The 57,671-nt window shown below is 43.1% G+C and carries 46 protein-coding genes (1 of these 46 running past the window's edge); 22 read left to right on the plus strand and 24 right to left on the minus strand.

Features of this window, described 5'->3' with window-relative positions; all coding sequences use genetic code 11:
* Positions 1–769 precede the first annotated feature (769 nt).
* Both DSL64_RS19845 and DSL64_RS19850 read left to right on the plus strand, forming a co-directional pair.
* Positions 770–2,977 carry a peptidase domain-containing ABC transporter gene (locus DSL64_RS19845; protein WP_115832680.1) on the plus strand — a complete coding sequence of 736 codons (2,208 nt, stop codon included), beginning with the start codon at positions 770–772 and terminating at the stop codon, positions 2,975–2,977.
* 16 nt (positions 2,978–2,993) lie between these two features.
* Positions 2,994–4,166, plus strand: a complete 1,173-nt coding sequence (locus DSL64_RS19850) for an HlyD family secretion protein (RefSeq protein WP_115832681.1) — start codon at positions 2,994–2,996, stop codon at positions 4,164–4,166.
* Positions 4,167–4,188: 22 nt separating this feature from the next.
* On the opposite strand, the gene DSL64_RS19855 is transcribed toward DSL64_RS19850, so the two are convergent.
* Positions 4,189–4,857 carry a M10 family metallopeptidase domain-containing protein gene (locus DSL64_RS19855; protein WP_115832682.1) on the minus strand — a complete coding sequence of 223 codons (669 nt, stop codon included), beginning with the start codon at positions 4,855–4,857 and terminating at the stop codon, positions 4,189–4,191.
* A gap of 263 nt (positions 4,858–5,120) precedes the next feature.
* On the opposite strand from DSL64_RS19855, the gene DSL64_RS19860 reads away from it, so the two are divergent.
* The gene (locus DSL64_RS19860) at positions 5,121–5,561 is read left to right on the plus strand and encodes an RrF2 family transcriptional regulator (protein WP_115832683.1); all 441 of its coding nucleotides are present in this window, start codon (positions 5,121–5,123) and stop codon (positions 5,559–5,561) included.
* Here the strand turns inward: DSL64_RS19860 and DSL64_RS19865 are convergent.
* The 6 genes from DSL64_RS19865 to DSL64_RS19890 form a co-directional block, all read right to left on the minus strand.
* A complete protein-coding gene (locus DSL64_RS19865; RefSeq protein WP_115832684.1) occupies positions 5,556–7,166 on the minus strand; it encodes a hypothetical protein in 1,611 nt (536 codons plus the stop codon). The two genes, DSL64_RS19860 and DSL64_RS19865, sit on opposite strands and share 6 nt — an antisense overlap.
* Before the next feature lie 4 nt (positions 7,167–7,170).
* A complete protein-coding gene (locus tag DSL64_RS19870) occupies positions 7,171–8,118 on the minus strand; it encodes a glycosyltransferase (protein ID WP_115832685.1) in 948 nt (315 codons plus the stop codon).
* A gap of 56 nt (positions 8,119–8,174) precedes the next feature.
* On the minus strand, positions 8,175–9,251 hold the full coding sequence (locus DSL64_RS19875) for an NAD-dependent epimerase/dehydratase family protein (RefSeq protein ID WP_115832686.1): 1,077 nt from the start codon (positions 9,249–9,251) through the stop codon (positions 8,175–8,177).
* 219 nt (positions 9,252–9,470) lie between these two features.
* Positions 9,471–9,722 (minus strand): hypothetical protein, encoded by a 252-nt coding sequence (locus tag DSL64_RS19880; protein WP_115832687.1) that lies wholly within the window; start codon positions 9,720–9,722, stop codon positions 9,471–9,473.
* 76 nt (positions 9,723–9,798) lie between these two features.
* The gene (locus tag DSL64_RS19885) at positions 9,799–11,529 is read right to left on the minus strand and encodes a M3 family oligoendopeptidase (protein ID WP_115832688.1); all 1,731 of its coding nucleotides are present in this window, start codon (positions 11,527–11,529) and stop codon (positions 9,799–9,801) included.
* Positions 11,530–11,619: 90 nt separating this feature from the next.
* Entirely contained in the window at positions 11,620–12,882 is a 1,263-nt protein-coding gene (locus DSL64_RS19890; RefSeq protein WP_115832689.1) for a cation:dicarboxylate symporter family transporter, read from the minus strand.
* A gap of 234 nt (positions 12,883–13,116) precedes the next feature.
* On the opposite strand from DSL64_RS19890, the gene DSL64_RS19895 reads away from it, so the two are divergent.
* The 13 genes from DSL64_RS19895 to DSL64_RS19960 all read left to right on the plus strand — a co-directional run bounded on the left by DSL64_RS19895 (position 13,117) and on the right by DSL64_RS19960 (position 25,577).
* Positions 13,117–13,464 carry a DUF6686 family protein gene (locus DSL64_RS19895; RefSeq protein WP_115832690.1) on the plus strand — a complete coding sequence of 116 codons (348 nt, stop codon included), beginning with the start codon at positions 13,117–13,119 and terminating at the stop codon, positions 13,462–13,464.
* Between the two features lie 21 nt (positions 13,465–13,485).
* A complete protein-coding gene (locus DSL64_RS19900; RefSeq protein WP_115832691.1) occupies positions 13,486–14,328 on the plus strand; it encodes a heme/hemin ABC transporter substrate-binding protein in 843 nt (280 codons plus the stop codon).
* 1 nt (position 14,329) lies between these two features.
* Positions 14,330–15,436 (plus strand): FecCD family ABC transporter permease, encoded by a 1,107-nt coding sequence (locus DSL64_RS19905; protein WP_115832692.1) that lies wholly within the window; start codon positions 14,330–14,332, stop codon positions 15,434–15,436.
* The gene (locus DSL64_RS19910) at positions 15,433–16,278 is read left to right on the plus strand and encodes a heme ABC transporter ATP-binding protein (RefSeq protein WP_115832693.1); all 846 of its coding nucleotides are present in this window, start codon (positions 15,433–15,435) and stop codon (positions 16,276–16,278) included. Before DSL64_RS19905 ends, DSL64_RS19910 begins: the two co-directional genes overlap by 4 nt.
* The gene (locus DSL64_RS19915) at positions 16,275–17,321 is read left to right on the plus strand and encodes a hemin-degrading factor (protein ID WP_115832694.1); all 1,047 of its coding nucleotides are present in this window, start codon (positions 16,275–16,277) and stop codon (positions 17,319–17,321) included. The genes DSL64_RS19910 and DSL64_RS19915 overlap by 4 nt, the downstream gene beginning before the upstream one ends.
* A gap of 175 nt (positions 17,322–17,496) precedes the next feature.
* Positions 17,497–19,383, plus strand: coding sequence for an alginate lyase family protein (locus DSL64_RS19920; RefSeq protein ID WP_115832695.1), 1,887 nt, complete (start codon positions 17,497–17,499; stop codon positions 19,381–19,383).
* Positions 19,384–19,395: 12 nt separating this feature from the next.
* Complete coding sequence (locus DSL64_RS19925; RefSeq protein ID WP_115832696.1) at positions 19,396–20,625, plus strand: glycosyltransferase family 4 protein; 1,230 nt, start codon at positions 19,396–19,398, stop codon at positions 20,623–20,625.
* Between the two features lie 37 nt (positions 20,626–20,662).
* Entirely contained in the window at positions 20,663–21,115 is a 453-nt protein-coding gene (locus DSL64_RS19930; RefSeq protein ID WP_115832697.1) for a methylglyoxal synthase, read from the plus strand.
* A gap of 44 nt (positions 21,116–21,159) precedes the next feature.
* Positions 21,160–21,780, plus strand: a complete 621-nt coding sequence (locus DSL64_RS19935; protein ID WP_115832698.1) for a thioredoxin family protein — start codon at positions 21,160–21,162, stop codon at positions 21,778–21,780.
* 40 nt (positions 21,781–21,820) lie between these two features.
* Complete coding sequence (locus DSL64_RS29315; protein WP_229217158.1) at positions 21,821–24,247, plus strand: 4Fe-4S dicluster domain-containing protein; 2,427 nt, start codon at positions 21,821–21,823, stop codon at positions 24,245–24,247.
* A gap of 14 nt (positions 24,248–24,261) precedes the next feature.
* Positions 24,262–24,780 (plus strand): NADH-quinone oxidoreductase subunit J family protein, encoded by a 519-nt coding sequence (locus DSL64_RS19950; protein ID WP_115832700.1) that lies wholly within the window; start codon positions 24,262–24,264, stop codon positions 24,778–24,780.
* A complete protein-coding gene (gene nuoK, locus DSL64_RS19955) occupies positions 24,780–25,091 on the plus strand; it encodes an NADH-quinone oxidoreductase subunit NuoK (protein WP_115832701.1) in 312 nt (103 codons plus the stop codon). The genes DSL64_RS19950 and nuoK overlap by 1 nt, the downstream gene beginning before the upstream one ends.
* 39 nt (positions 25,092–25,130) lie before the next feature.
* Entirely contained in the window at positions 25,131–25,577 is a 447-nt protein-coding gene (locus tag DSL64_RS19960; RefSeq protein WP_115832702.1) for a DMT family transporter, read from the plus strand.
* Here the strand turns inward: DSL64_RS19960 and DSL64_RS19965 are convergent, their stop codons facing one another.
* The 8 genes from DSL64_RS19965 to DSL64_RS20000 form a co-directional block, all read right to left on the minus strand.
* Positions 25,578–26,780 carry a hypothetical protein gene (locus tag DSL64_RS19965; RefSeq protein ID WP_147300388.1) on the minus strand — a complete coding sequence of 401 codons (1,203 nt, stop codon included), beginning with the start codon at positions 26,778–26,780 and terminating at the stop codon, positions 25,578–25,580.
* 11 nt (positions 26,781–26,791) lie between these two features.
* Entirely contained in the window at positions 26,792–27,160 is a 369-nt protein-coding gene (locus DSL64_RS19970) for a hypothetical protein (protein ID WP_115832704.1), read from the minus strand.
* Positions 27,161–27,203: 43 nt separating this feature from the next.
* Positions 27,204–28,439: a DUF3575 domain-containing protein gene (locus tag DSL64_RS19975; protein ID WP_147300389.1), complete on the minus strand. Its 1,236-nt coding sequence runs from the start codon at positions 28,437–28,439 to the stop codon at positions 27,204–27,206.
* Between the two features lie 25 nt (positions 28,440–28,464).
* Positions 28,465–29,361: a DUF4097 family beta strand repeat-containing protein gene (locus DSL64_RS19980; protein WP_115832706.1), complete on the minus strand. Its 897-nt coding sequence runs from the start codon at positions 29,359–29,361 to the stop codon at positions 28,465–28,467.
* A 10-nt stretch (positions 29,362–29,371) separates the two neighbouring features.
* On the minus strand, positions 29,372–29,947 hold the full coding sequence (locus tag DSL64_RS19985; protein WP_115832707.1) for a hypothetical protein: 576 nt from the start codon (positions 29,945–29,947) through the stop codon (positions 29,372–29,374).
* Between the two features lie 4 nt (positions 29,948–29,951).
* Positions 29,952–30,464 carry an RNA polymerase sigma factor gene (locus DSL64_RS19990; protein ID WP_115832779.1) on the minus strand — a complete coding sequence of 171 codons (513 nt, stop codon included), beginning with the start codon at positions 30,462–30,464 and terminating at the stop codon, positions 29,952–29,954.
* Positions 30,465–30,589: 125 nt separating this feature from the next.
* Complete coding sequence (locus DSL64_RS19995) at positions 30,590–36,046, minus strand: alpha-2-macroglobulin family protein (protein ID WP_115832708.1); 5,457 nt, start codon at positions 36,044–36,046, stop codon at positions 30,590–30,592.
* 108 nt (positions 36,047–36,154) lie between these two features.
* A complete protein-coding gene (locus DSL64_RS20000; RefSeq protein ID WP_115832709.1) occupies positions 36,155–37,378 on the minus strand; it encodes a 4-hydroxy-3-methylbut-2-enyl diphosphate reductase in 1,224 nt (407 codons plus the stop codon).
* A gap of 227 nt (positions 37,379–37,605) precedes the next feature.
* Here DSL64_RS20000 and DSL64_RS20005 point away from each other — a divergent pair, with 227 nt between their 5' ends.
* From DSL64_RS20005 to DSL64_RS20015, 3 genes are all read left to right on the plus strand, one after another.
* On the plus strand, positions 37,606–38,172 hold the full coding sequence (locus DSL64_RS20005) for an RNA polymerase sigma factor (protein WP_115832710.1): 567 nt from the start codon (positions 37,606–37,608) through the stop codon (positions 38,170–38,172).
* 109 nt (positions 38,173–38,281) lie between these two features.
* The gene (locus DSL64_RS20010) at positions 38,282–38,896 is read left to right on the plus strand and encodes a hypothetical protein (RefSeq protein WP_115832711.1); all 615 of its coding nucleotides are present in this window, start codon (positions 38,282–38,284) and stop codon (positions 38,894–38,896) included.
* Positions 38,856–39,908, plus strand: coding sequence for a DUF4097 family beta strand repeat-containing protein (locus tag DSL64_RS20015; RefSeq protein ID WP_229217159.1), 1,053 nt, complete (start codon positions 38,856–38,858; stop codon positions 39,906–39,908). The genes DSL64_RS20010 and DSL64_RS20015 overlap by 41 nt, the downstream gene beginning before the upstream one ends.
* Before the next feature lie 2 nt (positions 39,909–39,910).
* Here DSL64_RS20015 and bshC read toward each other — a convergent pair whose 3' ends face one another.
* The 7 genes from bshC to DSL64_RS20050 form a co-directional block, all read right to left on the minus strand.
* Positions 39,911–41,476, minus strand: coding sequence for a bacillithiol biosynthesis cysteine-adding enzyme BshC (gene bshC, locus DSL64_RS20020; protein WP_115832780.1), 1,566 nt, complete (start codon positions 41,474–41,476; stop codon positions 39,911–39,913).
* 220 nt (positions 41,477–41,696) lie between these two features.
* The gene (locus DSL64_RS20025; protein ID WP_115832713.1) at positions 41,697–43,511 is read right to left on the minus strand and encodes an acyl-CoA dehydrogenase FadE; all 1,815 of its coding nucleotides are present in this window, start codon (positions 43,509–43,511) and stop codon (positions 41,697–41,699) included.
* A 135-nt stretch (positions 43,512–43,646) separates the two neighbouring features.
* The gene (locus tag DSL64_RS20030; RefSeq protein ID WP_115832714.1) at positions 43,647–46,535 is read right to left on the minus strand and encodes a putative Ig domain-containing protein; all 2,889 of its coding nucleotides are present in this window, start codon (positions 46,533–46,535) and stop codon (positions 43,647–43,649) included.
* Between the two features lie 5 nt (positions 46,536–46,540).
* Positions 46,541–47,653 carry a glycosyltransferase gene (locus tag DSL64_RS20035; protein ID WP_115832715.1) on the minus strand — a complete coding sequence of 371 codons (1,113 nt, stop codon included), beginning with the start codon at positions 47,651–47,653 and terminating at the stop codon, positions 46,541–46,543.
* Between the two features lie 10 nt (positions 47,654–47,663).
* Positions 47,664–48,671 carry a glycosyltransferase family 2 protein gene (locus DSL64_RS20040; protein WP_115832716.1) on the minus strand — a complete coding sequence of 336 codons (1,008 nt, stop codon included), beginning with the start codon at positions 48,669–48,671 and terminating at the stop codon, positions 47,664–47,666.
* Between the two features lie 106 nt (positions 48,672–48,777).
* Positions 48,778–49,956, minus strand: a complete 1,179-nt coding sequence (locus DSL64_RS20045; RefSeq protein ID WP_115832717.1) for an acetyl-CoA C-acyltransferase — start codon at positions 49,954–49,956, stop codon at positions 48,778–48,780.
* 237 nt (positions 49,957–50,193) lie between these two features.
* The gene (locus tag DSL64_RS20050) at positions 50,194–50,427 is read right to left on the minus strand and encodes a PspC domain-containing protein (RefSeq protein ID WP_115832781.1); all 234 of its coding nucleotides are present in this window, start codon (positions 50,425–50,427) and stop codon (positions 50,194–50,196) included.
* Positions 50,428–50,834: 407 nt separating this feature from the next.
* Between DSL64_RS20050 and secA the strand changes: the two genes are divergently transcribed.
* Together secA and DSL64_RS20060 are read left to right on the plus strand one after the other, a co-directional pair.
* Entirely contained in the window at positions 50,835–54,170 is a 3,336-nt protein-coding gene (gene secA, locus DSL64_RS20055; protein WP_115832718.1) for a preprotein translocase subunit SecA, read from the plus strand.
* A 141-nt stretch (positions 54,171–54,311) separates the two neighbouring features.
* Positions 54,312–54,971: a phosphatidylserine decarboxylase family protein gene (locus DSL64_RS20060; protein WP_115832719.1), complete on the plus strand. Its 660-nt coding sequence runs from the start codon at positions 54,312–54,314 to the stop codon at positions 54,969–54,971.
* Between the two features lie 76 nt (positions 54,972–55,047).
* On the opposite strand, the gene DSL64_RS20065 is transcribed toward DSL64_RS20060, so the two are convergent.
* A complete protein-coding gene (locus DSL64_RS20065) occupies positions 55,048–55,668 on the minus strand; it encodes a rhomboid family intramembrane serine protease (RefSeq protein WP_115832720.1) in 621 nt (206 codons plus the stop codon).
* Positions 55,669–55,702: 34 nt separating this feature from the next.
* Positions 55,703–56,677 (minus strand): polyprenyl synthetase family protein, encoded by a 975-nt coding sequence (locus tag DSL64_RS20070; RefSeq protein ID WP_115832721.1) that lies wholly within the window; start codon positions 56,675–56,677, stop codon positions 55,703–55,705.
* A 215-nt stretch (positions 56,678–56,892) separates the two neighbouring features.
* Here DSL64_RS20070 and DSL64_RS20075 point away from each other — a divergent pair, with 215 nt between their 5' ends.
* Positions 56,893–57,671, plus strand: partial view of an aminotransferase class IV gene (locus DSL64_RS20075; RefSeq protein WP_115832722.1) — the 5' portion only. Its footprint extends 55 nt past the window's final position; only the first 779 of its 834 coding nucleotides appear in the window; its start codon is at positions 56,893–56,895; its stop codon lies off the right edge, out of view.

Consider the following 57,671-nt stretch of genomic DNA (forward strand, 5'->3'; position numbering starts at 1 on the left):
GAGTTATAAAGGAAAGTAATCGATGGGGATGTGTCACACAGATATTAAAGCAGGCTGCGTAGTTTTGAAATGCACCCTCTTTAAAAGAGAAAGTAACAATCTTAAAAAGAAGTTACCTATTTTGCCTTGGCGCAGGGGTCTTAATTGGTCTTGTGATCATGGCTGTAGAGAGTTTTTTGCAGTCAAAGTATGGTATTTCTGTCTACGAAAATCTAAGACGAAATGGCAATGAGTTTAGAACGAACCGCTCCCGAGCAGGTACATTTTTTTTAACTTGTCTGATTGCCCCCTTTATTGAAGAATGTACTTTTCGTTTGCCTCTTTTAACAAAGTCTCATCTTTTAAAATGGATTATATTTGTTGTCTTTATTCAATATTTCGTTTATGACATCTTTCAAATTGATGCATATTTGTGGTGGTATCGTGCCGTCTTAATAATTCTTTTTGGGGGTATAATTATTTTTAACAGCAATAGTACCAAGCCAATTTTGATACGGAGAAAATATAACCATTTATGCTGGATGTTGACTATCTCGTTTGCGTTGCTGCATGTAGTTAACTTTTATCCTTTAAACGGTGCCATTTTTTATTTGTATCCTCTTTATGTTCTTCCGCAATTTGTTCATGGCGCGGTGCAAAGCTATTTGGCAATTAAATATAATTCCATACTGTGGCCGCTTTTATTACATGTTGGCATTAACTCAACGGCTGAACTAAGCAGGTTGATAACAGATTCCATTAAATCGATCGGATAATACGAACAGTTATTTTGACCACACACACACTTATCAAACAACATGACATCACAGACTGCGGCGCAGCCTGTCTTACTTCTATTGCGGCCCACTATAAACTCCGCCTTCCGATAGCCCGTATTCGCCAGTATGCAGGCACGGACCAGAAGGGAACCAATATGCTGGGTCTTATTGAGGCTGCGCAAAAGCTTGGTTTTCAGGCTAAGGGGGTGAAAGGCATGATAGAAAATCTGTCAAAAATTCCGTTGCCTGCCATTGCCCATATCGTTGTAAAAAAGAGCACCGAGTCTTCTGATGGAAGCCCTGGTGCCGGTCTTCACCATTACGTTGTTCTTTATCAAATAACTGATAAGAAAATAACCTACATGGATCCGGGAGATGGCAAGCTTCATTCAAAAACCAAAGATGAGTTTAAACAACTGTGGACCGGCGTATTGATGATCCTGCTTCCAACCGAGGAATTTAAAGCAGGTGATCAGCGGATATCCGCTATGCGCCGTTTTTGGGCTTTGGTCAATCCGCATAAAAGCGTCATGATCCAGGCATTATTCGGGGCAGCCATTGCTACATTACTTGGTCTGTCTACGTCCATTTACATTCAAAAAATAACGGATCATGTACTGCCCTCTGGGAACCTGAATCTGCTGCGTTTGCTAAGCATCGGTATGTTGTTTATTCTGCTACTGCAAACCGTTGTCGGTACGATTAAGACCGTGTTTGTTTTCAGGACTGGTCAGCAGATAGATGCGCAATTAATTCTGGGATATTACAAACATCTGCTCACACTTCCCCAGCAGTTTTTCGATACGATGCGGGTCGGGGAAATCATTTCCAGGGTCAATGATGCCGTCAAGATCCGGTCCTTTATCAATGAAACAGTTCTGGATTTGGTCGTGAATGTGTTTATTGTAGTGTTCTCTTTCCTGATTATGTTTACCTATTACTGGAAAATGGCTCTGATCATGCTGGCTATTATTCCGTTTTATGTGTTTTTCTATTGGTTGTCAAACAGGATAAATAAACGTTTGCAAAGGGAATTGATGGAAAACTCGGCCGAACTGGAAGCCCAGCTGGTAGAATCGTTAAATGCGGCAGCAACTATCAAGCGCTTCGGTATGGAAAGTTATGCCAACTATAAAACAGAAACCCGGTTTATCAGGTTGATTCGGACAGTTTCGGGCTCTTTTATGGCTTCCTTGTCTGTAGGCACAGCAAGCGGCGTGGTATCGCAGCTTTTTACGATTATCTTACTTTGGGTTGGTACTTCCTTTGTGGTCAGCAATGAGCTTACTGCCGGAGAACTTTTCTCTTTTTATGCTCTGATGGGCTATTTTACGGGGCCGGCGGGAAGACTCATCAGTGCAAACAGGACAATACAAGATGCACTCATTGCTGCGGACAGGCTCTTTGAGATTATGGATCTTGAACGGGAAAAAACAGAAAACAAGATTATGCTTACGCCCGACATGATCGGCGATATTCATCTGGAAGATGTAACATTCAGGTATGGAAGCCGGGCAGTTATTTTTGAAAACTTAAACCTTGCTATTAAGAGGGGCAAGATCACGGCGATTGTGGGAGAGAGTGGGTCGGGAAAGTCGACGCTTATTTCCTTGCTGCAGAATCTGTATCCGCTTAAAAACGGACGGGTACGGATTGGAGATTATGATATTCAGCATCTGAGCAATGAGAGTTTACGAAGATTGGTCAGCGTAGTTCCACAGCAGATACACTTATTTGCTGCAACTGTGTTGGAGAATGTTGCGCTTGGTGAATTTGAACCGGATGTAAAAAAAATACTTCATTATGCCAGAAAGCTGGGTATTCATGAATTCATTGAGGAACTGCCCAATGGATATGCTACCGAGCTGACTGAAAACGGGAATAATCTTTCGGGCGGCCAGAGACAGAGACTTGCTATATTAAGAGCTTTATATCGTGAACCCGAAATAATTATTTTTGATGAAGCCACTTCCTCCTTGGATACTATTTCTGAACAGTATGTCCAGGAGACAATAAGATCTTTGTGTGCTATGGGGAGAACTGTTGTACTCATTGCTCATCGTTTATCCACCATCAAGGATGCGGACGAAATCGTTGTTGTGCATAAAGGGAAGGTTATTGAAAAAGGAACACATGAAGAATTGCTCGCGCAAAACGGGCAGTATAAGACTTTATGGAAGCAGCAAGGGATAATCATGCCGGAACCTTCAGTTATTTAATTTGACTTTTTGATTCATGCAGCAGCAACTTTTCCCCGCCGATGTTTTGGAAAATAGTGTAGAAGGATATTTGCCACGCGTGGCAGTCAGGAGCCAGTGGATTTATGCAGTCACTACCCTGGCAGTGATATTAGCCTTGCTGTCTCTACCATTTCTTTATATTGATATTTCCATTCCCGGCAACGGTATTTTACGCACAAAAAATGAAAAAACTGAGCTTCGCTCTCTTGTCAACGGTGTTATCCAAAATGTAGCGGTAAGTGAAAATCAGTCTGTGAAAAAAGGTGAGGTATTGTATGAAATAAATTCACAGGAGCTATCTGCCAAATTTCAATTGAATAAAGACCAGCAAGGGGCAAGGACTTCTTTCATGAATGATCTTGGAAAGCTTGTCAGTCTGAATAAACAGAGCTTGTATGATCACCACACTTTTAGTACATCACTCTACGCCCAGCAATTTTTTTCATTTCAGTCTAAAATGCAGGAAAACCTGTTTCATCAGCAAAAGATAAAAAAAGAACTGGAGGCAGATCGAAAGCTTTTTACTGAGAAGGTAATTGCCATGCGTGAATTTGACGCAAAGGAATTTGAGTACACACAATTGGCTGCACAATACGAATCTACTTTCAGACAGCAACTGGGTCAATGGCAATCTGACTTAACCAGCCAACATACAGCATTGCAGCAGTTGTTGGCGGAAGGTAAACAATTGGAGGAGCAAAGAAAAAGTTACATCATTAAAGCTCCGGTTACGGGAACAATTCAACAGATTTCAGGCAAATATATCGGAAGCTTTATTCAGGTAGGAGAGACACTTGGTACAATTTCTCCCGATGATTCATTACTTATAGCCGAATGTTATCTTTCCCCGAGAGATATCGGATTAATTAAAAGAAAGCAATCCGTTCTGTTTAGAATGGATGCATTTAACTATATTGAGTGGGGAATGATAAAGGGTACTGTTATTGATATATCAAGAGATTTTACTATTGTAAATGATATGCCGGTATTTAAAGTGAAATGTGCTTTAAGTTATAACGGACTGAAGTTGAAAAATGGCTATTCCGTCACTCTTACAAAAGGCTTGACATTGCAAGCAGAATTTATCGTCGCAAGACGCAGTCTTTATCAGCTGATTTATGACAAAGCAGATGATTGGTTAAACCCCAAAATTCAAAGAGGCCATTAGTTTAAAGGAAAGGTACTTACCTTCAAACCACGCTCCCTCCCCGATCAAACAGATTATTAGATAAATAGCCAACATAATAAGTGGCGTTCTGCTCAAAATTGAGCCCGTCCAGTAGGAGTTCAATTTCTTCTTTGGTTACTTTTCTGTATTTGGGGTTCATTGTTCCGCCGTATTCTCCTGCTTTGGCGAGTGGGTTCCATTGGTATTGGGGATCGACCAGGCTACCTCTTGCCGCCATGATCGGCGGAGGAGAGGATGAACCGCGAAAATCCGCATTGGCCGGATGATCGAGTCCCAGGCAATGGCCAAATTCATGTGCGGCTGTGGTGGAAGTGCCGAGCTGGTCGGAAGTAAGCCATTGGCCGGAATTGTCGCCAAGCCCGAAACCCATGAAGGACCTTGTAATATGGTTTTCTGATTCGATCCTGATAAAATTATAGCGATAATCGTCATTCATTGAGGCTATACGAGCTGCTTCGGAAGTGCTGATTAACTTATAACTTATATCAAAAACTACCTGCATTTCCTGGTTAAGGATTGTTGTCTTCGCTGCCGGGGCATTGTACATGCTGTTGATTTCCTCAATAATCTGCGCTCCTATATCATGGTTGGCCTCTGACCCGTATAGAAGCAGGCATGCTGAGATTTGTATCTGTCTGTCAGGAATTAACAGCTCTATGATTGCAGCCATAAGGTAAAGAATTTGAGATGAAGAAACTTGTAGTCAGTTTGTTATGTATTATAAGAGTAGTAACTCAAAATAACAGGGCAACGGAAGAATAGCAAACCGATAGTATTGAATCTTCTCAATTGCTTTTAATTTGAGGGATTCAGTGAATTATTTCTTAAAATTAATACATTTTTGTAGCTTACTTATCTGATCCGTATACAGTAACAGATACTGACAGATGGGTTTCTATAGTAAAGGCGAAAATAAAGTACATTGAATCAACAATGATATCAAAAAAAGCAAAATACGCACTGAAGGCGCTGAAGGTATTGGCGGAGCAATATGGTAAAGGTCCCGTGCTGATTTCTTATATAGCTGAGAAAGAGAAAATTCCGAAGAAATTTTTGGAGGCAATTCTATTAGATCTTCGTAATAATGGAGTATTACAAAGCCAGAAGGGCAAGGGTGGAGGTTATATGCTACGCGTACCACCTGCCGAGGTAAGTTTCTCGAAAGTATTGAGGATTATTGACGGACCGATAGCTCCTGCATTGTGCGTTTCCATGTTCTTTTACGGTAAGTGTGATGACTGTAAAAGCGAAGAAACATGCAGTCTGCGTACTGTGCTCGAAAAATGGCGTGATGCCAACCTTGCGGTTTTGGATGGAACTACGCTTAGCGATCTGCTTCAGGCAGAGGGAGTACCAGCCATAGAAGACCTATAGTTTGTCATTCCGGACATACAGACGGGTATCGTCAAATGTTCCTTTGTAGGTATAATTGGCATGTATGAAATCAGCGAGGGAAGGAAAATTCTCGAATCCCTGAGTCTTTCTGTCCTGAACCCAAAAGCTGTTTTTACCTACTGCATCCACAAATATAGCCGGTGTTGTTCTTTGAATATCAGAGAGATACCGGCTTCTGTATTTCTCCTGGAGATCGTGTACAAAGATTGAGCGTTCAGAATGATTTTCTGAAGTGGCCTCTGCAAGTTGTGCCTCCACGTAATAGCGGCATTGCCAACCCCAAACTGCCATGAAATCTCGATTGTTGGTGTATTTTTTCAGTTCTGTCACTACCGGACTTTGCGCAAGTTCTGTGGCATTATCGGAAACGAATGCATTCAGTACATGGCTTCTTTTATAACTAAGCGCATCACTAGAAAGGAAGTACAAAAGAAGAATAGCAGGCAGTATAACTCCCTTTGTTCCGAACTTGTGTATACCTGCTGCTGTAACCAGAGTCCAGGAAGCAATACAAAAATTGAGGTAATGGATAAAGTCATTTCCTGATTTCGTAACGGCATAAACGCTGGACAAAGCGAGTACAGCGGTCAATCCATGTATAATAGATTTTGGATTGCTTTTTTCCGTTTTTTGGAAAAATGTATACCATATTACTCCAATTAACGACAGCATAGTGATGCAGGTAAAAGCAAGGAAATCTTCCGACAGACCCGCAATTTTGAAGAATTGTCCGATCATCGAAGGAGTGGTGTTTCCGCCCGCATAAATGACGTTACCCAGAATATAGAAGTCGATTAAGTCATCAAGAACATCAAAGCTGACCGTGAGTCCCAACACGAGTAGTGGAAATGAGAGGCCACCAATGATGAGAATAATGAAAGGATGGAGGCTTCTGTTTTTTTTGTAATACCGGATATTTGAAAGGAATGCAAAGAGTACAATGACAATAGCAAGTGGAACTGCCTGAAGTTTTGCAAAAGGAACCATGCCTGCCAGCAGCCCCAGGAGAAGATTATTTCTAAGTGTGAGCCCTTTATTCAGAATCAGTTGAGAAAGCAGCCATAAAGATGCGGAAAGGAGAAAAACAGGCACCTGCTCGCTGGAGTAATGAACGAAGTCCACTTCCTGTGTAAAAGCTAATAACAGAACCGGCGCAAGAATAGTAATACGTGCGGTCTTTTCGCTATAAAAGTTTGCCAGTGCACGGAACAGGAAGTAAACCGATAAACCAGTACAAAGCAATCCCATTACTCTGGCGGCAGTGTAGTCGAGCTGAAATCCGAATAATTTAGGAATAACAAGAAGGTAAATATCAAGAGGGCCGATGGTGGTTCCGTCTGCAGAACGCCAGTATACAGGATCCTGCCATAAAGTAATTGCGTGGCTGAGCATCTGGCTTTCGTCCGGATTAAGTTCCCGGTTCAATACCACAGCTGGCAACCTCATGAAAATCAGGAGTGCTATACAGCCGAGGATGTATAGCGTTGCCGGAATTTTTTTCCCGGTGCTACTCAGTATAACAAGTCCGGCAAGCAGATATCCGAGAAGCCAGTAAACCGTAGGCGTGTTGTCAAAGTGGATCATCTTTCTAGCTGAATGTATCTACTTTTTCAACAAAGTCGCGATAATGTACCGCAGGAATAAAATGCTGTTGTGAGCGATACTGCAATACCATAAAGACAAGAAACAACGAAATCAGGAACGATTGCAACATCAGGATCATCAGCGTACTTCCTAACGTAGAGGCCCAGCCAGGAGTAGCGTTACCAATAATTTTCAGGAAAATGATGAACACTATAAATCCGATAGCTACGCCAGACATGCAAATAGAAAATATCAGAATACGTACCGCCGTGGTATCAACCATGACCGATATGGCGCTCAAACCGTGAAGTACCAGCGAAACAAAGTTCATTTTACTTTCTCCGGCCAGTCGTGTTGCCCTGTCGGTCAGCACAGAATCGTACGGAATTCTTGATTTAATAATTCCACCCGGGTAATTATTCCAGATTTCTGAAACACGTACGAGATTCTGCAGACGCTCTTTGGGAACAAGACTAAAATTTCCGAATGTGATAATTTTGCCCGTCAAAAGCTTAAAAACCATTTTATAAATCACATAAAAGAAACGAAATACGAAGTTTTCCCGACGCTTGTTTCTTTCTGCAAAAATGATTTTTCCGGGAGTTTGTAAAGATTTTGCTGCCAGCTTGTTGATATCTGCAGGGTCGTCTTCTCCGTCAGCATCCATCACGATTACTTTATCAGCCGTCAGATTTTCTGCAGCATATGAAAGACCGATAGCAATTGCTTTCTGATGACCCAGATTGCGGTAAAGACGAAGTACCTTGATTTCCTTGCCGCCGAAAGCAGAAAAAGGTTGTGTACGTTCTTTGAATGAGCAATCGTCAATGATCAGCAGTGTAGTATTTTGTAAAATTGAGGGCTCTAAATCCGTGTCTATTTTGGATATGAGCAAATTAAGAGCTTCCCAGTCGTTGAACTGAGGGATGATTATTACAAAACTTTCTGGCATATGTATAGAAACGAAATTGCTTCGGAACGTATATGCTCCGAAGCAATTTCAATTTTTTAAACCGTTTTGATACCCAATCTGGAAGAGATACCGTCGTGAATCTGAGTCAGAGTCTCCACAAGGCCGTATTCCCAATTCCAGTCAGGATAGTGCGCTTTAAATTTAGAAAGGTCACTTACGTACCAGATATGGTCACCGATGCGGTTGGTTTCTGAGTAAGAGTAAGAAAGTTTGTTTCCTGTGATAGTTTCGCAAAGTGCGATAGCTTCCAGCATAGAGCAGTTTGCAAAACGGCCACCTCCGGCGTTGTATACTTCTCCCGGACGAGGATTCTGGTAATAATGCCAGAACATATTCACCAGGTCATGGCTGTGAATGTTGTCACGCACCTGCTTTCCTTTGTATCCGAAAATGGTGTAATGATTGCCTGTGATGGCGCATTTCATCAGGTAAGCAAGGAATCCGTGAAGCTGGGCACCAGAGTGGTTTGGTCCTGTGAGGCAACCTCCACGGAAAACAGCAGTTTTCATTCCGAAATATTTACCATACTCCTGAACCATGATATCCGCTGCTACTTTCGAAGCTCCGAAAATAGAGTGTTTTGTATGGTCTATGCTATGGCTTTCGTCAATTCCATTTTCAAAGTAAGGGTGATTTTCATCGATTTCCCAACGGTTTTCTAATTCTACCAATGGCAGGTAATTAGGATTGTCGCCATATACTTTGTTAGTTGAAGTGAAGATGAAAACAGCTTCAGGAGCATGTAGTCTCGTCATTTCGAGCATGTTTAATGTTCCTACTGCGTTCACTCCAAAATCCGTAAACGGTTCACGTGCAGCCCAGTCGTGACTTGGCTGTGCAGCTGCATGGATAATCAGTTTAATGTCCGTTCCGTATTCTTTGAATATAGGTTCAAGCTGACTTACCTCGCGAATATCCGCTGAGTAATGCTTGTAGTTGTTATATGCGTCTTCTATTCTGTTACGGTTCCATTCGGTATTACCATCTGCACCAAAAAAATATTGGCGGAGGTTATTATCAACTCCAATGATCAGGTCAAATTTGTCAGCAAGGAATGCTACTGACTCGCTTCCTATCAGGCCGGCAGAACCGGTCACCAGTGCTATATTCATGTTGTGTAATAATGCGGTTTTAAAGTTGATATTAAAATAATGCTATGTTTTGCTCGTGTGTGCAATAGAGATGTAAAGTAAATTAAAAACGTACAATTATCCCAACCGATTGCTCATGTGTCGGGAAAACTGCTTTGAGACTGTCTGTATCAAAATTTAACATAAAAAAAGGATACCCTGCATGAGGATATCCCTTGTTATATTTTTATCTGAGTAAGATTATTGTTTTGCAACAGCACTGGTTGCTCCGCTATATAGCTTCTCACGAATTGCATTTACACGAGTTTCAAGTTCGGGCTTTGCAGTATATTGTTGCTTCATTTGCGCTGGCAAAGAGTCGCGGCTCACACCGTACACATATGTGCTTGTTTCATTCACATCTTTCTGACCGATGTGGTTATATTTCTGATACTCACATGAAGTCAAAAGTGCAACAGAGGCAACAAATGCGATTACTTTACTAATTTTCATCTTGTTACTGGTTCATAGTAATATGCGCAAAAATAGGTGCCTTTTCACTAAACACCAAATCGAACGCGCCTATTTGTTAAATTTTTAATCGTTCCAGTTCTTCTTTTACAAAGCTGATCAGATTGGTGATATGGTTTTCCGAAAAGTTGAAAGGAATGTTGGCGGCTTCGTAAATCTCTGTGATTGGTGCCGTATAGCCCAGTCTCAGCGCATCCATGTATCCTTTCAGACCAGCTTCCGGATTTTCGCGATAGTTTTTCCAGACTCCGATTGCACCTAACTGAGCAATACCATACTCAATGTAATAGAATGGCACTTCATAGATATGTAACTGCCGCTGCCACAAGGAAGCCCGGAATTGCTCATAGCCCGACCAATCCATCACTGTATCGGTGAATTCAGTATAAATATTTACCCAGGCATTGGCTCGCTGTTCGGCTGTATGGTCGGGGTTTTCGTACATCCAATGCTGGAACTTATCCACGGTCGCTACCCAGGGCAATGTTTCTATAATCGATTCGAGGTGTTGTATCTTCGCACGTTTCAGATCAGACTCATTCTCAAAAAACTCATCCCAGAAATCCATCGTAATCAGCTCCATAGACATGGACGCCAGTTCGGCAACTTCTGAAGGGGTATGTTTGAAAGAATTCAAAGCAAGATCGCGGGTTACAAGGGAGTGAACCGCATGGCCTCCCTCGTGCAAAAGCGTAACCATATCGCGCAGATTGGAAGTCGCGTTCATAAAGATAAACGGCACTCCGATCTCATCAAGCGGATAGTTGTATCCTCCTGGTGCTTTGCCTTTCCGCGATTCAAGATCCAGATGTTTCATGGTTTTCATCGTACGCAGACAGTCTCCCAGGAACGGATCAAGCCGGCTGAAACATCTGATGGTTTTTTCCAGCAATTCTTCACCCGTACTGAATGGTTTCAAAGGAGGAAGATTTTGCGGGTCTACCTTGGTATCCCACGGACGAAGGCTGTCTACAGAAAGTGCGTTTTTGCGTTCAGCAGCCATTTCGCTCAGCAGAGGTACGATCGCTTCTTTCACCGAATGATGGAAATTAAAGCAGTCTTCCGGTGTATAATCGAAACGTCCCATGGCCGCAAACATATAGTCGCGGTAATTTTCAAAGCCGGCATTTTGCCCTACTTTATGGCGCAGGCTGATCAGGGAATTCAGCAATTCATCAAGTTGCTCATGATCCTGATAGCGGCGGTTTGCAATAGCTTCCCATGCCTCCTGTCTCATTGCACGGTCTGTGGATTGCAGGCGGTCGGCCGCTTTTTGCAGGGTCATTTCTTCGCCGTCGAGTGTTACAGTCATGGCACCCGCAATGGCTCCATACTTGCGCTCTTCGGTCTGCATTTCTGTAATCACCGGAATGTTCTCTTCCCTGAATAACGCAATCGCCTGTTTCATACTGCGAAGCGTGATGTCGAAACCTTTATCGGTAAGGTCGTTCAGAAAAGGGTTGCTGATTATCTTTTTATCCAGTTCGTTTCCGTATTCAGAAAGCTTAGGCTGGATTTCTGTGATAAAAAACTGAAGTGCATTGATCAATCCGGTATTTGCTGTATCACACGTCTGACGGATATAGCGCCATGCAAAGTTTTCTGACAAATACGATTCCAGTTCGCTACGGTTCAGAAACCATTGTTTTAATTCACCGGCAGAATTGATTTCCCGTGCTTTAAGATCCTCATAAAAAGGGAGAAGGTCGTCCCAGCTTTTTAAATCAAAGTCTTCACCAATGAATGTTCTTGGTGCGCGGGTAGGTATGGTAATATCTTGTTTAGTCATTTTTAATTCAAAAATTTGATCTTCAAATGTAAGGTGAACAAAGGAATGTCACAAAATTGTCGTTTTGAGCGTAGTCCTGAGATTAATAGTTTATTTGTTCTCCTGGGTTACATCAGTCAGGTTATCAGTGATAATATTTTCTGTTTGATGCACATTGGCAAATGCAAACTCCATTTTGCTACGGTCAAACTCCTTTTCATTATTCGCAAGCCAAATGGTAGCCACGCCGTTTCCGATAATATTGGTGATAGCGCGTGCTTCTGACATAAACCGATCAACACCCAGCAAGAGCGCCAGGCCTTCAAGAGGAATAACCTTGATGGCGGTAAGGGTGGATGCCAATACTACGAATCCGCTGCCGGTGACGCCTGCAGCACCTTTTGAGGTTACCATGAGGATGCCAATGACGGATAAAATTTGTCCCAATGTAAGATGTACATCAAAAACCTGAGCCAGGAAAATAGTAGCCATAGAAAGGTAAATTGTTGTACCATCAAGATTAAACGAATAGCCTGCCGGTACAACCAATCCTACTACAGGCTTAGAGCAACCCATGCGTTCCAGTTTTTCCATGATTGAAGGTAGGGCCGCTTCCGATGACGAAGTACCTAATACAATAAGCAGCTCTTCACGAATGTATTTGAGGAAATCCCATATTTTGATTTTATAGGTTTTCAGAATCAGGCCCAATATGACAAATATAAAGATCGCCATCGTAGCGTAGACGGTAATCATCAGTTTGCCAAGTGGAAGCAGCGTAGCAATTCCGTATTTGCCAATCGTGAACGCCATTCCGCCGAACGCTCCGACAGGTGCAAAGAGCATCACCCAGTGCAGCGCTTTGAAGACATATTTAGAAGCAAAGCTCAGCCATCCGATGATTTTATCCTTACCAGAGTACTTGCTTAATACAGTTCCCAGGATCAGCGATACAAGCAGTACCTGCAGCGTTACATTGTCCAGAAAAAACTGCCACCAGCTGAAATCCTGGACTTTATTGGCATACACAGCAATATCTCCTTTTTGTAAATTCCCTTTCACCACGCCTGCTCCGGGACGAATGATATTGGCTACAATGATGCCTACAATCAGGGCCAGTGTAGTAACTACCTCAAAGTAAATCAGTGCTTTGGCGCCCACTTTCCCCACTTTTTTGAGGTCGCCCATGCCGATAATTCCAAGGGTGATCGTCAGGAATATAATCGGGTTGATAAACAGCTTTACGATCTGGATAAAACCTTTGCCCAGAAAATCCATCTGAACAGCCTGTTCAGGGTAGTAATGTCCCAGCAATGCACCACCGGTAATGGCAGTAAGTACCCAGAAAGTGAGGTTGGTAAATAACTTTTTCAAGTTCTTTTTAAGTTTAGGAATATGTTAAATGCAACTGATGCTACGGAGGCGGAGCCGGTTTTGAATATACAACAATTACCGGCGCCTGATGGCAAAAGATGAAACAAAAGTATTTTTCATATCTGTTTATACTTGGTCTAAATAAATAACTTATATTTGCGAATACAGAAGTAGTGGCGAAATAAAATTCCGGTTATTGAAATTGTCTTAATGTTATCTTATTGAAAGATTATTATGCAGGATTCTTCGCATTCATATAGCAAATTACGTATTCTAAGCCAGTCTCCTAATGGTTACATTGGCCAGTGCAACTGCTGTGATCACTACAACTTCGTGTTTGGAAACTTTCTCTTCATCTTCACCGAGGATGGGTTGAATGGCTTCCATGCTGTACTCTACGACCAGCAACATATCCATGCACTGGATGCTCCTTTGCCTAACGGAAAGAGCATTTTGTTCCCTTCACCCATTCCTAATTTCATGTTGTCATTCAGTGAGGATGAGCTGGAAGAGGTGAGAGGTTTATTTCAGGAAACGTTATTGGTCATGGAGGTCGACAAAATTTTTGCTCATAATAAGTAAGCAGTAAATATTTCGTACCCTATGTTTCAGAAGAATTCGTTTAAAGTATTAGCTGTCCTTTTTGCATTCTTTTTGTGTCTGTCAGAAAGCGTTGTTGCCGGGAAGACGCTGAGAATTGTATCGGCGAACGGCACACTGAGTGAGATCATTGCGGGGCTTGGGCTCGAAAAACAGCTCGTTGGTGTGGATGTAACAAGTACCTATCCCGAATCGCTTTCAAAAATTCCTAAAATCGGGCACAACCGTACAATTGCTGCTGAAGGTATTATTGCGCTGAATCCTGATGTGATTATTTATACGGATCAGAGTATGCTTTCTCCTTCGTTGTTAAAACAGTTAAACAGCAGCGGGAAAAAAGTGGTGGAATTCAAACATGAATATTCCAGAGAAGGCGCAATCAAGCTGATTCGCGAAGTGGGTGCTTATTTCAACGCCAAATCTCAGGCTGAGAAAATGGTGAAATCACTGGAGGCGGATTTGAATAAAATAGCCAAACCTGCTGCGCCTAAAAAGCTGCTGTTTATATATGCCAGGGGTACAGGTACATTGATGGTTTCCGGGACCGGAACCTCGCTTGATAAAATGTTTGCTCTGACAGGAAATAAAAATGCTGTTCAGGGTTTTTCTGATTTCAAACCGTTGACTGCTGAATCTCTTTTGGCTGCCAATCCCGATGTATTGGTTTTATTTTCGAGTGGTCTGGAAAGTCTGGAAGGTACAGATGGACTTCTTAAGGTACCGGGTATCGCCAATACCAATGCGGGCAGGAACAGAAAGATTGTGACGATGGACGGGCAGTTTCTAACAGGCTTCGGACCCAGACTTGGGAGGGCAGCGATAGAATTGGCACAAAAAATTAAGTGACATGCAGGCGCAGGTTGTAAATAAGCCGGACACGGCATGTGTTATTCCATCGGCTCCGGTCAAAAGGAAAACAAAGATATTCTGGGTAACACTTATTTTGGGGGGCACACTTTTGGTTAGTGCGGTGTTTTCTGCTTCTGTGGGTGCCCTGAGCATTACTCCCGGAGAGCTTGGTGAGATTATTGCTTTCAAATTGGGGCTTATCGATACGCCAACTTATGACGAACAAAAATCACTCGTATTCTGGATAATCAGACTGCCACGGGTGTGCCTGGCTATATTAGTAGGCGCAGGCCTCGGTATTGCGGGCGCTTCTCTGCAGGGTCTTTTCCGAAATCCCATCGCAGATTCAGCTTTGATTGGTGTTACTTCGGGAGCATCGCTGTTTGCTGTTTTTGTAATTATGCTCAATGTAAAATTCCTTGGTATTATCAGTGAAGTGGGAGGGGCTTATACACTTTCCATTGCTTCATTCGTAGGAGCAGCACTTACCACTTTGCTTGTTTATCAATTGTCGAGATTGACCGGAGAAGGCGGGATGACTACCATGTTATTGTGCGGAATTGCCATCAATGCTTTTGTGGGTGCACTAACAGGCCTGATGACCTACATGGCCACCGACCAACAGTTAAGATCGATCACATTCTGGAGTTTGGGAAGCCTTGGAGGTGCCAACTGGACATCCGTAATGGCAGTTGCTCCTTTCGTTTTTTGCTCGGTAGTGTTTATGCCTTATTTGTCAAAAGCGTTGAATTTACTCGTGCTGGGTGAAAGTCAGGCGGCGGCACTGGGAGTGAATATGACTGTTTTGAAAAGAAAAGTAGTGGTGCTGGCGACTTTGGGTGTAGGTGCATCAGTAGCAGTTGCCGGTACTATTGGTTTTGTAGGACTGGTTGTTCCCCATATCATCCGCAGCGCTTTCGGGCCTGATCATAAAACATTACTGATCGGATCGGCATTGGGAGGTGCGATTGTATTGACATTGGCTGATACCATTTCGCGCACAATTGTAGCGCCATCCGAACTACCGATCGGAATACTCACAGCTCTTCTCGGAACGCCGTTCTTCTTATATATTCTCTGGGATCAAAAACGACGGAAGGTATGATAGAGGTAAACAATGTCAATTTCGGCGTAAAAGGAAGGCAGTTGATCCATAACGTAAGCTTTCGTGCGAATGCAGGAGAGTTTTGGGCAATTGTTGGAGCGAACGGAGCGGGGAAATCAACCATGATGAAACTGCTTTCCAGGGAACATAAGCCTACTTCTGGTTCTATCGAATTGCACGGAAAAAATCTTGACAGATATAAACTTTCTGAGTTAGCGCGTAAGCGGGCAGTACTGGCTCAGCAGAATTCCATTACGCTGGCTTTTTCAGTAGAAGAGATCGTGCTGATGGGGCGTTATCCATTTTACGATTCGCAACCAACCGACCGCGATCTGGCTATTGTAGACCACTGTCTTCAGAAAGTAGGTATAGCACATTTCAAAAACAGATCGTTTCCTACGCTTTCCGGAGGAGAACAGCAGCGGGTGCAATTGGCCCGTACGCTTGCACAAATCTGGGAAATTGATGGCGGTCTGATACTTCTTGATGAACCTACTACCGGTATGGATCTTCTGCACCAGTATGAAACCTTCAGGCTGGCCAGAGAAATGACGGCAAAAGGATATGGCGTGATCGCTGTTGTTCACGACCTTAATCTGGCGTTGCAGTATGCAGACCAGGTTCTGATTATGAAAGATGGAAAAGCTTTCGCCTCGGGGATTCCAGAAGAAGTATTAATTCCTGAAAACATAAAAGACAGTTTCGGGCTGTCGGTGAAGCTGATCCAGCCGGATCATACCCATTTCCCGATCATTGTTCCTGATATCGGTAACTCCGATTTACCGGGATATAACCATCACAAAAAAGAACACATAACATCAGAAAACAACAATTCACTATGAAAACAATCCTCGAAACAGATCAGGGCGGACTGAAACAAATTTGGGCAAACTTTAAGGAACAAAACCCGAAAACGAGAATCAGGGACGCTGCCCGCGAATTAAGTACAACTGAAGCAGAATTGGTTGCTACCGGACTGGGAGAAAATGTGGTCTTGTTGCACGGCGATTTCAGGGAATTGTTAAAAGAAGTGGGAACTCTCGGCCACGTAATGGCGCTTACGCGTAATGATCATGTTGTTCATGAGCGCAAGGGTGTTTATGAAAATGTATCTTTCAATAACCACGTTGGTTTGGCATTGGGACCAGATATAGATCTCCGATTGTTCGTTGGAGACTGGAAATTTGGTTTTGCAGTGAATGAAAATGAGCGTCAGAGCCTGCAGTTTTTTAACAGTGCCGGTGAAGCCGCCCATAAAATTTACCTTACTGAAAAAAGTGATAAGGCTGCGTATGAAGCTTTGGTAGAAAAATACAAATCTGAAGATCAGGGCGTTTCATTGGTTATTACTCCGAAAGCAGAGAAAGCTCCTGAGCCTGAGACGGCACCTGACATTGATGTAGCAGCATTCCAGAAAGAATGGCTTGAACTGAAGGATACCCACGATTTTTTCACATTGTTGAGAAAATACAAACTGACTCGCAAGCAGGCTTTGAGAAATGCGCCGGAAGGGCATGCATACCGGATTTCCCCTGAAAGTATGAAAGCGGTGTTCGACAATGCTTCGGAAACACAGGTACCTATTATGGTTTTTGTTTCTAATCCTAACTGTATTCAGATTCACACCGGACCGATCAATAAGATATTTGTAATGGGACCATGGTTAAATATCATGGATCCGGAGTTCAATCTGCACCTGCGCCAGGATGCGATTGATGAGGCATGGGTAGTGAAAAAACCAAGTGAAGCAGGATTGGTAACAGGTATTGAGCTGATCGACAAAGACGGAGTGATGTTTAATCAGTTCTTTGGAAAACGTAAGCCAGGTATTCCTGAACTGCCGGAATGGACTAAGCTGGTTGATGATTCGGTAACCAGGCTTTAATAGAAAAGATATAATCGGAATTCCGGTATGCTTTGAAAGCCGGAAACATAAAAAATAATTTCGCCATAGTAATTAGAAAGGGCCTGTCCGACGTGGATGGGTCCTTTTTCATTTTCTCATAATGTTACATTGTTGTTGACTGTGAGTCGAATAGCCATATCAATGTTTTCGACATATGAAACTGCGGCTATTTCAGATGATCCGGAATATGGGTTTGCGTTACGTGCTGTTCCAAATAGGATATGCGTTGCAACGCTATTCAGGGTGGTTGATTCTGAAGTTCCCGCGTCATCAAAATGAGAGAAACTATATATCTCTGGATGACTGGAGGAAGTTGCCGGTTCAGTATGTTTTCAATAATGAATTAGAAAAGAGAGCATATGCATATTGCCCCGATAATCTGAAAGCACGTGTTGAATATATCAAAGGTGGTCAAATGCGCTATTTTTCCGCCGAATGGATTCCTTTCTCAGACTGGCATACGAATCCCAAAACAGGGTATCGATATAGCGCAACAGATCATTGGAGCAGGATCAAAACAATGGATCCGAAGTCGGGAGACATCAAATATGTATGGGAAATTTCGCGCTTTACCTTCGTGTATGATTTGATCCGATATGATTTTTACTCCGGTATGGATCAGTCGGAATGGGTTTTTGATAAAATAGGAAACTGGATTGACTACAATCCGGTTAACTGCGGTCCGAACTGGGTATGCAGTCAGGAAATCAGTTTGAGAGTCATGAACTGGACTTTTGCACTTCAGTATTACAAACATTCCGATCAGCTGACGGAATCCCGTTTTGATAAAATCATGCATAGTATCCGGCAACAAATACAACACGTGGCTGATAATATCAGTTTTTCTGCCATTACTGTCCGGAATAATCACATACTAACGGAGAGTCTGGGACTTTATCTTACCGGATTATTATATCCATTTTTCCCTGAGCGTGACGAATGGAAGAAAAAAGGAAGAGCAGTTTTCGAAAGGGAAATAGCGCATCAGATTGATAAAAACGGAGCCTATATTCAGTTTTCGTTCAACTACCATCGCGTGGCAGTACAATTACTGACACTTGCAATACGATTGGCACAGCTGAATCAGGAGTCTTGGTCCGATACAGTATATCAAAAGGCAAAAACCTCGGTATTGTTTCTAAAGGCGTTTCAAGATCAGAATACCGGTTGGCTTTCCAATTTCGGAAACAACGACGGAGCATTATTTTTCCCATTAACAGAATGCCACTTCCGTGACTATCGCCCTCAACTTGAAGCTTTGGCAGGTTTACTGGAAATAGAATCGGGATACGGAGTCGGTGCATGGAATGAAGAAAGCTTCTGGATTGGTAATCCGGATCTGCCAAAAGTCAGATCAATTCCGGTTGCTGCAACCGGGCCACTTTCGCTGAGTGGATATCACATTTTAAGAGATGCCACTACTCGCACATTTATCCGTTCAGCTACTTACAGGCACAGGCCGTTTCAATGCGACAATTTGCATCTGGATATTTGGGTCGACGGAGAAAATATCCTGCGTGATGCCGGTACGTATTCCTACAATTCAAATGACACGGACAATCAATTTTTTGCAGGAACAAAATCTCACAACACTGTAATGCCAGGAAATTATGATCAAATGCTGAAAGGTCCCGGATTTATCTGGTACAACTGGATTGGTAAAGGTGAGGGAAGATGGAAAGAAGGACATGAGGATTTTGAATTTGAAGGCTGGTTTGAAGGATTTTGGAAGTTGGGAAAACACATCAGACATCAAAGAAGGGTGCTAAAGAAGAAAGGTGAATTTTGTTGGCTGGTTGAGGATAGAATGGAAAATGTTCCCGGCGAATTATATATGAACCAGATATGGAATCCGTCGCAGGCATTTTTCGAGAAATTCAAAATTACCGCCTGTGATGCTGATCAGGTATCCCTTATGCCAGAAATAGTGTCGGGCTGGTATGCGGAGAGTTATGGGAAAAAGGAAGAGACAAAACAGATTATTTTCCGTACAAAGGGCAGGCTCATCAGAACAATCATTGAGCCCAAATTATCAACATAAGCCAGAGTAGTTATGCGGATTTTACTTATTCATCAGTTTTTTCTGGAAGACGATAGGGGTGGAGGTGCCCGCTGGAATGAAATGAGCCGGATGTGGGTAGCTTCAGGTCACGAAGTCACTGTTCTGGCTGGGATGGCGCATTATATGGGCGGGCAGAGTAGAGTGCGAAAAGATAGATGGTTTTACAGGGAAACGAATAAAGATGGAGTCGAAGTTATCCGGTGTTTCGATGTTAGTAACGCGAAGAGAGGGTTTTTGTATAAGCTTGCCGGTTTTATTTCATTTACTATATCGTCCATTTTAGCAGGCGTTTTTCTGGCAAAAAAGCATTATGAAGTCATTGTTGTGACATCGCCGCCTTTGTTTGTAGGTATATCAGGTTTGATGTTGTCGTGGTGGAAGGGCATTCCGTTTGTGTTTGAAGTGCGGGACTTATGGCCTGAGTCGGCGATTGAAACAGGGGTTTTGAAAAACACACTGGCTATTCGTTTGGCCTATTGGCTTGAAAACCTGCTTTACAAAAAAGCCAGGTTGATTAATGTGCTGACACCCGCATTTCGCACACATCTGACTGAGAAGAAAAAGGTGCATTCTTCTAAAATTATTTACATTCCAAATGGTGCCGACTTTCAACTGGCAAACGGCATCAGTCGGGAAATGAATATACCTGAATTCAGAAACAAGTATGGCATGGATGACATGTTCACCATTGTGTATGTCGGGGCGCACGGAATCGCCAATGATCTCACCCAGATTTTGGACGCAGCCGAAAGATTAGCAGATCAGTCCATACAATTTCTTCTGATAGGTGATGGTGAAAAAAAAGAGGACCTCATGGCTGATGCGGCAAATAGAAAATTGAGAAATATCCACTTTATAGATGAAATTCCGAGAAGTGAAGCCTTTCGGTATATATTGTCCGCTGATATGGGAATTTCAGTTCTGCAAAAAAATGAGGTTTTCAAAACCATTTATTCCAATAAGACCTTTGATTATTTGTCTTGCAGAAAACCTGTACTGATGGTGATCGACGGCATATCAAGAAAATTGATCGAAGAGGCCGATGCGGGAGCTTTTGTAAACCCGGGAAATCCTGCTGAACTAGTAGATAAAATTCTCTATTACAGCGAGAATCGGAATCAGCTCAGGATTCAGGGAGAAAATGGATTTTCATTTGTGAAAGAACATTTTGATCGTACCGGACTGGCCAAAGAATATTTGAATTATCTTGTCGGAATCTGAAAGCGGGTTTTCGCTTTTTATATCAATTATAGACTTTATGATAAACTTCAGAAATATACATCCCAGAAAACGGGTTGCCCTTGTTGCTCATGATAATCGCAAAGCGGAGCTTATGGAATGGGCCTATGCAAATCGCGAGATGCTGGCGAAAAATGAGCTGTATGGAACAGGCACCACAGGGAAATTACTCGAAGAAACGCTAGATCAGCCGGTGATCAGGTTGCTGAGCGGCCCACTCGGGGGCGACCAGCAGGTAGGTTCTATGATCGCAGAGGAGAAAATTGATCTGTTGATTTTTTTCTGGGACCCGATGTCAGCGCAACCGCATGATCCTGATGTGAAAGCATTGCTGAGACTATGTGTGGTTTGGAATATCCCTGTAGCTTCTAACCGCGCCACTGCCGACTTCATGTTCACTTCACCTTTGATGGACGAAGAATATGTTGCCAGTCAGATTGATTACAGCACGTATTTGAACCGTAAAGTATGAACTGAATTGCTGCCTGGCGGGTTTTCTTTGAAAGCAATTACCCAATGAAAAACGTAGCAGAATTATTCACTTTACCGGTTACAGAATCGGCTTACTCCTATGCCGATTATATGTTGTTGATGGAAAAAGTTGTTGCTGAAAACAGAACAACAGGTCCGAACCAGTCTGACGATCTGAGTTATTATACAAAGCTCAACCTGGCACGGATGCAGAGGTTGAATAAAAAAGTGACTATTAGTGAAGAACTGAAAGAGATGGTAGGCCAGATCAGCGTTCCGCAAACTTGGTATATCCTGACCGAAGCCTGGTGTGGTGATGCTGCACAGAATATTCCTGTGCTGGCAGCTGCGGCACTTTCGAATCCTTCGATTACAGTGAAGTTGTTGTTGAGAGATGAAAATCCTGAACTGATGGATGCGTACCTCACCAATGGTGGTCGTTCGATTCCAAAACTGATTGCGGTTGATCATGAATTTAATGAGCTTTTTACTTGGGGACCAAGGCCTGCGGGGGCTCAGGAATTGATGCTGCAACAGAAAGCAAATCCTGCTAAAAGCCTGAAAGAGTTTGTTGAAGATATCCAGCGCTGGTATATCGCCGACAAAACGGAATCTGTCCAGAAAGAAATGGTAGAGATTCTGGAAGGAGTATTTGCAGAAAAGTAAGTTTTTAACCGGATTAGTCTATCTTTGTAATAGGCTGTTTTTGTCATTATTTTCTTTTAAAAGAGAGCAGACAGATGGTCCGGAGGAACAATTGTGCACCGATTACGAGAGCGTACCAACATTGTCTACATACTTCAAAAATATATCAGAAGGGATTAGTACCACGGTTAAAGGCATGCAACTGACTTTACGTCACTTGCTGAAAGCTACCCGGAGGCGTACTAAAACAGATATCCGATCGGACAACTTTTTTGATCTACAGGAAGGGCTTGTCACGATGCAATATCCGAAGGAGCCTATAGCGATCCCTGACAACGGGCGTTACAGGCTTCACAATGAGATGGATGACTGCATTGTATGCGACAAGTGTGTGAAGGTTTGTCCTGTTGATTGTATTGAAATTGAACCCATTAAGGCAATTGAAGAGGTAGGCAGAGCTTCCGACGGATCGCCGATTCGTCTGTATGCTGCGCGATTCGATATAGATATGGCTAAATGCTGCTATTGCGGATTGTGTACGACTGTTTGTCCTACAGAATGTCTTACAATGACCAAAACCTTCGACTACAGCGAGCTGGATGTGAGGGATATGGTTTATAATTATGCAAATCTGACAGCTGAGCAAGCCGACGAAAAGCGGATGTTGCTCGAACAATTCCAGAAAGAGAAGGAAGCGTTAAAAGCAGCACAGAAAGCTGGTGCTACTGCTGCACCTGCGGAAGCTCCAAAAGCAAGGCCTGCATTTAAGCCAACTATTAAGCCTAAAACCGAGGAAGTTGAAGCGAAGGAAGAAACGCCTGTTGCTCCTGCTAAACCTGTGTTCCAGCCAAGGAAACCGGTTATACCTGTTACAACGAAAGCAGAAGATACTGAACTCCCAATCGAATCAGAAAAGAAACTTGCTCCAAAACTTCCGTTTAAGCCTTCGATGAAGCCGAAAGCTGAAGCTGCGCCTAGAACAGAGGAAGAATCAACAGCAGAAACAGCTGAGCAACCAATAGCAGCGAAACCAGCTTTCCGTCCTTCAATGAAGCCCAAGGTAGACGCAGCTCCGAAAGTTGAGGAAGGACTAGCATCGGAAGTACCAACAGAGCCAGTTGCCGCGAAGCCAGCTTTCCGTCCGACAATGAAACCGAAGGCTGAAGCTGCTCCTAAAATTGAGGAGGAATCAGCACCGGAAGTACCTGTAGAGCCAGTTGCCGCGAAACCAGCTTTTCGTCCGACGATGAAACCGAAGGCTGATGCTGCTCCGAAAGTTGAGGAAAAATCAGCACCAGAAGTACCAACAGAGCCAGTTGCCGCGAAGCCAGCTTTCCGTCCGACAATGAAACCGAAGGCTGAAGCTGCTCCTAAAATTGAGGAGGAATCAGCACCGGAAGTACCTGTAGAGCCAGTTGCCGCGAAACCAGCTTTTCGTCCGACGATGAAACCGAAGGCTGATGCTGCTCCGAAAGTTGAGGAAAAATCAGCACCAGAAGTACCAACAGAGCCAGTTGCCGCGAAGCCAGCTTTCCGTCCGACAATGAAACCGAAGGCTGAAGCTGCTCCTAAAATTGAGGAGGGATCAGCACCGGAAGTACCTGTAGAGCCAGTTGCCGCGAAACCAGCTTTCCGTCCAACGATGAAACCAAAGGCTGATGTTGCTCCGAAAGTTGAGGAAGAATCAGCACCAGAAGTGCCAACTGAGCCAGTTGCCGCTAAACCAGCTTTCCGTCCTTCGATGAAGCCGAAGGATGATGTTGCTCCTAAAATTGAGGAGGAGCCAGCAGCGGAAGTGCCTGCGGAACCAGTTGCCGCGAAACCAGCTTTCCGTCCGACGATGAAACCGAAGGCTGATGTTGCACCGAAAGTGGAGGAACCAACAGCGGAAGTGCCTGCGGAACCAGTTGCCGCTAAACCAGTTTTCCGTCCGACGATGAAGCCAAAGGCTGATGCAGCTCCTAAAATTGAGGAGGAACCAACAGCGGAAGTGCCTGCGGAACCAGTTGCCGCTAAACCAGCTTTCCGTCCGACGATGAAGCCAAAGGTTGATGCGGCTCCTAAAATTGAGGAGGAACCAACAGCAGAAGTACGTGTAGAGCCAGTTGCCGCTAAACCAGCTTTCCGTCCGACGATGAAACCAAAGGCTGAAGCTGCTCCTGAAGTTGAGGAGGAAACAACTTCAGAAGTACCTGTAGAGCCAGTCGCTGCGAAACCAGCTTTCCGTCCGACAATGAAGCCGAAGGCTGAAGCTGCTCCTAAAATTGAGGAGGAATCAGCAGCAGAGGTACGTGTAGAGCCAGTAGCTGCGAAACCGGCTTTCCGCCCGACGATGAAGCCGAAAGTAGCTCCTACCGAAGAAGTAAAAGCGGAAGCAACGGATTCGGAGGAAAAAGCAAATGAAAGTAGTATTGAAAATCCTGATGAGCAGGTGAAAGCCAAGCCAGCTTTTCGTCCAACGATGAAGCCCAAACCTAAGCAGGATTAACCAGATTCATATTGATGGAAGCAGTTGCATTTTATAGCTTTTCAGTCCTTGCCATAGTGTCGGCACTTTTTATATTATTTTCAAAAAACCTCATTTATGGGGCTTTTGCGCTATTTCTTGCATTTCTTGGTGTAGCCGCCCTGTATGTTTTGGCGGGTGCAGATTTCCTAGCCGTGACGCAGATCATGGTTTACGTAGGCGGGATATTGGTGCTTTTGATCTTTGGTATTATGCTTACCCAAAAGGTTGTAAGGCAATCTGAGCAGGAAATTCATAACAAAGTGGAGGTACTCACTTCCCGGGGGGTGGCCGGATTTCTCATAGGTTCCGGTATGTTTTTGTTTTTGGGTTATATCATTATTGATGCCCGCTTTAAAATGCAGGGCGAGGTGATCAATACTAACTCTACGATCCGTACGATTGGGGTCGAACTGATGACAAGCCATTTATTGCCTTTCGAAATTGCTGCCATATTGTTGTTAGTCGCATTAGTGGGTGCTGCCTATCTTGCTCTAAACCGAAATCCTGCCTGATGAATACCATACCTCTCGAACATTATCTATTTGTTGCTGCAGCATTGTTCTGTATAGGTCTGGCTATATCTATCACCAAAAGGCATTTTATAGGGATTCTGCTAGGTATTGAGCTAATGCTGAATTCAGTTAATATCAACCTGATTGCTTTTAGCCGGCACGATCCTGAGCGATTGAGCGGACAACTGTTTGCACTTTTTGTAATTGTAGTAGCAGCAGCGGAAGTGACTGTGGCGTTGGCGATCATTTTACGTGTATATGGGCATTATAAAAGCGTGGATCCGGATGAGGTGAAGGAACTGAAAAATTAGCAATACATTTGCTGCTTCATTACCTATAACCCCATCTTTATGAACTGGATATTTCTTGTTCTTGCTTTCCTGATCGGTATTTCTAATGCAGTTCAATCGGGTGTGAACGCGCAACTCCGGGAATCTATCAACAATCCCATATTGGCAGGCGTCTCTTCTTTTTTTGTGGGACTTGTTATATTGCTGATCGTATTTGCCTGCTTCAATCAGGATCCGGTTCCTAAAATCAGTGACTTCAAACAGATACCCCCAACACGCTTTCTCGGTGGTGCACTCGGCGCATTTTATGTAATCACCGTTATTTTTATCGTCCGTAAAATAGGTTCGTCCAATATGATGTGCCTGGTAATTGCCGGACAAATGGCAACCGTGATGACGATTGATCACTTTGGTTTACAGGGTTTTGCAGAGCATCAAATTACACTTCCCCGTTTGGCAGGTGCTGTTTTACTGGTGGCAGGTGTGGTGTTGATTTTGAAGAATTGATCAGAATGTTAAACCAAAGCCAACCTTGAATGACCCCATTCTCTTTGTACCAGGCTGATTTCTTATCAAATTCCAACTCTGGGTTCCGGAGATGTCGATAAATGCGTTGCGGAATAGCGTTTGCTGATATCCATATGTAAAACCTGTACCCAAATGTCGTTTGCTTATATAATTACTATCATGGAAGTAGACGTAGTCAGCGGCAGGACCTGCATAAAAACCAGATAAATTATTTCCACCACGTCCTTTGCGGATGCTGCGTTTTTGCAAAAAGTAATATCTGGCTTGTACCGACGACCGAAATTGAGAAAAGTTAGATTTATAAACTTCTGAGTTAAACAAGGATGTAAAAGCCATACGGAGATAATCACCCGATATCTGTGTGTTGATTGAAACCGGGGAATTACCAAGTTTTCTCTCGTAAGCGAGCCCAAGTGACACGCTTGTGATATGGCTTATTTTTATAGTTGGCCAAAAGACTTTCCATTGACTGTGCACCACATCGTCGCAGCGGAATACATCGCATACCGGCATGGTTCCTGCTCTTTTCCAGTCGCCAAAAGCAAAGCCCAATGTCGTTCTTGTAGAAATTTCAAAATTGTTTATTTTTCGGTAGCCAGTGGTGTAACTGTGTGGATTATCGTGGTAATATACCCCCGCTGCGAAATCAAGTATCCCATTGTTAAGAAACCTTCTTTGCAGTCCAAATTCGACACCTATTTTCATTCGGTTGGCGTAATAGTTATCCCAGTTATTTGCTGCGATAACTGCCAGATAATTACCGCTAAAATTGTTGGCACTTCTGCCTTCGGCGATCCTGCGGTTCATATCGAAATACCAGCGTCCCTGAAAACTTGCTGCCAGGTTTCCCCGCCAGCCCGAGCTGGATATCCAACCACCAGTAGTTTTAATGTTTGCTCCCAGCGAAACAGAAGGAGTTAACTTAAATTCATAACCAGCAGTGAGCCAACCGGCTTGCATTCCGGATCCGCCAAATTCAAATCGACCAAGCGGATAGAATTCAAGCCCAACTTTAAACATATGCCGTGTCGGCACTTTGGTCATAAATACATTTTCATATCTGTCAATAAAACGCTGTTTTACCAATGAATCTTCAGTCATCGAATACGTGACCGGAGCTGTATCCTGAGCCATGGACTGAAGACATAACATGCTGGTCATAACCAGTAATACTATTTTCATTGTAGCTATACTTAAATCTTAACGGGCTGCAGGCATACCGATTTCTTTTGCAGATGATGAAGCATCCCGTCCATCTGGTCGCTTATCCATTTGATCTCCAGTATGACCTGTCTGTTGCTTTTGGTGAAGTGCAGGTTTTGGGGTTCGTTGGATAGTAGGCTGTCAAGCTTGTGAAGTTTTTGGGAAGAAAAGTGATTTCTTCTGATCAGCCGGTTCTCAAAGCTTTCAGCCAAATCATCCTGATACAGCCATTCCTGCCTGATGTATTGAAATGTGTTCTGCACAAAAGACATATTGCCCAGCCGGTAATTTCTTAACAGGACAGACAAATGTTGATTAATACTGATCCATCTGTGGTAGTAATTTTGTTCGTTTTCCATGCGTATTGTGTGGCTGTTAATTGTATTGTTGAGATTATTTTAATCAAATAGATAGACCGAAACCTACCCTAAATGTAGAAAGTCGGCCATCGCCTTTTTGGTTTGGTAATACATCGAAACTTTGAGCACCTGAAATATCTATATAGCCATTTTTAAATAATGCTTTCTGGTATCCGTAGGTAAATCCGACTCCGAAGTGCTTCGTATTTCTATTGGAATAGTAACCGGTAGTTGTATATAGCACATAATCTGCATGTGGGCCTATGAAAAGGCCGGATAGATTGTTCCCTCCTCGCCCTCTACGGATTCGTTTCTTTTGTAAAAAAAAATATCTCATTTGTGCAAAGGTTTGTAATTGTGCACTTTCTGAGCGGGAAAGGGAGAAGTCGTAAAAGTTTCTGTAAATAAAGCTATTGTAGTCAGCAAAGATTTGAGCATTCACTGAAAAAGGACTTTTACCCAGCTTTTTTTCATAGCCTGCACCCAAACTTATATTGCTGATGTTGCTGCTAATTCTGATTACCGGCCATAAAAATTTCCACTGGCTGGAGACGAATTCATCACAACGAAATACATCACAGGCCGGACTGGTGCTTTTTCTTTTCCAGTCTCCAAATGCGAACGAAAGCATTGTTCTGGTAGAAATTTCAAAATCATTTATTTTATTATTTCCGCTAACGTATTCCCAACTCGTGTGGATTTCGGCATATCTCATGTAATAGACACCTGCTGCAAAGTCGATGGCACCATTATTAAAAAATCTCCTTTGCATACCAAATTCTATACCTGTTTTTAATTTAGGATACGTAGAGAGATAGCTTTGCCAATACCGCTCTCCTACGACTGCCAGATAATTACCGCTAAAGTTGTTTGCGCTTTTTCCTTTTGCTATTCTTTGATTCATGTCGAAGTACCAGCGTCCCTGCATGTTGGCAACGAGAACTCCTTCCCATCCGAGCGCGGAAGAATATCCACCATTGGCCTTGAAATTCAGTCCTAGTGAAAAGGAGGGGAGTAATTTGACTTCATATCCTACATTTAACAATAAGCTTTGTCGTCCATATGCCGGATCCAGATAACCTGAAGCAGCGAACTCAGCACCTATTTTTACCATATGCCTGGTTGGCACTTTTGTCATAAAAACGTTTTCATATCTGTCGATAAAGCGTTGTTTGACAAGCATATCCGTAACTTCAGAATAGGAAAAGTGTGTGCTGTCTTGCGCCGACAGACTTTGGCAACATAGCATCAGGGAAATAATGAACCCGGCTATTCTCATGTTTAACAGATTTGTGTAGGGTAAGTTACTTAATAGTCAGATCACCGAACTCGGCATTAATCTGAATTTGTGCCAGCCGGTTTTTGGAAAAAATAGCTTCTTTAAATTCATTGGTATTCTTTTTCCATTTGAAACCATTAGGCAATTTTACGCTCGAATAAGCGCTCTGTATCGCATAGTCGTATTGCTGCCAGTTTTTAGTAATAAATGAAACCACCGATTTTTTAGATTGAATCGCTAGTCCGGAAAGGTTTGTTGAAGAGAAAATTTCGATATTCCCGTAAGAGGTGTCCAGCTTAAAGGCTCCGCCTATTGCCTCCAAACGTATGTTGGTGTGATCGCTGGTAAGTGTAAAATTTCCTGCAACGTCAATCCCTGAAAGCTCTCCGAAAGTGGTAATTATGCTTCCTTTTCCATGTACATTGGACAACGATGTATTGCAAAAATCAGCTTTCATGCGGATGTTGCCACCCAGTCCTTTCATCGTAATCGTGCCAAAAGTATTCTTAAGATCTACAGTGAAAGAGGAGGGAAGATGTATGGTGTATTTAGCTTTCAAGTTAGAAACAGGCTTTCCTTCTCCTTCTCTCAGCTGTACATAATTCCGCAGGAAGTAATCCCTTCCGCTGCGGTCTGCCAGGTACTGCGTTTTATTAAGGTCTGCCGTCGCGACAGATTTGTCAGGATGTTTGGAAGATAATTCCAGTACAACCGAAATTTCCTGCTTGTTCCAGGCGATCAGTTCAATATCAGCTTTTTCTGCATTGATGTGTAACGTACGTATTCCAGACGTACGAACCGTTTTCTCTATGGTTTTGGTGGCTACCTGTAAAACACCCTGTGCGTTTACATAGCAGGTTTGCATGAGGCAAAATAATAGCCCTGGCATCACCCACAGTATTTTATTTATAATCTTTTTCATGACAATTTTTCTAAATCAATTTGGCCATTTTGTTCAGTATGACCGTTTTTTCCTGTTCCACTGCTGTCAACTGTCGCACTAATTCCGGTTCAGCATTATAACTCCCCATGGCCTGCATCAACTGATCCGTTGCGTTCCTGAGCGTCTCATATTCCTTTGTTAATTCCTTAAAATCAGGTCTGTTACACACTACTGATTCGGTTTCGCACCACACTTTCAGATTTTCATATTGCGTGTCAATAGGTTGCGTATCTGAGATATGCAGGCGCTGATCAACAATTTCTTCTGAGTAGGAAATTTGTTTTCCCGGAGTGCGTTCCATCAACCAGATTACAAGTGAACTGGCAATGATCACTACGGCTGCCGCAAGGGCTTTCCTGAAACTGTTTCCTTTTGGTTGCGAAATTTCCTGCTCTATTTGTTCCCAAAGGTCATCTGCCGGCTGGTGCTGAGGCAGGTTATTCAGAGCCTGATGTAGCGTATGTTCTCCAAGCTTTTGTTCAATATCATTCCAGGCTTTGTCCGGCGGCTGATATTGAGCAAGCTGTGCGAGTGCCTGATCTAAAGTTTCTTTGTTCTTCTCCATGCTGTTATTGTTTAGAAGTAAGCATGATCCTTAGTTTCCTTTTTGCATGAAATAGCTGGGATTTGGAAGTGCCCTCCGAAATTCCAAGCATAGTGGCGATCTCCCGATGCGTGTATCCCTCGATTTCAGCCAAAACGAAAATAGTTCTGAAGCCGTCTGCCAGCGCCAGTATAGCCGTTTCGAGATGATTGACATTGATTTCATTTTGCCCCCAGTCTATGATTTCGACCGGACTGTCATCCAGGTTTTGCCAGGCAATAATTTTCTTCTTTTTAGTTGCTTTCCGAATCACAATTTGCCGGATCCAGGCACCTAGTGAAGCCTCACCCCGAAATTGACTGAGGTATTTGAACACTTCAAGAAAAGCGTCTTGCAGTACGTCATTGGCGTCATCAAAATCACCGGTAATCCGATAAGCCAGCGTATACATAGCCTTTTTGTAGAGATCATAGAGGAGCCGTTGAGCAACCCTGTCATGTAAAAGACAACCAGAAATCAATTCGGCCTCTGAGGTCATGGGCATTGTTTTAGTGTTTCCGTATTAAAGAGGTCCGGAAAAGGGGAAATGGTTGTATGGGGGGAGGGAAATATTTTGGTTGATTGGTTAAATTTGGGAAAAGAATTAAATATAAGTTAATGAGCTCACTCAACCTTCACCTTTCCTCCACCCGAATAGCTTCTGTATTCACCCTGATACATGGCATCTGCGGCAGCCGGACCAGCGGTGAAAGTCCCTTTTGAAATCACTCTTACCTGATAGTAAAATGACTTCTCTGATTTGCCGGCTGTGGTGAAAAAATGAATACGGTCATCTCGAATATCCAGATAATCCGGAAAGGCAGCCTGTTTGATCCAGGACATTTCGCGTGCTTCGGTAATGCGTGGATTTTCAATCTCGAAACCTGCAGGAAGCAGGTCGGTTACCACCACGTTCTCAATCGGCAGCCCGGTGGTACTTGTAAGCGATAATTTTACGATGACCAGATCATTTTGTTTGATCGTTGTTGCCGGTTTTCCATCTCTTGTGAGGTAGGTACGGCGAATACGTAAGCCCTGATCTTCCGGTACGAATGCACCTGTAGCCGACATTCCCTCGCTCTGTGCAAACCAGTAGAGGTTGCCTTTGCCGGTCGCTGTTATACCAACGGATTTATTGTTGATGTCCTTTTTCAACTTCAACTCCTTTCCGGTAAACTTCGCAATGCTTTTCCCGGCGGCAGTGATATCCGCTGTTACATTCGATCCCGCACTTTGTTTAGCCACTTTACCCAACGCCAGTACAGCAAACGAAGCCTCCTGTGTATTCAGATAAGAAGCAGATTGAATCGCTTTGGAAAGTTGCCTCGACAGTACAGGAATTTGCAAATTATCAGGGTCAGTTTCCTGCAACGTGTTTAGTGTCAATGCCAGATTGCGTAAAGGAGAGGCATAGCTGTCATTCTCCTTGGAAACTGAGTTGGTACTATAGCTTTTGGGCAACAGTGCCGCAAAACTTCTTGAATCACCTGCCAGTTGAAATGCGCCTGCAAGCAGATATTGCGAATCTGGCGTGAGCAATTGCTGATTTTGCTTGTAATAATTCATCGCAGCTCTGTTCGGCTGGCCGGAAAGTGACAGTACATACAGTGAATAAATTGCTTCTCTTTTTGCAACCGTTTTACGAACCTGACTGCCCGATGAAGGTTCGCCGCCATAAGCCAGCCCGTTTCCTGAACTTGCCAGTACCACTTCTTTGGTAGCCGTGACACCGGTTTGACGTGTAAGATATTCATAAGCTTTGGTCAGTGTTTTTGCATTTATTTCAAAACCGGCTCTACATGCTTCTTCTAAAAAGTGAGCTGTGTAAGCTGTAGTCCACCAGTCTTCCCTTGTAGTTCCCGGCCACATGGCCATGCCTCCGTTGAAGAGCTGAAGGGACTCTGCTTTTCGGATTGCCTGCTGCACATTCGTGACAGGGTTAAAGTCACTTTCTCCACTTTTAACCAGATAAACCGGCGCGGCCATTGCCTTGGCCAGATCAGCAAAGTAGAGTTGAGGGAATGCTTTGGATACCGTTTGTTCAAGACAACCAAAGGGATAACCCAGCAATGCAGACAATGCTTTTCCCCCACCTTGCACCAGGGGTGAACGACTGAAGACAATTTCACTGCTGCTGGTTGCAGGGATAAAACTATTCGCCAAGTTAATTGTTCCCTGACTTCCTCCTGCAATAACTCCTGACTGGCTTGTTTTGAGCAGTGGAGATGCAGGGCGCACGTTCAGCTCATTTTCCTGCGTGAAAGTTGTGCCGAATGCATTCACTTTTATAATTATTTTTCCTGTTCCTATTGCCTGTTCAGCTTTCAATGAAAAGAAAGTTTTGGTTTCTTTTCCTGGCGCAATGGTGATTTTTTGAACAGCTGCTGTACTTGAGTTGGTAAACGGACCTGTTAGCTGCATAGTTACAGTGGCATTGGCTATTTTATTTTCGGTATTACTGATGTTTACGGGCAGAGCAAGTTCATCACCCGGACTTAAAAACCGTGGTACGCCCGAGCTGATTACCACAGGATCTGCGACTTTGATATTTTTGGATGCAGAGCCAAATGCATTGTCTTTGTACGCTACTGCCATCACACGTAAGTCGCCGCTGAATTGCGGGATGTTGATGTCAAATGTTACTTCGCCGCTTCCGTTGGTATTGAGTACACCACTCCAGAATGAAACCAGTTCCGTTCTGCCATTGCTTAGCGGATTCACTCTTTTTCCCAGATCATACCCATCTCCACCGGAACTCGAAACACCTTTACTATTCAATTCCGGAAAAAGCATGGCGTATAAATCATGGCTTGAAACCTGTAAAGCCCGCTTTTGATAGAAATAACCGTGAATATCGGGTGTGTGGGTATTCTTGATTTGAAGAATACCTTCATCCACAATAGCTAATGTTACCTGTGTATTGGGTTGCGTTTTTACTTTGATCTGTTGTTTTGTCTTTGATCTCGATTTTTCAATAGCGGTGATTGTTACCGGCAAGCTGCGTTTAGCATCCTGAACCAGAATCGGAGCGAAGCCATGTGCTACTGTGAGCGGCATGTCGGAAGCATCAAGCGGACGGATGAGTGTAGCTGTTACAAAAACGTTTGGTAAATAGGCTTCTTTCAAACTCAGTTTAAGTTCTGCAGCTTTCTTCTCAGTTTGTAGTATATGTTGTTCCAAAACTTTATCCCGTTCAATAGTTACCAAGAGGCGGCCATCAAATGGTGTTTTAAATAAAATTTTGGCATTATCTCCGAGACCATATTTTGGTTTATCGGTTTCAATCAGAATACGCCCTTCGTTGCTTACTTCAAAAGATGAATATTGTGTGTAACCTGAGCCATACGCGTAGAATGATGTGGCTGTATAATGTTCAGCTCCCGGTCGGCGCACCCGGATTTCATATTCTCCGGAGACTACAGGAACATACTTGAAAGAACCCTGACCTTTGGCAAGATTGAGTACATTGGAATAAACGATTTTTTCATTTTTACGGGAAGTGTAGCGAAGCTGTTCGTTTTTCTTCTCAACAACAGTCTGGTATTCCAGGCGTACCACATCAATTTTAGCTGAGGTATTGGCCTGCAAATTCCCTTTACTATTCAACCCGATAAGGTTTACAGGTAATGGCGCATTGACACCCACATAAGTAGCAGGGATATTTATTCCGAATAGAACTGGCTGGGTAAATACTTCGAATTGATGTAGTCTGTTAACGGGACGTCCATTTTCGTCAAAAACTGTCACATATATTTTTCCTTCCAGAACACCTATGTCCTTAATGCTGGCTGCCAGTTGAAATTTTTCTGTAGCTTGTCCCTGAGCGTTGGTCGTTCCCTGTCTTCGTTCTCTTTCGAAAGAAGTGGTAGCCGGAATATCAAAAGTATATTGTGGAAAAGCTGTGGAAAAGAATGCCTTTCGTTTCAATTGCGATTCCATTTCATAGGTTCGTCCGGCGGCAGGAGGACCAAACAGATTTACAGCGGTGGTGGTAAGTGCTACAGTATTACCGGACAGATAAGTTTTTGCCGCTCCGCTCAAATCAACCTTAATTCGATCCGGAATAAATTCCTCTACACTTACGGGATGAGAGGCAAGCAAAACATCGTTGGCATTATATACTTCCAGCGTGTAGGTGCCGGTCATCACTGAATTATCCAGACTCACCTCTATCGGCACGGCTCCGTGTGAATTAGTGCTTTTACGGAAAGTTTGGAATTCTCTGCCATTGGGAGTCAGCAGGCGCAATTTCAGAGGAATATCTTTGGCTGTTTTCCAGGTATCCGTTCTTAGTACCGTATTGAAATGCATGGTTTCCCCGGGTCTGTATATCTCCCGCTGACCATAAATAAATGCCTGGAATCCGGATGTATTATCCCTTACACCCTCTACTTCGAATCGTGAAGTTTCGACTCTGGTATCATCCAGTAACAGAAAATTAAAATCATCCTTATTACCGGCCGTAACCATAGCGACGCGAAAACCAGGCGCTTTTTCACTGAGTTTATCAACATGTGCTATCCCGTCAGAATTTGTCATCAGCGTTTGTATAGTCTGATTATTGGAGCTGATGAGCGTTATTTCAAGATTGGACAGCGGTTCATTCGTTTTAATCGAATTGGCAAAAATCCATACTTCGTCGCGTCCCTGTTTGGCAATCAATCCTATGTTTGAAATGGATACCAATTTTGTAGCTCCAAGATAGGCTTCCTCTTTTGAATTGACAGAAACAAGGTAGATACCCTTTCGCTGATTGTCGTCCGGCAAGGCAATGTTCAGCGCTGAAATCCCTTTATTCACCGGAAGGTTCTCTGTGTCGACGGTTTTGTCCACAATCACATCACTGAAATTGCTTCCTGCATCATCGCCATATTGAAATCCGCCGCTTGGCGTCCACTCGTCGCCCACATAGGCATAATCTTCCCAACGGTTGTTTTTGATATAGCTGAGAATATTGTTGGCATATAGCTTGGAGATACGAACCTGTACTTTTGGAATATTTACGATCTGCACACCCATGTTTCTGGAACCTTTGGGCGTCATATACAAGGCTTTTTTGTTGGTAAAGGATATACCCGCCGGCATTTTTCCAAAAAACAAATCACGGGAAGCTTCACTCTCAAGGCTTGAACCCAAAACCCCTTTTAATGTCCTGTTTAACTGTAGAATGTAAGTGTCCGTTTCGTTAAAATCTCCCCGAAGTACAAGTCCGTTTTCGGTAATTTCAGTTTGTGCAGAAAGGGTAGGCGTAAGACTGAAACCTTTTTCCACGCTTTCAGGATCTAATTCCTGGGTTGTAATTATACGGGCAAAAGCGATATTGTTTTCAAACCCTGTTTTGATGTCAGTGATTTCAAGACGTAACGGAGATGGAAGACTTACCGTTGCGGAAATGTCATCTTGTGTAACGAAACTGGTGTTCTGCGCTTTTAGTCCCTTCGCCAGCTGAATTGTTACGGGTACAGGATTATTGTCGAAACTTCCTAAAGAGTTAAGTGATAAAATAAGCGTTTTCTCGCTGGTCGACGGCAGAGTTTTAAAGTCCGCAGGTTTGTCGGCGATTAAGAGTTTAAGTCTTTCTGAGACGTTTTGTGCATTGACCGGATAATTGAAAATAAGTTTGATACGGGCTTCCCGTCTGCCGGTTTCTTTGGACAAAGTCCACCAGCTTTCAGTTTCCGTCAGGTTGAGATAGGGGGTATGAAATTGTACAAGTTCAGCAGAGAGATCGTATTTTTTGTCTTTTGTAATACCTTTTAGCAGAAGAGGCGTTTGTTTTGCCTTATAGGCAGTTGCAGGCGCGAATCCTGCAATGGGAGAGAATACTACCTCATTAGGTGCGGTCCATTTGAACTTCCCTTTTACTGCTGGTTCAAACTGGATGTATTGTGTAGAGTCCCAGGTATTGAGCTGCGCATCGGAAACAAGATCCTTATTGAATGTGAAAACCAGGTTCTGCGACTGGCTGATCTCTTCATTGAAATTGGTACCTGCGATCTTCAGTTCGTTTAAAGAAGAGCAGTTGTGAAAGAATAACGAAATGATTAGGAAATAGAGAAAAGAAACTGCAGAAGTTTTCATATTCGAAGCAAATTTTCAATTATACGTCGAATGTAATCTTTTATTATTTGCTGTAGCAGGATGAATTGGAATTAATGATTTATAGGAAATTCAGTTTCCGATAAATCATTAAAAACCTTCCATTGCTTCTTCAACTGTTTTGGCGCCATCATAGAATGAAAGTAATCTGAGCAAAATTGCCTCTACAACGGCATCAGGACAGGAAGCGCCACAGGTCAGCATTATTTTTGCAGATTGTCCTGCCGGCAAATAGTTTTCAGTTACTACTTCTTCTTTACTATGCAGGTTGAAATGCCTGATGAGTTGTTTGTCCAGAATTTTGTTTACAGACTCGATGAAATACGTGGGTAATTTGGCTTCGCACAACTCTACCAGATGCGAAGTATTGGAACTGTTATAGCCCCCTGCAACCACTACCAGGTCGGCCTCATGTCCCAATAAAGCATAAGTTGCATCCTGATTATCATTGGTGGCGTAGCAGAGGGTATCTCTCGTATTTGCAAAATGGTCTTCCACCTGCTCCGGTTGCAAACTGTAGTGTTTGGTCATCACACTTTTGAGAAAGTCTGCAATGCCTTGTGTATCAGAAGCCAGCATGGTAGTCTGGTTCACAACTCCGATACGTTTCAGATCTTTTTCAGGGTCGAAGTTTTCGGAATGTTGCCCGGCAAATTCAGTAAAAAACTGCGCTGCAGGTGCTTCTCCGGTGATGTATTTGGCCAGCCGTTTGGCCTCGTCCATATTTTCAACGACTACGGTTGGTGCATTTTCTTTGCTATGAGAGAAAGTGGCCCTTGTTTCCTCGTGTAATGGCTTTCCGTGAACAATGATGGTGTAATCCTTTTCACCTATTTGTGCTGCCCGGTTCCAGACTTTTTCCACGAAAGGGCAAGTCGTGTCATATACATACGAATTGATACCCAGTTCAGTCAGCTTGTTCTGGTTTTCAATGGTTGTTCCGAAAGCAGGGACAATTACAATATCTTCCGGCGTCAGTTCATCCCAAGCAATTAACTGCTTTCCTTTGGTATCCATCAGGAATCGTACACCTCTGTCGGTGAGGTCTCGGTTTACATCAGGGTTATGTATCATCTCACTCAGGAGAAAAATACGTTTGTCGGGATTTTCAGAAATAGCGCGATAGGCAATATCAATGGCATTTTCAACACCATAGCAAAAACCGAAATGGCGGGCAATCAGAAACTGAACAGGACCGAAGTCCAGAACAGTAGGACTGAAATCCCTTTTAAGTTTGTCGCTCTTCCTTCTCGCTTCTTTAATGGGCGTGATAATGCGACTTCTGTAAAAATCCGGTATATTGAATGTCTTCATGATGAAAAGCCACTGGCTTGCAGCGATCAACTAATATCGCTCCTGATTGTACATGGAAATAATGTGCTCAAAGATACACATGCTGTTTTCAAAGAACAATCCCGGTACCTGCTTTGTTCAGAAGATGCCTTGTGTAATATATTTTTGTGAAATTTTTTAAAAATCATGCAACATCTTTATGATGAGGTATGTCTTTGCTACAGAACGTTCAAATCTAAACCTTCTGCTTGAAAACAAATTTGTACATCGACCGGCATGTAGAACTGGTGGAACGCTGTAAACTCGGCGAGCGCAAAGCTCAGTACGAGCTTTATAAAAGCTATTCCAAAGCCATGTTTAATATCTGCATGCGGATCATCAATCACATGGGTGAAGCAGAGGACGCTTTGCAGGAAGCCTTTGTGGATGCATTTTCCAACTTGCACCAGTTCAGGCAACAGTCGACGTTTGGCGCGTGGTTAAAGCAGATCGTAGTCAATAAGGCGATTAATCAGTTGCGCAGCCGGAAAGTGCAATGGGTTGATATTGATGAATGGCAGCGTTCCGGAGAAGAATCAGAAGTTTTTTCGGAAGAGATATGCATCTGGAGTGAAGATGAAACTTCGCTGGAAGTAGAGCGGATACGTAACGCTGTACTAAAGTTGCCGGATGGATATCGGGTTGTGTTAAGCCTTTATTTATTTGAAGGTTATGATCACGAAGAAATTGGTGAAGTGCTGGGCATTTCAGAGTCAACGTCACGGACGCAATACATGCGTGCCAAGAAAAAGTTGGCCGAAATGATGACGCATTAAAGCAATTTCAAGCGTATCAGTAAGTAAATGTGGAGTGATTTTTTAAGACAATATCAAAACCCAAGCCCCTATTGAGACAGAAATTTTACACATTACAAGTTAGTTACAAATGAAAAAGAATTCTGATAAAAAAGATCGTCTGGAACGGTTTGTGCGGGATAATAGAGACGGATTTGACAGCTTCTTACCACAGGACAATCTGTGGGATCTCATTGAAAGTAAAATTCCGGGGCAACCTCAATCCATAGCCCCGCCCCAATCCGGTAAAATTTCCAGGCTCTGGTCGGGTATGAACGCCTTTAATTGGCGTGTGGCTGCCGGGATATTGCTTGCACTCGGTATAGGTCTTACTGTATACCTCAACAGGCAATATGGCGTGACCCGTGATCCTGCAGTGGCGCTTAAGGTTCCTGCTTATGCAAAGGAATTTAATGCCTACACGGTAGCCATTGAGGAAAAGAGGAATGAGATCGTCAAACTTACACGTGACAACCCTGAGCTTTACAAAGACTTTTCGGCTGATTTTAAAAGCCTCGAAAAAAGCTACGGGAATCTAAGGGCTAATTTATCTGATGCTCCTAACCAGGAAGCATTACTGAAAGCCATGGTGCAAAATCTGCAGTGGCAGGTTGATCTGCTCAACCAACAAATCGAAATTTTAGAACGTATTAATCAGGTTAAAGATGGCTACGATAAAGAAAATAATAACGCACCTCTTATATAGTGTTGCAGTAATGCTTCCGCTGGCGGTGCATGCCATTGATCCTGAACCTTCGGGGTTGATAGAGAAACGCAGAAACATCGTCAAGATATTTGACGTAAAAGAACAGGATGTACTGATGGTTGATAATCAGTTTGGACAGGTGAAAATTAATCTTTGGAATAAAAAGGAGATCAGAGTTGAGATTGTGATTACCGCAAATGCCCCTTCCGACAGCAGAGCTGCACAATACCTGGGCGCTGTGGATGTAGAGGAAAAGCGTGAAAAGAATCGTATCAATATCACAACTTTCATCAACAAAGGGCAAATATCTTCGAGTAACTGGAACAACAGAAGTGGGGAGAAGAATTTCCTGCAGATTGACTACACTGTTTTCATGCCGAAGGAAAACGCGCTTATTGTAAATAATAAATTTGGCAATACGAGTATTCCAGCCTTTACAGCTCCGCTAACCGTGAATTCCAGAAACGGTAGTTTTTCAGCTGAATCGCTTTCCGGTGCTAACAACGTCATTGACGTTCGCTACGGAACAGCAATAATCGGGAAAATGGATGAAGGTAAATTGGAAAGTCATTATTCCAATGTGAAACTGGAGCAGGTAACCAAGTTGCTACTGAACAACAAGTTTGGCGATCTGACGATAGGTGACGTGAAGGACTTGCAGGCCGATATAGATTATTCAGGAGTGAAGATTGGAACGATACGAGGTGAAAGTAACATCAAACTGAATTACTCCGGTAATTTCAAGATTGATGAGCTTACCAAATCGGCAGAAAATGTCAATATCAAAGCTGCTTATTCTTCCGTTACACTACCCGCCGATGCGAGTAGGTTTAATGTAACTGTTACTTACGGTAACTTCAGCTACCCTTCGGGTAATGTCAATTTTACGCAACAACCTTCCAAAGAAGATAAGAATTATAAGGTAAGACAATACCAGGGAAAAATAGGTTCTGGCAGTGGTACCAAGATAACGGTCGTATCGACTTTCGGAGATGTTAAGTTGAAAGACTGATACTACGAATCGGTAGTACCGTTCTCTGAAAGAATAAAATATTTAAATTCCAATGGCTCAAAAGCAGCAAACAGCTTGCTGATAAATGTGGAGTCGTTGATATAAAAGCTAAGCAGATTGTCATAACGTTCCTGAGCACTTCCGCCCGGGAACAATTTTTCCTGCACATTCAGAAGCTGCGTAATTTCAGATTCATGATTCCGCTCTTCCGCCTTACGAATTCTTTTTTCAAGATTTTCAAGTGCGCTGAACAAACGGGCTCTTTCCGCTTTTACAGCACCTTCCATGGTGCGCTCCACCGCAGTAGCCTTTTCAATAATCTCATCAAACAGGTTCAGGAAAGCTGATTTTTGGCTCTGCAGAGAAAGCTCGTTTTCTGTATTTTTCTGAACATATGTTTTGCGAAGCATCACCTGATCCATAAAGAGGTCTTCCGGATTTATACCCAGCTTTTCAAGCTTATTGCTGATCGTTGCATTGATATACATCCCGAAATTTCTCGGAATCAGCATAGGAAACGGAGTTTGATAGTGATCAAAAACACCTTTCAGTTGCATCCAGTAAGGGAGCTCGGATGGACCGCCGATGTAGGCGAGGTTGGGAAGAATGATTTCTTCATAAAGCGGGCGGAGAACTACATTGGGACTGAAATATTCAGGATGTTCTTCAGCTTCCGTCAGAAGTTCCTTTTCAGTGAAAGTAAGATCTGTATTAAGTACTTTAAACTGATCACCTTCTTTCACAATGCGTTCCCTCAGGTTATCCCGAAGATAAAATAAATTGATTTCTCTTGCCGTAAGAGGTGTGTGGTAGCCCAGCTCAGCGAGTTTGGAAGTGGTCTCGGTAACCAGTTTTTCGGAAACTGATTGGGTTAATTCTTCCCTGATAACAGGAAGGAAATGTTTCTTTAATTCAGCCTCATCAGCATCCAGACAAATAAGACCTTCGGAGCCGAACAATTCGTGCATGTAACATCGTACGGCATCGGCAAGGGTGTTGTTTTCCAGATATGCTTTGGCGAATAAGAGAGGCTTTGTTGGTAATACCTTCAGAATACTTTCCAGTTCTTTAGGATTAAGCCTTCCCACTGCTCCCTGATGCTCCCCTTCCCATTTGAAAGTCTGTCCGAACAAGTGGAAAGAAGCAATTTCAGCAAAATCGTGATCTTCAGTTGCCATCCAGTACACCGGCACAAAATTACAATCCGGATAAGCAGTTTTCAGCTCCCTGGCCAGCTTAATCGTGGTCACGATCTTGTATATAATATATAACGGACCAGTGAATATATTAAGCTGATGCCCGGTGGTTACCGTGAATGTATTGGTATCCAGTAGGGTTGAGAAATCAGGTTTGTTGGGTAAACCTTTGTATTGCTTTTCAAGAACGTTTACTAATGTCTGACGCTTTTCGGAATCAAATTCAGATTTACTGTCGATAGCCTGCCTGGCATTCTCTACAGTAGGGTATACGCTGTAAAACTCCTCTGTAACCGGCTTCTGGTCAAGATAGTCAAGGAGTAATGCCGGGAACTGCCCCGTTTTACGCAGATCCACTTTATTTAACGTCACGAAAGGTGGTTTTTCAGTAGTAAGTAGAGAGTCCAACACAGTTCTTTTTTGAATATAAAGGAAACCTTGCAAATATCGTTAAAGTTCAGGATTCGTCAATATGTAACGAAGTGAAGGATGAATCACATATACTTAAAAAGCCGAAACTGAAACAGTATCGGCTTTAATAATCATTTGGTTTTTAGTTGCGCCGGTTTTTTATACCGGAGTATTTTTTACCTTAAAAGGTGTAGTCATTTTTTGATATAAGTTCATCGGCAATTCTGCGTCGTGCAGCTTTGAGATTGAGAGGTTCTATTTTCGTAAATCTTTTAAGACCCATCAGCATCACACGAAGCTCATCACTCTCTGCGAAACTCGTAATCGCTGCACGTCCCGCATTATTGGTTTTTTCAACAGCTCTGTGAAGATATACCAGTGCAAGATCTCTATGTAATTGATTTGCGCTTTCACCGGTTAGTTCAATACGTTTTTCAACTCGTAGGAGGACGGATTCCGCCACATACGTTTCAATTACCATATCCGCCAGACTCATGATAATCTCCTGTTCTTCGGATAGTTTAGCCATGAATTTTTGTACTGCTGAACCTGCAACCATCAAAACTGCTTTTTTCAGGTTTTTGATAACCTTTTTCTCAGCCGCGAATGTAGACTCATCTTCGTCTGCATTGAAATCGGGAATAGACATGATCTCTTTACCGACAGCCATAGCAGGCGACATCAGATCAAGCTGACCTTTCATCGCTCTTTTAAGAAGCATATCGACTACCAGTAAGCGGTTTATCTCGTTAGTGCCTTCAAATATGCGGTTGATCCGGCTATCGCGGTAGGCACGGTCCATGGGCGCATCGGCAGAGAAGCCCATACCTCCGTAAATCTGTACGCCTTCGTCAACAACATAATCCAATACCTCGGATGCGTGTACTTTCATGATAGCACATTCGATAGCAAGCTCTTCCAGGGATTTGAGCTTAGCTTCTGATTCCGCCATTCCTTTTTCCAGAAATGCTGCAGTGAGGTCGTCTATACTTTGTCCTACGCGGTAAGAGGCAGACTCAGTAGCGAACATGCCTGCTGCCATTTCCGCGATTTTGTGCTTAATGGCACCGAAATTAGCAATGGAAGTGCCGAATTGCTTTCTTTCATTGGCATAATTGATCGCCTGCTGTGCTACTCTCTTCGATCCTCCAAGTGCAGCGGCAGCTAGTTTGATTCGCCCGATGTTCAGGATATTTACAGCAATTTTAAAGCCATTCCCTCTGTCGGAAAGCATGTTTTCAACCGGAACAATGCAATCGTTGAAGAAAATTTGTCTTGTATCGGAGCCTTTGATACCCATCTTGTGCTCCGGTTCATTCATGGTGATGCCGTCTATACTTTTATCAAGAATGAAGGCTGTGAGATTTTTATCGGTCTGGCCGTTTTCTTCAATTTTTGCGAATACAATAAATACATCAGCAAAACCACCATTGGTGATCCACATTTTTTGCCCGTTTATCGTATAGCTTTTTCCATCTGCTGTAAGAATAGCCTTCGTTTTTCCGGAGTTCGCGTCCGAACCAGAATCCGGTTCTGTAAGGCAATACGCCGCTTTCCATTCCCCGGAAGCCAGTTTAGGAAGATATTTTTGTTTTTGCTCTTCGTTTCCGTAGTAGAGGATCGGGAGTGTACCAATGCCTGTATGTGCAGAGAGCGCCACGGAGAAAGAATTACCAGCTCCTGTTGCTTCTGCAACCAGCATGGAAGTGTTGAAATCCATTCCAAATCCACCGTATGATTCAGGTACCACAGTTCCCAATAGTCCCAGCTCACCTGCTTTATCCATCAGCGACGTGATCAATGCAGGACTTTTTGCCTGATCAATTTCATCAAGACGTGGCCAAACCTCAGTTCGTAAAAAATCACGGCAGGTATCAGCGATCATTTTTTGTTCCTCGGTGAATTCCTCCGGAATAAAAATTTGTGATGCAGGTGTTTCCCTGATCAGGAACTCACCTCCCTTAGTTGAAACTTTCTTATTTTCTGCAGTGGCCATGGTAAAGGAAATTAAGTTTAAAACAAGTGGTATGCGTGCATACTAATTGTGGTTATGCAAATATATTACTAAATTATTATGCAAGCATACTATATTGAGAAAAATTTAAAACCTGCGATCTAAGACCGCAGGCCTCTATTTTTTAAATATCCGGAACTGCTTTAAAAATTCTCCGTTGTTTTCAATCTGAATGAAATAGATGCCCGAACTGATCTGCATACCACGGAGGTCAATATTGGCCAGGTGATCGGTATGGTTAATAAATCCGGCAGGAATTTCCGTTTTTTGCCCCAACGTATTAATGATATGATAGCGAAGATCTGTCTCTGTCAGTTGTTCAGGAAGTTTTATATTGATGACGGTTTCGACAGGATTAGGATAGAAATTCCACTCCAATATATCTTTAGTTATGTTCAGGGAATCACCGTAAGATATTCCGAATTGCATGGTATTAGATACCACAGACGCATCTTTGTTTGTTGCTGTGACGGTCAGTGTGTACCTGCCGGGAAATGGTGTGAATCCGCCTTCATTCTCATAGAGCGCATAGGGGAATTTCATCGTTTTAGAAGAAATATGAACAGGGCCTTTCAGATCGAAAACTACCTGATCGTAGTCGAAATTTCCGTACGCAAAAATGTTAATCAATGGAGGCATGTTTTCAAGTGCCAGTACGTCGTCATGTTGTAATGGTCTTATAATTTGCTGATTGACCGCACTCCCGCCTTTTACCAATTCAAAACGGAGTCGTGGGATTTCAACCCTGATCACGAGTGGCGCTTCTGCATAAGCTCCGAAATTGTCATATGCTCTGATAATCAAGCGGTATTCGCCTTCTTCTGTAGGTGTTCCCGATAGGGTATTGAGAGAAACATCCAGCCAGGAGGGTCTGTTCTGAACAGACATAGATGCTATATAGCCGTCACTGTCTGTAAAAACGTCATTGGGAAGATTGTAAGTAAATGGCACATTCACAGAAGCATATCTTACCGGAAACGAGCCAATAGTGTAGGGGGGACTATTCAGGTTATGAGGCTCTACTACTTTCAATGTAAAGTAAGTCTCAACAAACGCATTGAGATCATCATAGGCTTTAAAAGACACCCGATACTCTCCCAGCGCAGTAGGTGTCCCTGAAAGAACTCCATTATTGAATTTAAGCCATGAAGGTATTTCAATAATTTCAACTTTGGTCACTGTCCCGTCCGGATCAATAAAGGCATCTTTGGAAAGTGTAAATGAAAATGGCTTGTCAATAGCAATGGACTGATTCGCAAAGTTGGTGTTTACAATCGGCGGTTTGTTGGCATTTTCCCGCGTGTCCACCCGAATTGTAAAATAAGCGTCTGTGCTGGCTCCTTCGTCATCAAAGCCTTTCACAAGTATCCGGTGATCTCCCAGAGCAATAGGTCTTCCTTTCAGTTGTCCGTTTTCATATCTTAGCCAGGATGGCAATAACGACACATCCATGCGTACAATGGTACCATCTACGTCTGAAAATGTATCAGTCGGAAGTGTATATACAAAATCCCTGTTTACAGCAATGATCTGCATGGGAATAGGACGGAATACATACGGAGGATAGTTGGAAGCATCATCCCAGTAGGAAGGAGAAAAAAGGTCTTCTTCGAGGCGGATCCGTACAGGTTTCGGATTGGAAGGGTCGGCATAAGCTTTTTTTGCCCATTCATTATAAACCACACTACCTGCTCCTGATTTTTCTACAGCGGCAGAGAGCCTGTAGCTTACTTCTTCTTTGTAGTCAATAGGATTAACCGGTTGCTTTAACCATGTAGCTGCAGCTTGCTGCAGAAACGGAGCAGCCTTTTGCATTGAAGCAACCGTCGAAATTACTGCTGCCACCACGTTCGCACCGTGGGCAAAATTTTCGTTGATTTGCTTAAGATGTGTTGCATTATCTACACTTGCATTCACAAACAACTCGTTAGCTGTAATGAAGTGAGCAGGAACATCACTTTTCAGAATATCTACAGACCATCGGTGATCGTGGCTGATCAGGTCATCATTTACTTTTATTCCGTCTGCTTTTTCACTCAGGCTTTTATATCCCAAAGTACCGCGGATGGCTGAAGAACCATCGAAAACAGACCCGTAATCTGCCAGAAATTTTATTTTAGGATCAATCGTTTTTACTGCCGAGATCATCTGATTGACAAACTGCTTCATCACATTGTGGCGGTATATATAAAGATCTTTACCAAAACGTTGCCGGAAAGTCTGGTAAGGTTCCCATCTGCTGGAAGGCATTGGAACTTCTTCAAACGACTTATAATTGGTTCCCCAGAGGTAATTGAGGCGTTGAATCTTTTTATAGTTAGGTTTCAGCCATGCCTGAAACCCTTTTGTCATGCTTTCGGAATAATCGTATACGGTAATTACATCTTTTCCATTTTCAATAATACCACCGGAATATTCCCCTTCCTGGGTAGGAGTATTGGTTACAGATACGAACAGAAGTTTATTCTCGGTCTGCAGATACTTGTAGCGATTAACAGCCTCTCTGACAAAGGCCAGCGCTTTGTTCGTAATGGGCTGATTGTCGAATCCGAAAAAAGTATCACCATATCCACCGATCATCGGTTGGCCGGCATTACTTATCTGTTTGTCTGAATTTTCCCAGAATCCGTTGATTCGCGTGTTGTGCCGTCCTATGTGGATTCGAAGAGCCACTTTCATCCCAAGGCTCGTCGCAAGATTGATCTGTTCATCAAATCTTGCCCAGCTAGGTGTCTCTGTCGGAGAGTTGAGGTAAATTTTATCCCAGGGAATGGCGAGGTATACCGCATTTAGCCCATTCTGGTGTGCTGCTCTGATGATATCAAGCTCAGGACCTTTTTCCGGAGTCAGGTTCAGGCACATCAGTGCCAGGTAACGCTGCGTATCTATTGTCGGAGTGGTGCCGTTATTTTGTCCGCTTGCCCGAAAACCGTGTAGCAGGCTCAACACAACACATACCTGAAAAAAACTCCTTTTTATTGTTTTTGAAAAAGTCCTGATCCTCATCCAGCTTAGATTTTGTCCATAATTTTAACCCAGTTTTCGTAACCGCTCTTCACATTAAATATCCCTGCTCTGAGCTTGCTGGTTTCAGCATTGGTCGCTATTGTACCATTCATGATTTCTTTCATGGCGACAACCATCTGTCTCACACTGATATCTTCCGTAACCTTTCCCATCCCTTCCTGAATAAATTCACTGGCTCCGCCGGATGGGAATGAAACGATAGGTTTGCCAAGTAGTGCGGCTTCAATCATTACCAGTGGGAATGGATCCTGACGGGATGTGAGTAAAAAGCCGTGCCCTAAGTTTAAATAATTATAGTAGTCTTCTTTTTGCTTACCTACCAGATGTATGGCGGTCTTTGATTTGCTGTTTTTACAACGTTGTTCAGTGTAATAAACAAGTCCGTCCTCAATCTGTTCTCCTATCCATATGATATGCACATTCGGAGTATTGAGCTCATTGGCTATATCCGGCAGCAAGTCAAACCCTTTCCTTTCGGAAGTCATACCGGATATTACCCATACGAAGTCAGTTTCCGGAATGCCTAGTTGCTTCCGTATTTCAGAAGTTCTTTTCTGGTCCGGTACTGCCTTGGTAGTATCAATGAATGAGTAGAGTAACTCAACTTGTTTTCCGCCTGCCCATTTGATCGCATCACAGGTTACCTCAGAGCAACCGATCAACACGTCAGAAGAGTTAATAATGTTACTCATATCTGTCCGACTCAGATAGGCATATGTCAATGGCAATTCATGAAAATGGGTAACCGTCTTGATAGAAAATTCCTTTGCGACCGCAACGGCTTCTGGTAGCATAGTAGTATTGATATACCACAGGTCAGCTTTGAATTCACCGGCAATCTTTCTCAGATAGCGTAGCGTGGGATTAACGCCAAGAAAGAACATGATCTTTTGTGCAATGTTATAACGCCTCGGAGCTATGAAAACAGGAACATCCGCAGGTAGTTCTTTCAGGAGTTCACCATTGGCAAAACTTACAACGCCCACATCATATCGGCTGCGGTCAATTTGTTGTATGATGTATAGTAACATCATTTCTGACCCTGTGCGTGTCGCAAACGGAGTGAAGAAGAGAAGGCGCTGTTTTGTTTTTTTCATAGATGTTGAGTTAAGACTGAGAGGAGGTAAGCAGGTCAATATTTTCTTTCTCCAAAATTTTATACATGCCTTTTTTAAGAAACAATGTTCTGGTGAAATACCTGAGCAGTACTTTGGTTTTCCTTAGATAAATATGTTGTGTATCAAGATCGTTAACAGGGCTACCCGTTTTTAGGTTGTGGATAATCTTCCATCCATAAACGACAGGAATCATTGATATATAATGCAATATCAAAGTCAGATAAGACCATACTCCATACTGCTTTCTGATCCACAGTAAGTTGGAAACCTGCATTTGAGTGCTGAATCTGTTAATCCATGAAATTTTTGTCCTCCTGAAAGGATTTTTATTTTCCAGGTGAATAAAGGTGCTGTCATCAAAAATACAGAGTTTACCCAATAAGCCCAGTCGCCACGACCATTCCACATCTTCGCCATACATAAAAAAATCTTCACTGAATCCTCCGGTTTTTTCATATCCTTCGCGTCTTGTAAATATAAAGGCACCCACCAGCCAATCGTACTGCTGAGGATCCTTGTGAGATGGATCGGGATAAAGGCGATGCATGATTTTATCCACCGTGTTTCCCGGAGGCAGAATGAAAAAAGTTCTGCGAAACTCATTGAAACTACGATAAAAGGGCATTGGGGTATTATCTGCATAATGCTGCAATGCTCCGAGCGCCATAATATCTGGCCGGGAATTCATGCGATCAAAACAACGATCAATAATGTTGTTTGTCAGGAGTGTATCTGCATTCAGAAGCAAAAAATATTTTCCGGTGGCAGCAGCCATTCCTTTATTATTGGCTCTTCCGAATCCGGCGTTGTAATCCATATTTATCCACTTCACTTCGGGATATGCCGTCCTTACGCTTTCTCCATCTCCGTTGACCGGATCGTTGTCAACAATAATTATTTCAAAACTGACTTTTTTAGTATGCGTATATATGGAATGTAAGCAATTGATAATGAGCTCCGAACAGCGAAAATTTATAATAATAATGGATACATCCATATAGTGATATGCAAAGTTAAGCGGCAAAAATAAAGAAACTCCCCGGAAGACTGTGACATCTTACGGGGAGAGACTTAAAAATGCAACGGAATATTTATCCAAAGGGCTAATTCAGTCTTTCGAAAATACCCGCCACACCCTGGCCGCCGCCTACGCAGGCCGTTACCATTCCATATTTTTGATTTCTTCTTTTCATTTCATTCAATAACTGTACAGAAAGCCTGGCCCCGGTTGATCCTAATGCATGACCCAAAGCAATTGCTCCGCCATTTGGATTGACTATATCCGGATTAATTTCCAGTTCCTGAATTACGGCAAGTGCCTGGGCTGCAAAAGCTTCATTCAATTCGATCTGTTCGATATCAGATAGCTTGAGTCCGGCCTGTTTCAATGCAAGAGGAATGGCTGCAACCGGTCCTATTCCCATGATACGGGGATCGACACCAGCAGTAGCATAAGAAAGCATACGCGCCACAGGTGTAAGTCCAAGGTCGTTGACCATTTTCTCAGACATCACCATTACGAATGCCGCTCCGTCGGAGGTTTGAGAAGAATTACCTGCTGTCACCGAACCGCCGGCAGCAAATACGGGCTTAAGTTTACCAAGTGCTGCCAGGGTTGTATCTGCCCGTGGACCTTCATCCTGTTTAATTATAGTCTCTTTTGTTTTCTTTTTACCGGCACCGGCGTCGAAATAAGTTTCTTTCACCGTGATAGGGACAATGCCATCGGCAAATAAATCTTCTTTTTGTGCATTGAGTGCTTTCTGATGAGAACGGAATGAAAATTCGTCCTGCTGCTCTCTGCTTATTTTGAAATCCCGAGCTACCTGTTCGGCAGTGAGTCCCATGCTCAGGTAATAGTCAGGATTGGAATGGGCGATTTCATAGTTCAATGCAGTTTTCCAACCCATGGTAGGAACCATCGACATAGACTCCGTCCCTCCTGCAATGATACAATCAGCCATTCCGGCATGTATTTTGGCGGCTGCCATGGCTATAGCTTCTACACCTGAACCGCAATACCGATTGATCGTGATGCCGGATACATTTTTGGGAAGAGCAAGCAAGGCTACATAGCGTCCCATCTGCATTCCCTGTTCCGCTTCCGGAACGGCATTGCCAACAATCACGTCATCTACCTGTGCAGGATCCAGATTAGGAATTTTATCTAAAAGATATTTGATCACTTCTGCGCCAAGATCATCCGGACGTGTAAAGCGAAAACCGCCACGTGATGCTTTTCCAACTGCACTCCGGTAACCGGCAACAATGTATGCGTTCATATGTTAGGTGGTTTAGTTCGGTATGGAATTCCTAAAAAATAAAGCCACGCCTTCGGAAATGGCTCTTGAATTGTGCGACATATATCAGACTTGATAATAGTATGCCTGCATACTATTTGTAAAGTTAGCAATTAAAAATAAAACAACAAACCACCGGAATCTGTTTTCCGGTGGTTTGCAATTACCTGTAAGTTCTGGTGGTGAATGTTATAAAATTGAGCGGTCTTTCACTTCCGGTCAGGGCATTGTTGGTCCTTGTTCCCAGGTTTGCTGTAGCGAACGTTTTGTTGGCATTACAATCCATAGTGCGATGTAAATCAGTACAATCGGGAATGGCTTTGGAATGAAAAATGCTAAGACAAGCAGTACTCTCACTACCGTAACATCAATACTGAGGTACTCAGCCAAACCGGATGCTACACCACCGATCATTTTGTTTTCTGTATTGCGGAATAATCTATTATTGTTCATGGCTATATTCATTTAGTTGTTATTGTTGATTCAAAGGTACTATGTAATGCATGGTAGTTTGAAATGAATTAGGATGAGTGGTTTTCGGACAGGAGAAATGGCGAATTGGTGTGAGGAAAAGTTAAGTCTCCATTAAAATTGAGATATTCTCATGTTATCTGACGGGTTGATTGTAGTTTTAAAACGCACTTATAAGCTTATTGTGTCAGTAAATAGGAATGGTATACGGTGATAATGTGGGTGATTAGACTTTCCTTAGGATTATTCTGAATCTTGCTAATAACTATTTGTAAAGGATTACTTTTGCAGTTGAAAATAGTAGCTTTGCTGACAATCTGGCACATAACCTGTATCAGGTGCAATATTTTTCAGGAAGAAATAACGATAAATAATACACATAAAAAGTCATGTTTAAAATATTTTCGAAGCTGTTCGGTACGAAGGCAGAACGGGATTTAAAAGAGTTGACCCCATATGTTGGGTTGATCAATGCGGAATACGCTTTGCTGGCTTCTTTGACCAATGATCAGCTTCGTGCAGAATCGGAGGCTTTGAAAGTTCGTATTGCAACAGAACTCAAATCAATCGATGAGCAGATTGCTTCATTAAGAACACAGGCAGCCGATGAGCCGAATGTAGATAATAAGGAAGCAATATTTAAAAAAATAGATGCACTGGAGCTGGATCGCAATAAAGAACTTGAAAGAGTATTGCTTGAAATTCTTCCAAAGGCATTCGCTATTGTAAAAGATACAGCCAGACGTTTTACCGAGAATGACAGGATTGAAGTAACCGCAAATTATTTTGACCGTGAAGTGGCTTCCAGAAAGGCCAGCGTTAAAATTGATGGAGACGTTGCATACTGGAATACAACCTGGGATGTAATAGGTCAGCCTATTAAATGGAATATGTTGCACTACGACGTGCAGCTTATAGGTGGTGTGGTGCTGCATCAGGGGAAAATCTCTGAGATGGCAACAGGGGAAGGAAAAACGCTTGTTGCGACGCTTCCCGCGTTTTTGAATGCACTGGCAGGCCAAGGGGTACACATCGTAACGGTGAACGACTACCTTGCAAAGCGTGATGCTGAATGGAATGCACCCTTGTTCGAATTCCATGGTATGAGTGTAGATTGTATAGATCGTCACCAGCCGAATACCGTTGCCAGAAGAAATGCTTACAAGGCGGATCTTACGTACGGAACAAATAACGAGTTTGGTTTTGATTATCTGCGTGACAATATGTCACGTACGCCGGAAGAGCTCGTTCAGCGCAAGCACCACTACGCGATGGTCGATGAGGTTGACTCCGTTTTGATTGATGATGCACGTACGCCATTGATCATTAGCGGACCTGTTCCGCGTGGAGATGAGCAAGAGTATATGGAGCTTAAGCCACGCGTGGGACGTATCGTTGAAGCGCAGAAAAAGCTTGCTATGGAGCTTTTGAATGATGCGAAGAAGAAAATCAGTGCCGGCGATAAAAAAGAAGGTGCTCTTGCTTTGTTCCGTGCACACCGCGGTATGCCGAAATACAAGCCTTTGATTAAATATTTGAGTGAAGGCGGAGTTCGTCAGTTAATGCAGGAGTCGGAATCTATCCACCTTGCGGAAAACCAGAAGTTGATGCCTGTGGCGGATGCACCTCTGTACTTCACGATTGATGAGCGCCACAATAGTATTGAGCTTACTGAAAAAGGAATTGACTTCCTTACAGGAGAATCAGAAGAAACGAATTTCTTCATCCTGCCTGATATTGCTATAGATCTTGATGCAATTGAAAAAGATAAGTCGTTAACAGAGCAGGAAAAAATTCTGAATAAGGAAGCCCTGATTCGTGATTATTCTGTAAAAACTGCCCGTATCCATACTGTTAACCAGCTTTTGAAAGCGTACACATTGTTTGAAAAGGATGTGGAATACGTGATCATGGACGGAAAGGTAAAAATCGTTGATGAGCAGACTGGTCGTATCATGGATGGTCGTCGTTATTCTGACGGTTTGCACCAGGCTATTGAAGCAAAAGAAAGTGTGCGTGTTGAAGATGCAACACAGACTTACGCTACTGTTACGCTTCAGAACTACTTCAGAATGTATCACAAGCTGGCCGGTATGACCGGTACTGCGGAAACTGAAGCAGGTGAATTCTGGGAAATCTATAAACTGGACGTGGTTTCTGTTCCTACAAACAGAGGTATCAGCCGTAAAGATCAGGAAGACAAGGTATACCGTTCGGTTCGTGAAAAATACAACGCTGTTGCCGATGAAATCGTTGAGCTGGTAGAAGCAGGTCGTCCGGTTCTTGTTGGTACTACATCTGTAGAAAATTCTGAGATTATCAGCCGCATGCTTACGCTTCGCAAAATACCTCATCAGGTATTGAACGCGAAACAACACCAGCGTGAGGCGGAGGTTGTTGCTGAGGCCGGAAAACCGGGTACAGTAACGATCGCTACCAACATGGCGGGTCGTGGTACGGATATAAAACTTACTCCTGAATCCAAAGCAGCAGGAGGTTTGGCGATCATTGGTACGGAGCGTCACGAAAGTCGCCGGGTTGACCGTCAGTTGAGAGGTCGTTCGGGGCGTCAGGGTGATCCGGGTTCTTCTCAATTCTTCGTTTCTCTGGAAGATAACCTGATGCGTTTATTCGGTTCCGACCGTATGGCGAAGGTAATGGACCGCATGGGACTTGAAGAAGGTGAAGTGATCCAGAGCGGAATGATTACCAAATCAATAGAGCGTGCGCAGAAAAAGGTAGAGGAGAACAACTTTGGAATGCGTAAGCGACTGCTCGAATATGATGATGTAATGAATTATCAGCGTGATGCAATCTATAAACGTCGCAAAAATGCATTGTTCGGAGAGCGTCTTGCTGTAGACATCGCCAATACATTGTATGATGTTTGCGAGGAAATAAGCTCATCAGCTAATTCTTATGCAGAACTGGAGCTTTCAGCTATTACAACTCTGGGAATGGAGCCTCCATTTACGGAAGCTCAATACGGATCGCTGAAACCGGCGGAGCGTTCACAGCAACTTTACGAAGCTGCAGAAAAGCAGTATCAGGAGAAAAATGATGCGATCAGTCAGAAAGCATTACCGGTATTGCAGTCCATTTATGCTGAGAGAGGTGGTACGATCACGGAGATCATGATTCCTTTCAGTGATGGGTTACGCCAGACAGGTGTTGTGGTAGGCTTGAAAAAGGCGATTGATAACGAAGGACGTGAAATTACCCACGAAATGGAAAAAGCCATCGTTCTATCTCTGATTGATCAGGAATGGAAAGAGCATTTGCGCGAAATGGATGACCTGAAGCAATCAGTACAAAATGCCGTGTTTGAACAGAAGGATCCATTATTGATTTATAAATTCGAATCGGTTGAACTTTTCAAACGCTTCCTGAGCAAGGTTAATTTTGATATGTTGTCCTTCCTGATGAAGGCTGATATACCGCAGGAAGAAGCAGCACCTGCTGTACAACAGCCGGTACGCCGTCCAGCAGCACCAGCGCCGGAATTGCACACCAATCGTGAAGAAGATTTCGGTAATGAATTTGACGGAGCCGATTTCGGTCAAACTGAATCCACTACGAAATCCCAGCCGGTAAGAGTAGAGAAAGTGGCGGACAGAAATGATAAAGTATCGGTTCAATACCGCGACGGGCGTGTTGTCCGTGATGTAAAATATAAGAAAGTAGAGCAGGAGATTAAAAACGGAGATTGCGTTGTAATTGAATAGTTTACCGCAAAACCAGCCTGCATATGAATTAAGCCCTGCCTCTCAAAAATTGTTTGGCAGGGCTTTTTTAGTAGAGACAAATCAGGATTTATACGATATTTGTACTTTTAGATACTATATATTAACGAAATATACCCTTAGATGAAACTTCACAGAGAAGGATATACCATTATGGCGGTTACAGCCATTATATTGGTTCTTATTAATTTAGGTATCCAATATTTGCTGCCCGAAGGATACTGGATTCCCCGGATCGTACTTGTTGCAAGCGTATTTGTGTTCCTGCTGGTAGTTCAGTTCTTCAGAGTTCCGGCTCGTACGGTGCATAAAAGCGATCGGCAGATAGTAGCTCCCTGTGACGGAAAAGTGGTGGTGATTGAAGAAGTAGTAGAAACGGAATATTTCAAAGGCCCGCGTCGTCAGGTGAGTATTTTTATGTCTCCTATAAACGTGCATGTCAACTGGAATCCCATCAGTGGTGTTATTCAGTATTTCAAATACCACCCGGGCTTGTACCTTGTGGCCTGGCATCCGAAATCGAGTACGGAAAATGAACGCACAACAGTAGTCATCAAAAATAAGCAGGGAATAGAAGTACTTTTCCGTCAGATTGCAGGAGCGGCCGCCAGACGTATCCGCTGGTATGTAAAAGAGGGAGATCAGGTAGAACAAAGCACGGAAATGGGCTTTATCAAATTCGGCTCGCGTGTGGATCTTTTCCTGCCGCTGGATGCTGAAATAAAGGTGAACCTTCAGGATAAAACAGTCGGAAGCGTAACTGTATTAGCTGAACTGAAATAGCTATTGATTAGAAATATAAAAATGCCATGTCGGTGACAGATTTTGTCCACGACATGGCATTTTGGTTTTATATACTCTAGAATAATCTCCAGCTCAGAATCTGTGAGAAGAAATTAGGAACGGCAGCCGGGTACACAACCGCCATAAACAGTAGCCCGAATATAGCTCCGTACATGTGCGCACTATGGTTCACATAACCACGGCCTTTCCGGCCTTCATAGAAGGAGTAACCAAGAAACAGGATCCCGAATATAAATCCAGGCATACATATAAAGAAGTAAAGGCAGATATCCATCAATGGAGACAAAAGCAACGCTGCAAACAGTACTGCGGAAACTCCTCCTGATGCGCCCAAGGAGTTGTAATTCGAGTTGTTTCTATGCTTCAGATAGGTAGGGATATCAGAGACAATAATTCCAACTATGTATAAAAACAGGTAGTAGAATGTTCCGCTTGCGCCGAATAACATAGCAAAGAGTCTTTCAATTCCTTCTCCTACAAACCATAAACTGAGCATGTTGAAAATCAGGTGACCGAAATCCGCATGCACAAAGCCGGAAGTAATGAACCTGTAGTATTCGTTTCTCTTGGTTACTTTATAGGGATTCAGGATCATTTTGTCCATCAGACTATAATTACTAAAAGCGTAATAGCTGATCCCGGAGGTGATGATGACGAGAATAAGGGTTATTGACATTTTAAATCGTTAATGTTAAAGTTTTGGTGAATTACTATTGCTCACGGTTTACAAGTTGATGAACAAACTGAAGTAACGGCTCTTTACGTTCCGGCGCAACGTTTAGTTTTTCCAGACTTTCAAAGCCCTGGTTGAAATAATCATTTATTTTCTGCTCTGTTATCCTTCTGATTTCAAGCTGATCATAAATGTGACGTACAGCCCCGACTTTTTCTGCCTTATCAAATGTTTCTCTGGCGATCCAATCGTTCAGTTCCGTTCTGATCTCGCCTGTTGCTTTGGATAAGGCCTCAATTAATAAGAATGTTTTTTTATTTGAGATGATATCGCCACCGACCTGTTTGCCAAACTTTTCCGGATCACCGTATACATCAAGCAGATCGTCTTTGAGCTGAAAGCCTATTCCCATGCTTTCTCCGGCCTCATACAACAGTTGGGCATCAGCAGGATTGGCCTCACCGATGATGGCACCGAGTTCCAGAGCAAAGCCAAGCAATACGGATGTTTTCAAACGTATCATCTCCAGATATTCGCCTTCAGTCACATCCCATCTGGTTTCAAAGTTCATATCCAGTTGCTGTCCTTCGCATACTTCAGCGGCTGTCTGGTTGAAGCGTGCCAATACATGTCGCAGTTGTGAAGGATTTATATCAAGCAGGTGGTCATAAGCCCGTATCAGCATCACATCGCCGGACAAAATCGCAGTATTGGCATTCCACTTCTCATGCACTGTTGGTTTGCCACGACGTAGCGGAGCATTGTCCATAATATCGTCGTGCATCAGTGTGAAGTTGTGAAATATCTCTACTGCCATGGCGGGTTTTACCGCTCTGCTAAGATCGTCTTTGTAAAGACCTGCACCCAACAAGGTCAGAAGAGGCCGGAACCGTTTCCCGTTCAGCGACATAATGTATCGGATCGGTTCATATAGTTCATCAGGATTTGAACCGTAGGCACTGTTATCAAATTCCTTACGCAGCGTATGAAGTAACTGTTCTGTTTGTATCATTTGTCTTAAATTCTCAGCCTTTGTGTATTCCAGGCTGGCGGATCATATACTGTAGCTCTGAATTACTTTCAGGCATTCTTGCAAAGTAGCTAAATAGTAGCGTAAATCTCAAAAAGCAGATAAACCTTACTATTATCTTAATGCAAATTGGCTCTTGCTGGTTCGTGGCAGGCCATTTTTAATATCTTTGCCATATCATCACAAAATGTTCAGTCATGTCCTTCTACCAATACTTTAACGGAGAAATCAGCCCGATAGATACTGCAGTTTTCAAAACGAACGACCTCGGAATTCTGAGAGGTTACGGGTTATTTGATTTTTTCAGAACCTATAATGGGGTTCCTTTTCGATGGGACGATTATTGGAGAAGGTTTGAGAATTCTGCCAGGTTTTTAAAGTTGACTATCCCGATCAGTAAAGGAGATGCAGAAAGAATACTGGCTGAGTTACATGCAAGAAGCGGGGAGCAGGAAGTTGCATTCCGGTTTGTGCTTACGGGTGGATATGCTCCGGATGGCGTGCACGTGGTAGAGCCCAATTTTCTGATACGTACAGAAGCATTACCACAAGATAATCCAGAAGGTAGACTTAAAGGTATTAAAGTGCTTCCCTATGAGTATGTACGCGATCTGCCTCAGGTAAAAAGCACCAATTATGTACACATGGTTTTGATGGCGGACCAGCTGAAAGAGCAACAAGCTGCAGATTTGCTTTTTCATAAAAACGGGGAAGTTAGCGAACTAACCAGGAGCAACCTTTTCGTCATTAAAGACAATGTATTAGTTACACCAGATAGTAATGTTTTGGAAGGCATTACCCGAAAGCTGACGATAGAATTGGCTCAACCTTTTTTCGACGTTCAGGTACGCACGTTGACTTTCGACGAACTGATGTCTGCTGATGAAGTCTTCACAACCAGTACTACTAAATTAATCATGCCGATAGTACAGATCGGTGAGCACACGGTAGGGGAAGGAGTTGCAGGCAAGCAAAC

Source organism: Dyadobacter luteus (assembly GCF_003383615.1).
GTDB lineage: Bacteria > Bacteroidota > Bacteroidia > Cytophagales > Spirosomataceae > Dyadobacter > Dyadobacter luteus.

Coding starts and splice junctions, on each gene's coding strand:
- DSL64_RS19855 (WP_115832682.1), bottom strand. CDS start 4,857: ATGGCTGCAATCATAGAGCTGTTAATTCCTGACAGACAGATACAAATC.
- DSL64_RS19985 (WP_115832707.1), bottom strand. CDS start 29,947: ATGGAGAAGAACAAAGAAACTTTAGATCAGGCACTCGCACAGCTTGCT.
- DSL64_RS20030 (WP_115832714.1), bottom strand. CDS start 46,535: ATGAGGATCAGGACTTTTTCAAAAACAATAAAAAGGAGTTTTTTTCAG.
- DSL64_RS19880 (WP_115832687.1), bottom strand. CDS start 9,722: ATGAAAATTAGTAAAGTAATCGCATTTGTTGCCTCTGTTGCACTTTTG.
- secA (WP_115832718.1), top strand. CDS start 50,835: ATGTTTAAAATATTTTCGAAGCTGTTCGGTACGAAGGCAGAACGGGAT.
- DSL64_RS19975 (WP_147300389.1), bottom strand. CDS start 28,439: ATGAGAATAGCCGGGTTCATTATTTCCCTGATGCTATGTTGCCAAAGT.
- DSL64_RS19970 (WP_115832704.1), bottom strand. CDS start 27,160: ATGGAAAACGAACAAAATTACTACCACAGATGGATCAGTATTAATCAA.
- DSL64_RS20070 (WP_115832721.1), bottom strand. CDS start 56,677: ATGATACAAACAGAACAGTTACTTCATACGCTGCGTAAGGAATTTGAT.
- DSL64_RS19915 (WP_115832694.1), top strand. CDS start 16,275: ATGAAAACAATCCTCGAAACAGATCAGGGCGGACTGAAACAAATTTGG.
- DSL64_RS20065 (WP_115832720.1), bottom strand. CDS start 55,668: ATGTCAATAACCCTTATTCTCGTCATCATCACCTCCGGGATCAGCTAT.
- DSL64_RS19870 (WP_115832685.1), bottom strand. CDS start 8,118: ATGCCAGAAAGTTTTGTAATAATCATCCCTCAGTTCAACGACTGGGAA.
- DSL64_RS20045 (WP_115832717.1), bottom strand. CDS start 49,956: ATGAACGCATACATTGTTGCCGGTTACCGGAGTGCAGTTGGAAAAGCA.
- DSL64_RS20015 (WP_229217159.1), top strand. CDS start 38,856: ATGGCTACGATAAAGAAAATAATAACGCACCTCTTATATAGTGTTGCA.
- DSL64_RS20035 (WP_115832715.1), bottom strand. CDS start 47,653: ATGAAAAAAACAAAACAGCGCCTTCTCTTCTTCACTCCGTTTGCGACA.
- DSL64_RS19910 (WP_115832693.1), top strand. CDS start 15,433: ATGATAGAGGTAAACAATGTCAATTTCGGCGTAAAAGGAAGGCAGTTG.
- DSL64_RS19875 (WP_115832686.1), bottom strand. CDS start 9,251: ATGAATATAGCACTGGTGACCGGTTCTGCCGGCCTGATAGGAAGCGAG.
- DSL64_RS20060 (WP_115832719.1), top strand. CDS start 54,312: ATGAAACTTCACAGAGAAGGATATACCATTATGGCGGTTACAGCCATT.
- DSL64_RS20050 (WP_115832781.1), bottom strand. CDS start 50,427: ATGAACAATAATAGATTATTCCGCAATACAGAAAACAAAATGATCGGT.
- DSL64_RS19860 (WP_115832683.1), top strand. CDS start 5,121: ATGATATCAAAAAAAGCAAAATACGCACTGAAGGCGCTGAAGGTATTG.
- DSL64_RS19900 (WP_115832691.1), top strand. CDS start 13,486: ATGTTTCAGAAGAATTCGTTTAAAGTATTAGCTGTCCTTTTTGCATTC.
- DSL64_RS19995 (WP_115832708.1), bottom strand. CDS start 36,046: ATGAAAACTTCTGCAGTTTCTTTTCTCTATTTCCTAATCATTTCGTTA.
- DSL64_RS19895 (WP_115832690.1), top strand. CDS start 13,117: ATGCAGGATTCTTCGCATTCATATAGCAAATTACGTATTCTAAGCCAG.
- DSL64_RS19865 (WP_115832684.1), bottom strand. CDS start 7,166: ATGATCCACTTTGACAACACGCCTACGGTTTACTGGCTTCTCGGATAT.
- DSL64_RS20040 (WP_115832716.1), bottom strand. CDS start 48,671: ATGGATGTATCCATTATTATTATAAATTTTCGCTGTTCGGAGCTCATT.
- DSL64_RS19850 (WP_115832681.1), top strand. CDS start 2,994: ATGCAGCAGCAACTTTTCCCCGCCGATGTTTTGGAAAATAGTGTAGAA.
- DSL64_RS19930 (WP_115832697.1), top strand. CDS start 20,663: ATGATAAACTTCAGAAATATACATCCCAGAAAACGGGTTGCCCTTGTT.
- DSL64_RS19920 (WP_115832695.1), top strand. CDS start 17,497: ATGAAACTGCGGCTATTTCAGATGATCCGGAATATGGGTTTGCGTTAC.
- DSL64_RS19990 (WP_115832779.1), bottom strand. CDS start 30,464: ATGACCTCAGAGGCCGAATTGATTTCTGGTTGTCTTTTACATGACAGG.
- DSL64_RS19935 (WP_115832698.1), top strand. CDS start 21,160: ATGAAAAACGTAGCAGAATTATTCACTTTACCGGTTACAGAATCGGCT.
- DSL64_RS19980 (WP_115832706.1), bottom strand. CDS start 29,361: ATGAAAAAGATTATAAATAAAATACTGTGGGTGATGCCAGGGCTATTA.
- DSL64_RS19885 (WP_115832688.1), bottom strand. CDS start 11,529: ATGACTAAACAAGATATTACCATACCTACCCGCGCACCAAGAACATTC.
- DSL64_RS19965 (WP_147300388.1), bottom strand. CDS start 26,780: ATGAAAATAGTATTACTGGTTATGACCAGCATGTTATGTCTTCAGTCC.
- DSL64_RS20000 (WP_115832709.1), bottom strand. CDS start 37,378: ATGAAGACATTCAATATACCGGATTTTTACAGAAGTCGCATTATCACG.
- nuoK (WP_115832701.1), top strand. CDS start 24,780: ATGAATACCATACCTCTCGAACATTATCTATTTGTTGCTGCAGCATTG.
- DSL64_RS20010 (WP_115832711.1), top strand. CDS start 38,282: ATGAAAAAGAATTCTGATAAAAAAGATCGTCTGGAACGGTTTGTGCGG.
- DSL64_RS20025 (WP_115832713.1), bottom strand. CDS start 43,511: ATGGCCACTGCAGAAAATAAGAAAGTTTCAACTAAGGGAGGTGAGTTC.
- DSL64_RS19905 (WP_115832692.1), top strand. CDS start 14,330: ATGCAGGCGCAGGTTGTAAATAAGCCGGACACGGCATGTGTTATTCCA.
- DSL64_RS19950 (WP_115832700.1), top strand. CDS start 24,262: ATGGAAGCAGTTGCATTTTATAGCTTTTCAGTCCTTGCCATAGTGTCG.
- DSL64_RS19960 (WP_115832702.1), top strand. CDS start 25,131: ATGAACTGGATATTTCTTGTTCTTGCTTTCCTGATCGGTATTTCTAAT.
- DSL64_RS19925 (WP_115832696.1), top strand. CDS start 19,396: ATGCGGATTTTACTTATTCATCAGTTTTTTCTGGAAGACGATAGGGGT.